Genomic DNA, 57,671 nt, shown 5'->3' on the forward strand with positions numbered 1-57,671 from the left:
GCATGGGTCGATTCGAACCGGAAGGTATTGCCGTCCTGTTCAGCTTTTCCTTGTGAAATCGCTGTCAGTCCGTCGGTTGTTGTTACCGACAGCTTATAATTACTGAATTGCCTTGCAAACCACTGGCTATTGTTCGGACTATACCCTGCTCCGGGAACCGGGTACCAACCGTTCTCACGCGTAAGCAGAACATAGTCTTCGGTTAGGAAAGCATAGCGCTTGTCGATCTGATACAGAAAGTTCCGAAACGCTTCGCCACGGGTTTCTTCATCAATATCCAGGTAAGTTGCAGCTTCATTGATGAATCCGGAATAGCGGAATTCCAGCGCAGCATTTTCACCCGGTTGAATTTGAAAATCCGTCAGTTTGATGAGCCCCTGAGTCTGCTCAAAACGCTGAGGCTGACCATTCGCGGTCAAATCGTCCAGTTTCAATCCAGGGTTCAAACTAAAGATTACTTCTTTTATTGGCTTAGCCTGTGTATTGCCGATTGTAAGCTTCGCTGCAACTTTAATTTGGTCGCCTTCATGTTGCAGTTGAATGTCGTAGTCGCTCACCTGAACCGCTTTTGTGTCGCGGTAGTTCTCATTAATTGCAATCATCTCGGCCCGCAGGTTTTGTTCCTGCAAAAACTGGTTAACATGTTTGTAGCCCAGAAATACACCAAAAACCAGACATATGGTTCCCAGGATGCTGGCAATATACCGAACGGCGTTGGAGTGCGGGAGCCTTTTCAGCATAATTATGGTGTACAGAATGAAGGACAATCCCAAAAAGAAATACATTCCGCGATGCACCAACAGGGTTTGAACATTGCCAAACCCTACAAAATCGGAATAGGCCATCGGGATATTGAAGGCCATATAATCGAATAGGTAGTAGAATTTGTCCTTGAGGTAAAAGAGCGCGATGGCAACATATCCCAACAAAACGACAAAAGTGACCGCCTGATTTTTTATCAGTGACATGAGTAGAAACGACAGCCCCATGATGTACATCAGCGTCGGAACACTAATGAGCAGGAAATAATATAGATAAACGAGGTAGTTTGGCTCGGTATCTTTGGCTATAAAATTAAATACCAGGGCAATACCCAGAATAATCAGATTGAGGACAATGAAAACACCCAGATTGCCGAGTGTTTTTCCAATCACATATTCGCCATTGGTCATGGGTCGGACATAAATTACTTCGGTGGTGTCCAGTTTTTTATCGCGTTTCAGAAAGTCGCTGGCTAAAAAGATGGCTATAATCGCCTGAACCACATTCAACAGAAGAAGGTTGACGTAAGGTATGTTTGCCGGAATTCCTTTCATCGCCCACATTCCGGTTCCACCTGCCTGCAAAAGGGTTCCAACATTGAAAAAAATGAGCACCACCATTGCCAGAATAGCAAATATGCGAAAGAACCAGGAACGCAGAAGCGTTTTGGTTTCATACAACGCAATAGACCGGATATTGTGAAGAGAAATCATAGGTAGTATTTTGTAGTTGTCGTTGTTAATTGGTAGTCGGTTGTTGTTAATTCCGCTTCTCTATACCGAACTCCATTGGTTCAGTTGTTTTTCCATGAAATAAACATAAGCATGCTCCAGATTGGGATCGATGTTTTGCCCGTAGTATCCGTTTATTTGGTCGGCCACAATCTGAATTTCCCAGCCTTCGGGCGTTGGAACCGTTGAAATCACCGGATACTTTTCGTTGATCTCCAAATATTCACTTTCTGTGGCTTTTATCAACCACACTTTACCATTCGCCTGGCTCACTATCTCGTCGGGCGATCCACTGTAGGCCAATTCGCCTTTATTAAGCAAAGCCATGTTTTTACAAGTACTCGAAATATCTCCAACGATATGGGTTGAAAGAATGATGGTCACCTCCTGCGTTGAAATGGATGATAACAGGTTGCGAAAGCGGATGCGTTCCTCCGGGTCGAGGCCGGTCGTGGGTTCATCAACAATTATTATCTTCGGACTGTTAATCAATGCTTGTGCGATCCCCAGGCGTCGTTTCATCCCTCCCGACAATCGATTGGCTTGTCGGTCGCGGGCTTCAAATAACCCAACCTCTTCCAACATGCGATCAACAGCCTGCCCACGCTCTTTGCTGTTTTTAATTCCGGCCAGCCGAGCTGCATAATCCAGAAACTCGTAGGTACTTAACTTGGAGAAAAAGCGAAAATCCTGAGGCAAATAGCCCAGCATCTGCCGAATTTCTTTTCGGTTTTTAATCAGGTCGTACCCATCGATCGTAACTTTCCCCTTGCTAGGCTGCATCAAAGTGACCAATATACGCATCAGACTCGACTTTCCCGCGCCGTTTGGCCCCAACAAACCAAACATGCCATCGCCAATCTCAAGATTGATATTATTGATTGCCCTGTTTCCGTTAGGGTATATTTTACTCAGTCCTTCAATGGTAATTTTCATGGGTCAAAATAATTAGTCGTAACAGGTTTAACTGGAGCGTAAGCACTATTTGGTAGTCAGACTTCCATTCCAACCAAACGTTTAATCCGGTTTTAGGAATTACTAAAAGTTTTTTATAATTGATTCGAATTCGGGAACTGCCTTTAAAATCGGGCAAAACTATAGCCAGTCGACAATTTACATCATTCCGGGGAGTTCAGTTGCACCGAGGAAATACTTCAAGGTCATTATTTAGTTAAAAAATCCAAAATCGCGAAAAATGAAATCGGAAGAACAGACCACGATGAATAAACAATAAAAGACTGCCTGTAAATGTTTTCGGCAGTCTTTCTTGTTTCATTGCTTATCTTTTATTGTGGAAAGGGAACAACTAGTTTGAGCTTTCATTCTCTATTGTCACCTCTGTTTCAAGCTCAATTTGTTTTTCCACCGGTTTTTGGCGAACGATTTCTATTTTCTCAATCCCGTTTTTCATTGTTTTCTTTTTGAACGAGATTACACCCGGGTCATTTAAATTAATCAGATCTGGGTTGGCCATCCTTTTCTTATGTATCCGATGCATCGCGCGAGGCGACTGCGGCATATCGGGGCGTCCGGGGCGCTTCAATTCTCCTTTTCCGTTCCCTCTATGTTGCATTGCCATGTGGCAGGTTGAATCTCCGTCAACACGTTTCATTTTCCTAAATTCTTTAAAGTCTTCTTTATCAAATTTCCCCATCGGTGGACGATGACCTTTGTGGTGCTTTGCAAATCGGAAATTTTTCATTTCTCGTTTCATCACCGAATCACCATCCCAAACCAGCTCTTCATCACCTGTAATCATCGTATCGAGTTCGGTTACTACTCCGTTTTCAACCTTAACCATTTTCAGATGCTTCTGAACTACGGGTTTCTCAACTTGACCATCGTTTGAACTTTGCGCCGAAACCGGAATATTCAGAAGAACGATACCGGCCAGCAATGTTGTTTTTAAAATTGTTTTCATTTCTATTTTCTTTTTGTTTGAATGTCTGAAGCAAAGATAGGACCGGCCCCACTGTGAATGAGTTAAGACCCACTTAAAATGAGTTAAAGAAAAGTTAAAGTTGAAATCGACTGTTGCTTAAAGCGTTATATTTGAGCCGAAAGTTAGATCCGGAAACGACAAAAAGAAATGAGCAAGCAAACGTTTAGCTATATTATTATATTGATGGGACTGTCGATAGTGGGTATTATCCTGGTGCAGATTGTCTGGATAAATAATGCCATCGAGGTTCGGAATGACTTATTCAATAGGAGTATAAATGAGGTGCTGAACCGTGCTGCAGAGCGATTGGAAGACGAACAGAACTTCCGGATCTTTACACGGGCGGACGGTGCTGATTCTCTCCAGCGGGTTAAACGGAATTCTCCTCCGCTGCCACGGCGCCAAATTCGAATGATCCGCGACAAACAACATAAATCGCCTGCCCGGGTCGAAATAGTTGACGATAGTAGCGGAATCCGAACACATAGCTTTACCTTTTCGGATGCGAATAACAAGCAAATACAAACCGAAACAATCGTAGTGGCAAGTCGGGATACGGTACTGAGCGACACCAAAACTTTTATTGACCAAAACCGTCAGCGACTCGACTCGATCGACCGCTTTTTAGACTCACTAAAGACGATTTCGCCAGGACTGCACCAACGGATTGAACTGAAAGCAAATAACCTGCATAAATTTTCGAACCGAGTGATCTCTGAACTATCTGAACTGGATCGGAGCATGCCCGCTCCGGAAGAAATCCGGGCTGCTTTGAGTCATGAGCTTACCCATCGTGATATTCCGATTGACTTCGAATTTGCGATTTCGGAACACGACACGATTCGGTATTTATCGGAGGATTCCGATAGTCTGGCTCTGCTTGAAAGCCCTTTTCAGGTTCCGGTTTTCCCCTATGCTATTTTTAGCCGCGAAACGAAGCTGCATGTTTATTTCCCAAATCAAGGAAGGCATTTGTACCGTTCCATTAGTTGGCTACTGGCAGCCTCTCTGATATTCTCCTTAATCATTTTGTTGACTTTTGGGTTGAGTATTCTTTTTATGTTGCGACAGAAAAAAATCTCGGAAATGAAAACCGACTTCATCAACAACATGACCCATGAATTTAAAACCCCCATCGCCACCATATCAGTAGCCGCTGATTCGATCCGCAACGAGAAAGTGATCCACCAACCGGAGCGAATCAACTTCTATGTCGATATGATTAAAAAGGAAAACAACCGCATGAACAGGCAGGTGGAAGATATTTTAACCATCGCCCGCCTGGATAAGAAGGAATTCGAATTTCGTTGGGAATCCGTAAACATTCATCAACTGATTGAAGATGTTAGCGAAAGCATCCGACTGCAAGTGGACAAACGAGGAGGACAGTTGCTAATGCAACTAGACGCAGCCAATCCGGTGGTAACTTCCGACCGATCGCACTGCGCCAACCTCATTTATAACCTATTGGACAATGCGAACAAATACTCCACCGATGTCCCTCAGATTACAATTACAACACAGAACACAACAAAGGGGCTGATTATTTCAGTCAGCGATAAGGGAATTGGAATGACCAAAACCGTTCAGTCGAGGATATTTGAACGTTTTTACCGGCAGACTAGCGGAAATATCCATAACGTTAAGGGATTCGGACTGGGATTGAGCTATGTTCGGGCTGTTGTTGAAGCAAATAAAGGAACGATACAGGTTCGCAGTGACATTGGAAAAGGAAGCTGCTTCGATATTTTCCTACCGTTTGTGCGCGAATAATGTTTTTTTCTTTCAAATTGAATGAATCATATGACTACTGAAAATACATCTGTTTTTTTACTGGAAGACGATCTGAGCTTTGGAGCCGTACTAAAATCATATCTGGAACTAAATGACTATGAAGTTACTTGGGTTGATGATGGGAAATATGCCATAGACCGCTTTCGTGAAGGTAAATTTCAGCTTTGTTTACTGGATGTGATGTTACCTCATATTGATGGCTTTACGGTTGGAAGCGAAATCCGGAAAATCGATAAACATGTTCCGTTTATTTTCCTGACAGCAAAGAATTTGAAAGCCGATGTATTGAAAGGCTACGATGTTGGGGCCGACGACTATGTCACCAAACCGTTTGACACCGAAGTTTTGTTGCGCAAGATTCGGGCAATCCTAAACCGGGGACGAAATATGGATCAGCGCGCCACGGATTCTCATCAAATTGGGAGTTATCAATTCATTCCATCGCGACGGGCTATTAACCACGACGGGATGGAGCAAAAGCTTTCACCAAAGGAAGCGGAGCTTCTGGAATTGTTGGTAGAATATAAAAATGAATTGCTGCCTCGCGAAATTGCGCTCAAGAAAATATGGGGCGACGACGGCTATTTTACCGCCCGAAGCATGGACGTGTACCTCACAAAATTGCGGAAGTATTTGGCCAACGATCCCTCAGTGGAGATCAAAAACATTCACGGCAGTGGGTTCATACTGACGATCAGAGGCTAACCAAGCCTGATTTTGGGTGAGCGATAAACTTGAAAATCGGCATCTCTGCAAAGTTGACTCTTAGCCACTCGTTCCGGCAACAACCGAACACAATTGCAGGAGCCCAACACAACTACGTATAGCAACACACTCGTAATAGGCCCATTAACATTTGCCTCCACAACACAACGAGCAATTTAACTATCAACGAATAGTCACCGGCCAAAACCATGAATGAAGGAAACGCATCGGATTAAGGGTCGAACAGTTTATTCGAATCAGGATCACTCCGTTTTAAATGGGATTAATCCGAGCAAGCTGCGAACTAATCCGGTTGATAGGCCGATTGATTCAGAATATTTTTACAATTTTTATCCGTCATCAGCTCCGGCAAACTAACTTCCGGGTTATTCTTCATGTATGCTTTTACAATTTGCCATCCAATCCAGGCACCGGTTCTCCCCGGCGATTGATCCGTAAAACTCGATGTGTAAGGCGCATCATCAACATACCGTTTAATGTCCATCCGTTCAGTCGAAAACAGCATCTTATATTCCACAAAGTAGGTCCACATCGCACTTTCTTTCTCAACACAAAACTCCATTTGCTTTTTTGTGTAACCAATTTTCAGGGTATCAGGCGTATCAGGCAGGGTGGCATCAAGCAAATATAGTAGTTTGCCCTCATAAATCATTCGGTCGATCAAATGCGGGCCGTATCCATCAAACGGAAATTCAGTCATCCCCCACGCGTACATCGCATCAGAAATAATTTTTTCGGGGTACATATTTAGTTGTTGATAGTTTGGAATTCCAAGACGCGGATAATACGAACAATCGCGCCCCAGATATTTATCCAATCCAACTCCCAACAAATTCTCGGTCATAACAATGGACTGGTTAAAACCGCTCACGCAAGTGAATACATCCGGAATAATACGGTCGGGAAAATAGTAATGAAAATAACGAAAACTCTCGGCCAACCCCTCACGAATCAAGTGTCGATCAATATTTTTATCAACTTCAGCTTTAACTTCATTGATCAACGAATCGTTTAAAAACGTCAGCAAAAGATCGTTAAACCCCTCCTCTCCCGGTATTCCAATGTTGATGATCTCTGCTGTGAAAAGCGGCAAGATTTCAGGGTAATCCTTTTCTAATTCACTCAGTTCCGATTCAAAACCATCTTTAATCTCAAAGAGATCGTTCCCAAAATCGTGAAACCGGAAATCGATTTTTGTATTCGAAAGATCTACTTTTAACGGGTTTCTCTGACAAGAAATCAAGAGCAACACAAACGCCAGTAATGTGACGATATTTTTCATGAATGATCTATTTTCAGCTTTCTGCAAAACTATTCAATATAAACGAACCCGAAAAGTTCCGGGCTATAAGATGTTGAACTAAAAAAGCGCCGAAATATTTTGGTGCTGTTCGTTAAAAACGGAAAACGAAACCACAAAAGCCAATCAGACAGGTTGAAATTTCACCTTCCCGCCTTCTGGTTGGTTTTGTCAAAACAGCTTTTCTGCACCCGGGCACTATTTGAACTTAAATTGGGTTGCCTTATGTTATCTGATCATGATCGGGCCGGAAGAATTTGACTTTCACGCATTGGATTCTGGAAATAATATTCGAGCTTTGTGAATACCAAAAGGCTTGCAACGCTCGTTCTTAATGTGATTTGAAACAAAAACGGCGAAAGAAATGCACCAAACATGAATTGCAAACGGAAAATTACCCTATGAAAAGAAGTCTGATTTTTATCGTAACGATGCTATTTTGCAGCGTCAGTTTTGCCCAATCGCTATTCGAATTGTCTTTTTCGGCCAGCCCGACTATCAACTGGATGTCGCCGGGAGTTAAAGAAATTCAAAAAAACAAGTCGACACTTGGCTACGAATTTGGAGTGAATGCAGATATCTTTTTTGATCAGGAAATGCGCTACGCCTTTACAACCGGAGTTTTGGTTAGCCAAACCGGAGGCGAACTAACTTATAACACCGCCGATAATTTTACGTTCGCGGGAAATGAATTTGACTCCGGAACCAGTATTCGCTACCGCCTGAGTTACGTTGAAGTACCATTGGCCCTGAAAATGCGCACCAACCAATTTCACCGTTGGACCTATTGGGGACTATTTGGCCTGTCATCCGGAATTAATGTGACGGCAAAAGGCGACTCGAGCGATGAGCAGTTCGATCAAAGTGACATCAACAAACAAGTCAAACTATTTAATATGGCTTTGAATCTTGGACTTGGAAGCGAATTTGACTTGGGAGGACGCAATGCATTAGTGTTGGGATTAGCCTACAAGAGCGGTTTTGTTGATGTGACCAAAGGCGGACTAGGCGAAAAAACCACACTAAATTCACTTACCTTTAAATTAGGTCTGGTTTTCTAACAATTCAGCCGATTATTTTCTGATTTCAATTATTTTTGCTGAGTGTAGCAATTAACCGGAGCCCGATCTCTTTTCAGGGCTAAACCGTCAATTGCCGGTTCTATGAATCAAATTACATCATAAACACATCCATTGAAACGGATAAACCGCCATTAGAAAAATTGAACCCATGAAAGTTGCGCTAGCCCAATTGAACTACCATATCGCCAATTTTGCAAGCAATTCGGAAAAAATAATTGAAGCCATTCAGAAAGCGAAAGCAGAAGGTGCTGAATTGGTCGTATTTTCGGAATTGGCTGTAAGTGGTTACTACCCGCATGATTTACTTGAGCGGAAAGAATTTATTGAATTAGCCATCCAAACCATTCACCATATTGCTGAATCATGTGTTGGGATCGCGGCTGTAGTCGGAGGGCCAAGCATCAATGAGAGCAGCCATGGTAAAAAGCTGCACAATTCAGCCTATTTCCTAAGTGAAGGAACGATTCAGGCTGTCCGTCATAAGTCGTCGTTACCGACCTACGATATTTTTGATGAATATCGCCATTTTGAGCCGAACCGCTTATTCGAGTTGGTCGAGTTCAACGGGAAAAAACTAGCTCTGACCATTTGCGAAGATTTGTGGTACGAACAACCCACACAAAATGAATTTGGGCGCGACAAAATTTACCAACGCAACCCAATGGCGGAACTGAGCAAACTGAATCCCGATCTGGTGATCAATTTATCTGCCTCGCCATTTTCATACAATCAGGAAAGCTGGCGAAAAGATATTTTGGTGAAAAACGCCCGTCAATACAGCCTCCCGATTGTCTATGTAAACCAAACCGGAGCCCACACCGAACTCATTTTTGACGGTGGTTCGTGTTTCGTTCGTGCCGATGGATCCATTCCGGTAGAAATGGCCTACTTCAAAGAAGATTTTTGTATCGTCGATACAGAAAATCCGATTGAGCAAAAACAGGCTGAAACAGACTACATTGGCAAAATACACCAAGCGCTGATCCTGGGAATCCGCGATTACTTCCGTAAAATGCACTTCACCGATGTGGTATTGGGGCTGTCCGGCGGAATTGATTCGGCTGTGGTGTGTGCCTTGGCCGCAGAAGCTCTGGGAGCAAAAAATGTACATGGAATTCTCATGCCGTCCCGCTATTCGTCGGATCATAGTGTCGCTGATGCCATTCAACTAGCCGATAATTTGGGCGTAAAATATGATATTGTCGGAATTCAGAACATGGTGGATGATTTCGAGAAAGAACTCAGCCCGATATTTGAAAATTTACCTCCAGGCGTGGCCGAAGAAAACATTCAGGCACGGACGCGTGGTATTTTAGTGATGGCCGTGTCAAATAAGTTTGGGAACATCCTGCTAAACACAACCAACAAAAGTGAATGTGCGGTTGGATATGGAACGCTCTACGGTGACATGAATGGCGGACTTTCGGTTTTAGGAGATGTGTATAAAACCGATGTCTTCAAATTAGCCCGCTACATCAATCGCAATCAAGAGGTGATTCCGGAAAACAGCATCACTAAACCGCCATCAGCCGAGCTCAGGCCAGACCAGAAAGACACCGACTCGTTACCTGATTATGATACCTTGGATGCCATTTTATTCAAGTATATTGAAATGAACCAATCACCGGAAGAAATCATAAAACAGGGATTTGATCGGGAAACAGTACTCAAAACAGTACGTATGGTGAATCAAAATGAGTATAAACGCTTTCAATCCCCCCCAATTTTAAGGGTCAGTTCAAAAGCATTTGGCTTCGGCCGAAAAATGCCTTTGGTTGCAAAATACAGTTAAATAAAAAGAGCGAAAATACAACCATTAGAAGGGCATCTATATTTCTTCGCTGCAAGGATTTAGAAGGGTAAAATAAGTGTTCAAAAAATTTCATATTTCACAAATTTAATTAACTTTGATGCTGTAAAACATGCAAACCCTAACCTATGCTGACTCAAGAACAAGGCATCAAAGAAATATTTGAAAATCCGAAATCAGCTTTCAGTGTGTTGAAGCCGGAAGAAAAGGAAGAGTTACTTGGCAATAGCTCTGTTGTGAACTTCAAAAAGAATGAGTTCATCTACAAAGAAGGAGATACTCCTCCTGCCTTTATGTTTCTTATTGATGGCAAGGTTAAAATTTTCAAAGAAGGCGTAGGCGGTCGGGAACAAATTATTCGAATGACAAAACCGTTGGGTTATGTTGGCTACCGAGCTTTAATTGCAGAAGAAATCCACAATGCATCGGCTGTCACACTCGAAGACTCAACAGTATTGGTCGTTAAAACAGAGCACTTCTTTGGTCGGTTACTCCACAATCCGGATTTTTCCCTTCGACTAATTCAAAAACTGGCGAGAGAGTTGGGATTCTCCAATTCACGAACGGTTACACTGACTCAAAAGCACATTCGCGGGCGTCTGGCTGAATCGCTGCTCCTGTTGAAAGAAAAGTACGGTTTCGAACACGATGGTATTTCGCTAAAGGCTTACCTTTCGCGCGAAGACATTGCCAACTTGTCGAACATGACAACTTCCAACGCCATTCGAACACTTTCAACTTTTTCAAGTGAGAAAGTGATTGCGATTGATGGACGGAAAATTAAAATTCTCGATTTAAATAAGCTGGAGCGAATCAGCAAAATGGGATAAGATATTGCAATCCTGCTTCGGCAGGATTTTTTTTTGTTCCAACGAAAGTAGCTCTCAATACTTCGATCAAATTTGCTCCCATCCTTTGCGATAGGTATGCCTAGTCCATTCATCGGCCATCGCCAAGGCTGGCATTTCCTGGTACTGTTCGTTAAATCCGGAATCTCCAGTAAAGGTCTCAAAACGGATTTTTCGAGGCATGTGTAGGTAGTCGCTTTTTGATAAATTTGAAAAACGCATATTTGCACCATCCCATTTCAGCTTCCGGTTCAGGCTCTGCATGCGAACGGCCATCGTGCCAAGCATAAGCATCTCATTTAACGGGCCCGCATAGGCGAAATTTGACGATGCTTCCACTCTGTTCTCCCGCGATTCCTTACAGGCTCTAATCCAATCCAGCTCGTGCCCTCCGTTAATCGCGTCCGGAATTCGTCTCAACGTACGCTGCGGTTTCTGGAAATGCTCCATCTCACTAACAGGCAGCAAGCTTGGGTTTGATGCATTCGAGCCACAGATGATTTTCCCTTTCGTACCGTAAAAAATACAACCACCTGCTGCATCGCCCATTCGCTCTCCGTCCTTCAATTCATCAGGCCGGTTGGGCATTAAGCCACCATCGAACCAATTCACGACAAGTGGCGGCATGGCAACTTTGGGCAAATTATCGCGTGCCGGAAATTCGAAGCATATGGTCTCAGCTTTTGGTGCCGAGTCAATCGTAAATTCGGTGGAACTGGCCTGCACCGATTCGGGAGATTCCAATTTGAGTGCTTTGAAAACCGGATCGAGAATCTGACTGCCCATGTCGCCCAGAGCGCCGGAACCAAAGTCCCACCATCCACGCCAGTTTCCGGGGTGATATAGCTCGTTGTAGGGTCGCATCTTTGCCGGCCCGATAAACAGATCCCAATCAAGCCCTCTTGGAACCCGCATTTCTTTCTCGGGGCGCTCCAAAGCCTGAGGCCAGGTGGGTCGTTTGGTCCATGCATCTACCCTGGTGACTTCACCAATTTTACCCGCCCAAATCCACTCACAAATATCGCGAATGCCATCGTCAGAGTTGCCCTGATTACCCATCTGGGTGGCCACTCCATAACGCTTTGCTGTTTCAGCAAGAATCCGCGACTCGAAAACAGAATGCGCCAAAGGCTGCTGCAAGTAAACGTGAATTCCCTGACGCATCGCCATCACGGCTGGGAGCGCATGTGTATGGTCGGGAGTTGCAATCACAACCGCATCAATATCCCGTTGTCGCTCAAACATCACCCTGAAATCTGAATATCTTGGTGCCAACGGCCATTCCCTAAATGAATTTCGGTTGGCATAGTTTGCATCGACATCACAAAGAGCGACAATATTCTGAAGCTCCATATTTTTCAGGTTCCGATAGCCCATTCCACCGACCCCAATCCCGGCAATGTTCAGCTTGTCGCTTGGTGCCGGATGTCCCAATCCGGCAATTACCTGACTGGGTAAAATCGTAATTCCGGCCAGAGCGCCAGATACCGAAGTAATAAATGATCTGCGGCTTACAGAAGATTTTGATGTTTTCATTTTTTTGTTTGAAGCATTGCGAGAGCAATTTAACAAGAAATGTCCGGTCGGAAGAATATTTCCCGAAAATGATCTATTGAAATGAAAAAAGGAAATCGACCTTGGATTTCCTCTTTTGGGATGACTAGATGTACAAGCAATGATAGGCAACCTGTTCAGCAGCCTTCACCTTGAAACGAACGTCTTTCTCAACTCGGAAAGTTGTGCCGCTTGCATAGGTTTTCCATTCCTTTTCACCCGGAAGAAGCACATCAAGTTTTCCGCTGGTTACCGTCATCAGCTCGATTGTGGCCGTACCAAATTCGTACTCGCCGGCTTCCATAACTCCAATTGTAGCTGTGCCTTGTTCATTATCTACGGCAATCGATTTTACTGTACCACCGAAATATTCATTCACTTTTAACATGGATCGTTCTTGTTTAGAGGTTTAACGTTGCTTGCAAAAATAGCAGAATTGTTTGTTTGAAAGACCTTTAAACGATGGCTATTTCAAAACTTTTGTTTATCGATCTTAAAAATGGAATTCGCACTGCCTATCGGACTTTCACCGGAGTCGGGCACATAGTGATTCTCTATTCTGAATCAAAAAAATCAATTTGATTAGCCCGGGAAGGCTCCTTATCTTTGATTCTGTAACCGCCTATAAAACGCGGTAAGCCGAAAAAACCAGAAGAATCAAATTACTTTTAAATTCAAGAACATGAAAACAATTGGAGATAAATTCCCGAAATTCAAAAAAACAGCCGTTGTGTCCCTCGAAGTTGGAAAAGAGTTCGAGACCTTAACAGATGAGTACCTCACTGGAAAATGGAGCGTAATATTTTGGTGGCCGAAGGACTTCACCTTCGTGTGTCCGACTGAAATTACTGGATTTAACGACCATATTGAAGACTTTGAAAAGCTGGATGCGAGATTGGTTGGTGCATCAACCGATTCTGAATTTGTACATCTGGCATGGCGCAATTCCCATCCGGGTTTGAAACAACTGAAATTTCCGATGTTGGCAGACACATCTAAATCGCTGGCTGAAGATTTGGGGATTCTTGAAGCAGAAGAGAAAATTGCTTATCGGGCAACATTCATCATCGATCCTCAGGGAATTATCCGTTGGGTTTCGGTAAATGATTTGGCCATTGGCCGCAATGTACCGGAAGTTGTCCGGGTACTGGAAGCGCTCAAATCGGGCAAATTAACACCTTGCGACTGGAATCCGGGACAAGCGACACTGAATTAATACATTTTTTACAAATAGCTTTCTTTCAACATTAAAAAAGGGATCCGAATACCGATCGGGTCCCTTTCTGGTTTTTATCGAATCGTAGAAACCAACGCCAGTAATTAGGCTACTGGACGGCATCCCTACAATTTTTAGTTCGACTTTTTCACGTATTGAGTCAGGATCACAATCCCCTGCCCATTCACTTTACCTTCAATGTGTTCTACATTGTCTTTTACAAGCGAAATATTGCGAACGGCAGTTCCCCGTTTCGCGGTAAATCCGGCTCCTTTCACGTTCAGGTCTTTGATCAGCATTACTGTATCGCCAGCCAGAAGAGGAACTCCATTGCTATCAACATGCTTTGCATCGCCCTCAACCAAACCCGATTTGGCCCAAGCCAGCGATTCTTCATCCAGGTAAAGCATATCCAGCAAATCTTGCGGCCAACCTTCGTTTTTCAACTGACTTAACACCCGATAAGCCAAAACCTGCACTGCCGGAACGGTACTCCACATGCTATCGTTCAAACAGCGCCAGTGGTTAGCATCCATCGTATCGGGATTTTCAACTTGTCCGTTACAGGTTGAACATAGCATAACACATTTGTCGCTGTTATTTTCCAGTACCGGTGGAAGGGCATAAACGGTTAGCCCCTCTGTATTTCCGCACAATTCGCAAACCGAACCACTGCGATCTTTCAATGCTTTTTCTATACTCATTTTATCGATTCTTTGTTTAACCGGAATGATATTTCCGGAGGTGTTTTTTCGAGCGCGCAAAGTTAACTCTTTATCTGTAAATTGAAAATCAGCAACTTTACTCAGAAGACGCTCATTTTCAACTCACCAATCATATGAAACCAAAGATTGACGAATTTGCGTTTCGTTCTTTGAATAAAACAACCTGAGCTTATTTCACATAACTGTTTGATTCAAACAGCACTTCCGATGGTTGTTGTTGCATGTAGTGGGCGCAAACTACAAAAGAAAACGATGAAGAATGTGCAGAAAATAATCCGAAGCCAACGATGTGGCGCGCATTTGAATAGCGAACAAACAAGTCTGTTACTTTTTCTGAACAAGATACACGATGCGGATTCCCAAAGTTATAAAATCCAGAAAAGAGGTGATGACGCAAAATCGTTAACTGAGCGACCAATCCGAATGCGTTTGTATAACGTTTAAACGATTGAGGGCTCCATGAAACGAATGAAGCCCTCAATCACAAAATTTTTCCGTATTTAAAGGGAAGTCAAACATCCAACCCTTAATCCGACCTAAACCTTTGGAACCATTTGTCTATCGAAATGCACATCCATTTGAGGGAATGGGATGGTAATACCACCTTTATCCAAGGCAATTTTCCCTTCTTCATAAACATGAAAATAGACCTCCCAATAATCTCCTGGTTTTGTGTAGGGTCGAACGGCGAGATTGACTGAACTGTCTGCCAATTCCTTCACCCCAATAAATGGTGCAGGATCAGTCAGCACCTTGGGGTGACTCTTCACGACACCCATCAAAATTTCTTTCGCTTTCTTGATATTGGATTCATAAGATATGCCAAAAACCATATCCACCCTGATTTTTCCTTCGGTTGTATAGTTTGTAATATCGCCATTCGAAATCGCCCCATTGGGGATAATTATCGTTTTGCTTTCGGGCGACAATAGTATTGTAACGAAAATATGAATCTCTTTCACCACGCCCAGATGCCCCTGAGCCTGGATTAAATCGCCCACTTTATAGGGCTTAAAAATCAAGATCATCACACCACCGGCAAAATTAGCCAGCGTTCCCTGAAGAGCCAATCCAATTGCCAAACCAGCGGCTCCCAATACAGCTATAAACGAAGTGGTCTGAATGCCAATCATCCCGGCAACACTGATCACCAACAAGACTTTCAATCCAATATTGATCAGACTGGAAACAAAGAGAATTAGCGAAACATTGACACTTTTTACTGTCATCACGTTCCGGGTCACTTTCGTAAATCGGTTTATAATCCACAAACCGACTATCAGAACGATAATTGCCAGCACAACTTTTGGGCCGTAGACAAGTAAAACCTCGTAGGCCTTCTCAACTAGATTTTGATAATTTTCCATCGGGTTTATCATTTTAAATTTGAAGAGTAATATCGAATGATTTTGTACAACACAGTTTAATTCACCAAGTAAAACAACCTGATTAACAAACGATTTGTTCAGAAAAGAACTAAAATAAACGACCATTTTTCACCGAGCTGATCTCACAAATACTGCCAGTTGGCATTCAATGCGTCAGCTCGTCGATCCTACAGAACTGAAAACAAAAAAAATCGCCACTGGTCCGAAAACACAGCAGCGATTTTTTTCTAATGTTAAATTCCAGGAAAGCGGCACTTTCGTACCACCCTCAAAGAAAACCCTTAAATAAACAAGTTCAGGTTGGATTTTTCAGCTTCTTCCAAATAAGCGGCAACACCGCCAATTTCAACACCGTCGATTAATTCGTCTTTCGCCACCCCCATCACATCCATCGACATTTGACAGGCAATCATCCGAACGCCGTTATCGAGCGCTGTTTTAATCATATCCTCAACCGAATCAACCCGTTTCGACAGCATTCGTTTTTTCATCATCAACGAGCCCATCCCCATCATGTTCATTTTCGACAATTTCAGTTTTCCGGCACTATCGGGCATCATTTTGCCAAACATGTTGCCCATGAAATCTTTTTCAACTTTTGGCTTGTCGGTTTTCTTAATCACATTCAAACCCCAAAAAGTGAAAAACAAAGTCACCTGTTTCCCCATCGACACAGCTCCGTTGGAGATAACCATCGTCGCCAATGCGCGGTCAAGATCGTCGCTGAAAACCACCATCGTTTTGTTTTGTGGCAAATTGGCCGCCAAAGCCCCGTCGGTTAAAGCGGGCTTCTTCGCGCTGCCTTTTTCAATAACTGCCGAAATAATCCCAGCTTCGTTCTCCAACGAAACCAGCTTATTACCAGTCATATTACACCACGACTGCACATCTTTCATGAAACCCGGATCGTTCGCTTTCTGCAACAACCGCTCGCCCTCCTGTAGCTTGCCAATCTCGGTTTTTAGCTTCAAAATTGGCCCCGGACATTGCAATCCGCAGGCATCAACCTCAATGGTTTTTATGTTGGCCATCGCCGAATGCACTTCAACTTTGTCTGCCGGTTTCCCCCTATAAATATGACTATCGTTCGCAATGTAACTTGTTTCGAAAATATCCTCGTTGCTTTGTTTACAGGTCGTGTGTTCATAGGTTTTGTAGCCACCACTCAAGTTGTAAACTTCAGTATAACCGTTCTGCATAAGAATTCGTGCGGCAAAATAGCCACGTATTCCAACGCCGCAATAAACGATAATTTTTTTGTCGCGTGGAATTTCGGACAAACGCTCACGAATCTTGTCAACTTCAACATTTAAAGAACCTTCAATATGCCCCAACTCGTGCTCTTCGGGCGTACGAACATCCAACAGACAAATATTGCTTGAATCAAGATTACTTACTTCTCTCCATGTCATAATTTTCAGCCGGCCCGCGATGATATTTTCCGCAACATAGCCAGCTTGGTTTACCGGATCTTTTGCCGAAGAATAAGGTGGCGCGTAGGCGTGTTCAATTTCCTGCAGATCGTAAATCGTACCGTTGTTCAGCAGCACGGTCGCAATCAAATCGATGCGTTTGTCAACCCCACTGTATCCAATCATTTGTGCACCAAGCAATTTTCCGGTTTTAGGTTGAAACAGAATCTTCAGCGTATAAGGCATTGCCCCCGGATAATAGCCCGCATGCGACGCCCCGTGAATAATACTGGAAATATATTCTATTCCTTCTTTCTTTAAAGTTTTGGCAGCCATCCCTGTTGATGCCACTGTAATATCGAACACCTTGGCGATTGCTGTCGCGATAGCACCGCGATAAACCCGTGTATTACCAAGAACGATATTATCGGCTACCAGGCGCCCTTGTTTGTTCGCCGGACCAGCTAAATAAGTGTTCACATATTTTTTAGTGATTGGGTGCGGAAAGGCAATCGCGTCACCCAGAGCATAAATGTTTTCATCGTTGGTTTGCAGGTATTCATTCACCTTAATACCTCCATTTTCAGCCAACTCCAGCCCTGCTTCACGAACAAGTTTGGTTTCCGGACGAACACCGATCGAAAGAATCACCAATTCCGTCTCAATTTCGCGACCCGATTGCAAGACAACCTTCAGATGATCGCCAACCGGCTGAAACGCATTCACCCCATCTTTCAAATAGAACTCGACCTTTTTGGTTTTCAGATGTTGGTGAACCTCTGCGGCCATTTCGTAATCGAGGGGTGCCATCACCTGATTTGCCATTTCAACAATCGTTACGTCCATCCCCAGAGCATGCAGGTTTTCGGCCATTTCCAACCCAATAAAACCAGCTCCAATCACCACCGCCCGGGCGGGCTTATTTTGGTCACAAAACGATTTAATTTTGTCGGTATCGTGTACATTCCGAAGTGTAAAAATGAAGGGGTGATTAATTCCTGAAATAGGTGGTTTCACCGGTTCGGCGCCAGGCGACACGACCAACTTATCGTAGCTTTCCGTGTAGTTTTCACCGGTTTGGTGGTTCAAAATATCAACCGTCTTTTCTTCGCGGTTAATTTTCATTACTTCCTGTAAAACTCGAACATCCACATTCAATCGCGCCTTAAAACTCTCGGGTGTTTGAACCAGCAGTTTTTCGCGTTCTTTAATGGTATTGCCAATATAGTAAGGCAATCCACAGTTCGCGTACGAGATGTGTTGTCCACGCTCGAACATCACAATCTCCGCTTGTTCATCTAACCTTCTTAATCGGGCGGCAGCAGTTGCTCCTCCGGCAACGCCACCAACTATAACATATTTAGCCATCTTTAATCGAACTATTGTTTATTATATATCATCTTTATAAATAGATATGCAAATATCTACATATTTTTCAATAAGCGAAAAGAAGTCAGGATTTCTTTCCATTCGTTTTACAAGATTTAACATCCAGTTTTCACGAAAAAAAGATGCAGAAATCCAGTTTAAACCAGATTCCTGCATCAGCTCAAGGTCGTTCTATTGTACCTTCAATAATTAATCAAATGATGCTGAATGGCAAGAAAAGAGAGGGAAGCAATGGATAACCAAAGCGCTGTGCCAAGCAAAAAACTTTTAGCCCCGGCTTGTTTTGAATCAGCAACAGAAATATTTGAACCGATAAGCAGCAAGGCAACCACCATTCCGCGTTTGCCCAACCAAGTTAAGTGGCCGAAAGTATCCTGCATTTGCGGGACGAAGTGAGCAAAAACCAGCGCCAGCACAAACAGACCGATAAACCATGGGATTTTAATTTTCCCCTTGCCATTTCGCCGGTCCACCCATGCAAATGCAACCGACACCGGAATGATCCACAAGGCACGGGTCAATTTTACAGTTGTTGCAACTTCCAGCGCTTTTTCGCCGAACGTTGCTCCGGCTCCAACAACCGAGCTGGTATCATGAATGGCGATGGCAGCCCAATAGCCAAAAGCTTCCTGACTCAGGTGAAAAAAGTGCCCGATCATGGGAAACAGGATTAGTGCCACCGCATTTAGAACGAACACGACGATAAGTGAAAATGAAATCTGAAAGTCCCGGGCTCTGATTACGGGCGCCAAGGCTGCTATTGCACTTCCTCCGCAAATGGCTGTTCCTGCGGCAATAAGCACACTCGTGGTATGGTCGACTTTAAGCAAACGGCCAAGTAAAAGTCCAAGAGCGATTGTAACGATCACCGAGATTGCCGTAATTTCGAACCCACTTCTTGAGGCCTGCACCACCTGACTAAGATTCATTCCCAAACCCATAAGGACAATAGAAGCCTGCAAAACAAGACCGGTATAACCCTCCATTTTATGGTGCTTTATTCCCAGCAACGACAGGCCGATTCCGATTAACAGAGCCATAGCCGGAGACACAAACGGCAAAAAGCAAGCGACAAGGGAAATAATATAAACAAGCTGAACTTTCGGTTGACTGATATGCATGACGTATTCTGTTTTTATCTGCCAACAAATCTACGTCAACATCATAACCATATCAAATCATATAATTTTATTACGAATAACTATTTGTTATATGCGAAGAGGAAATTTCGGAATAAATCGGGGATACTTTTCTCGGGACCTTGCCGCATGGCCAGACGAAATTTGCGATGGATAGAGAAATCTTTCACCTTCAATTTCACCAGTTGCTTTAGCTGAAGCTCTTTCTCAATAGACTTTTCCGAAAGCAAAGCGAGACCATCAAAATTCAACAGAAAGTTTTTAATCGCCTCAGTACTACCCAGGTGAATAAATATATTCAGTTGCTCCGGATCGATTTGCTGCCTGGAAAGGGCGTGTTGAATGACTTCCAATGTCCCCGATCCTTTTTCGCGTAATACCATCGGAATCTCCTGCAAATCGGCCACCGTGAGCGATTTTTGTTTGGCAATAAGCTGATTGGCTGCAGCCACAACCACAATTTCGTCGTCCATCACATCGAGGTAGCGAATATTGGCTTGCGAGCTGTCGTTCTCCACCAAAGCCAAATCAATTTCATTATTCAGCAGCTTCTGCTCCATTTCAAACGAATTCCCATTAAACAGATCGAGTTTAATTTGCGGATACCGTTGATAAAAAGCCGCCAGCACAGCCGGAATTACATATTGCGAAATGGTTGAACTGGCGCCAATTTGCAAGAGCCCGCGATGCGCATCATTTAATCGGCCTAGCTCAAAGTCCATTTCCCGGTATTGCTGCCGGATTTGTGTCAGATGCTGATAAGCCAGTTTTCCGGCCTGATTGAGATAGATTTTATTGCCTTTGCGATCAAACAATGCGGTATTCATTTTTCGCTCCAGCTCTTTAATATGCTTGGTTACAGCAGGCTGACTAATAAAAAGCTCCTCAGCCGCTTTCGAAAAACTCAACTTTTCGGCCACTGCCATAAAAACCTCGTCCCGGTAGTCCATTCGGCTTCTAATTTATTAAACTGTTGATGCTGTCAAATTTTGTTGCAAAAAGCGGTTTGATTGCGTCAGGTCTTTCGGCTTCGCCAATTCAAGCAGACATTAACGCTTGATTAATTTATCAACCTGTTCTTCTAATTTGGGTAAATCCTTAGAAATTATCCCCCAAATAATAATATCATCAACCCTGTCGTACCCATGAATTACCCAATTTCTTAAATCGACAATTCGTCGTGAATCTGAAATATCAATATGCTCATCAAGTTTCAGAATGCGATTAGTCGCTTCTCCAATTATCTCTAGTTCCCGTTCGATTCCTCTTCGTAAAAGCTTATTGGATAAATAAACATTAAAATCCCGCTTGTCACCTAAGTAATCATAAATTGAACTTATTGATTCCCGGATATCGTGCAAATATTTCAGAATCTCACGCTGCATAAAGTAATTGTTTTGTTTCCTCAATGCTCTCAATAAAATAAGGATTCGCAAGCGAGTTTTCGGTCAACAAGTCAACTTTTCGATCAAATAATGCTTCTAGTTTATAATGCAGATCAAAATAATTATCGGTGTATTTTTCAATTGAAATATCCTTGAATGAAATCAAAATATCAATATCACTTCGATCATTAAATTTTTCAGTGCAGGCAGATCCAAAAACATACAACGTTCTAACGTCATAGTATTCACAGAGTTTTTTTAAATCTTCCAGTTTATTTTGAATAAATTCCTGCATGGTAGAATATTTTACTCAAAGATAGGATTTTACCGAAGATCCATCAAGGTGACGTGCGGTTTTACATGCTTACTTGCAACATCAGTTTCATACAAGCTGGGGGCAGACAATTCATATCAATCACTCTGCCCAACAGGGTTCTGCAATTTCATATTTTTTTGTTCCTTTGTTGCCTCAAAAAAAAGGAATTTCATGAAAACCATATTAAGCTACTTATTGTCACCAATTTACTTACTCGTTTTTGGATTATTACTGGTCCTATTTCATCCTATTCAGATCATCTGCAGATATACAGGCGGTTACCAACTGCGCAAAAAATCGGTTGATGTGCTAAATTTCTTTCTGGTTTACTCTCAAATTATCATGGGGGCACGCATTCGCTTTTCAGGATTGGAAAAAATTCCGCAGGGTCGGCCGTTGATCATTGTTTCCAACCACCAAAGCACCTTTGATATTCCGCCAATTGTGTGGGCCTTCCGAAAAAACCACCCCAAGTTTGTGTCGAAACAAGAATTGGGGAAAGGAATTCCAAGTATTTCGTACAACCTGCGCCATGGTGGCTCTGCTCTGATTGACCGCTCAAACGGACGTCAATCGATTGTTGAAATCAGCAAACTGGGCAAACACATTCAGAAAGAGAATTACAGCGCCAGCATTTTTCCGGAAGGGACAAGAAGTAAAGACGGACAGATCAAAAAGTTCCAACATCCCGGAATTGCTTCGTTGCTGAAAAATGCACCTTCAGCATGCATCGTTCCTTTTGCGATTGACGGAAACAGCCGATTCATTCAGAAAGGGTATTTCCCGCTTCAATTTGGAGTGAAACTAAACTACACCGTGCTCGACCCAATTGAACCGGCCGGCCGCGATGTTAAGGAACTGACCGAAGAACTAGAATTGAAAATCAAGCAACAGCTCGGACAAGCCTAAGCCGGAAGTCAGTTTCATATTGGTAAAAGAGACCGTAAACCTCTACTCCTGCACATACACCCTTCGCACTCGCTGCGAAATACCGGTGAGTACTTCGTAAGGAATTGTTCGCATCCACTGCGCGAGGTCGTTGAGATGAATATGTTCGCCCATCAGTTCAACCGGATCTCCGGCCTGAACATTCGCTCCGCTTACATCAATCATGCTCATATCCATGCATATGTTCCCAATAATCGGGTATTGATTGCCGGCGATCCAAACCTGCCCGCCCCCATTACTTAGCCGGCGATCGTATCCATCGGCATAACCAACCGGAATAATCGCGATTTTTTTCGGCTCCGGCACTTTGCCCTTCCGACCATAGCCAACAGTTTCGCCCACATCAACTATTTTTACCTGCGAAATTACTGTCGTCCACCGGGCAACGGTTTCAACCTGCAATACATCCGACTGAGCAATGCCATACAAGCCAATTCCCAACCGAACCATTTCCATCTGGTAGGCCGAAAATCGTTCGATCCCCGCAGAATTCAGCAAATGTCGAATCACGCTGTTGGGCTGGTTTTTCACAAGCGGTTCACTCAACGCGATGAATCGCTGGTACTGTTTTTCGGTAAAATCATCGTGATCGGCACTATCGCTGGCCGCCAGGTGCGAAAATACCGATTGAATCCGCAACCGTCCTTCGCTGGGAACACGGGTTGCGATCTGTTCCAACTCATCGGCCGCTGATAATCCGAGTCGATGCATTCCCGTTTCGAGTTTCAAATGAATAGGGAAATTGCTTACGGCCATGCTTCTGGCCGCCTGATTAAATTTCTCAAACACCTCCATGGAATAAATATTCGGTTCGAGCCGATATTCGAGCATCATCTCAAAGCTATGCTCCTCAGGATTCATGACAATAATTGGAGTGCTGATTCCGGCCTGCCGCAATTCAAGCCCTTCGTCGGCCACGGCTACCGCTAAATAATCTACCTTCTGAAACTCCAGTGCGCGGGCAATTTCAACCGTCCCGCTGCCATACGAAAAGGCTTTCACCATAATCATGATTTTGGTACCCGGGTTCAACCGGGCGCGATAGCGATTCAGGTTTTCAACCAACGCATTCAGGTTGATTTCGAGCTGCGTTTGGTGATATTTTTTCTGAAGGACAGAGGCAATCCGTTCAAAACGAAAATCACGAGCCCCCTTCAACAGGATATGTTCATTTTTAAATGTTGACGGATTAAAAACCTCCAAAAACGCTTCAGTCGATTGAAAGCATTCAGCCGAGCGCCCAAACAACATGCGGTGTTGGTGCAGGTTAAAACCAATCCCAATAAACCGGTCGACACCATACTGCACCAACAATCGCTTTACTTCCTGAGCCAACTCCAGCCCTGAAAAACCCGACTGTTCGATATCGGACAAAATCAGGCATCGCGGAAGCTTATTGCTTAGCGACTGATTTTTAAGAAACTGGAGGGCGATTGTCAACGAGTTGATGTCGGAATTATAATAGTCGTTTATGAGCAGGCAATTATTAATGCCCTGTTTCAGTTCGAGTCGCATAGCAACAGCCTGCAGCTTTTCAAAGCCCAGCAGCACTGGGTTCGACAAATAACCGGCTGCAAGAACAAAGGCCAGGCAATGGCCTATATTTTCGAGCGAAGCGTCGTCGGAAAACGGAACAGACAACTGATAGGTGCTGCCATTCCAGCTAAATTGCAACCGGCTTGTGTTTGTTTCACGAACAAACTTAAGGTACAAATCAGCCTCTTTGTCCTCGGTCGACCAGGCAAACAGCTTTTTGCCACTCATTCCGTATTTTTGCTGTATTTGTTGGTGAACCGCTTGCTGATCTTTCCGGTAAATAATTGTTGCGCAAGACTCAAACAACTTCAATTTTTCGAGTAGCTTTTCAGTTTTCGAAGAGAAGTTTTCCTGATGTGCTTCACCCAAATTAGTGTACAAACCATGAGTCGGTTGAATCACGGATTCCAGCTTTTCCATCTCGCCCGGCTGTGAAATACCGGCTTCAAAAATAGCCAACTCATATTTGTCGGACATATTCCACACCGAGAGTGGCACACCCACCTGCGAGTTGTAGCTCTTCGGATTGCGAACAATTTTCACCGGTTCGTGCAACAAATCGTAGAGCCACTCTTTCACAATGGTTTTTCCGTTACTGCCTGTAATTGCAAGCACCGGATAGTTATAGCTTGAACGCACAGCTGCCGCCAGACGCTGCAAGCCTAGCAGCGTATCTTCAACCTGAATAAAAATCGCTTCGTGAAACCGGGTTGTATCAACCATTTCGGAAACCACAAAAGCCCGAACACCCCGCTTATATAGATCATCCAAATACTGGTGTCCGTTGTGGCGTATTCCTTTTAGGGCGAAAAACAAGCAGGAACCAACATCTGTAATTGTACGGCTGTCGATAGAAATCGACTGAATAAAAGCGTTATTAGTCGACGTGGTTTCGGTTAAAAGACGGCCGCCGATGCAACCGACAATTTCATTCAAGCTAAAACTAGCCATGCTTTATATGTTTTTCGGGCAACGCCCATAGGTTGTTTATTTCGTATTGTAGCAGCGCCGGCAAAGCGGTTCATAGTCGTTTTTCTCTCCCAACATCACCTGCTTTTCGTTGTCGGACAAGCGATGAGAAAACTGAGCGACACTACCGCATCGCATACAAATGGCGTGCACTTTAGTGACATAATCAGCCACGGCCATTAATTCAGGCATCGGTCCAAAAGGCTTTCCTTTAAAGTCCATGTCGAGTCCGGCAATAATCACCCGAACACCTTGATCGGCCAGGCGGACGCATACATCGACCAATCCTTTATCAAAGAACTGGGCTTCGTCGATCCCGACCACTTCACAGCCTCCCGAAAGCAATAAAACTGCGGCCGAGTTATCGACCGGAGTGCTAGGAATTGAGTTCTCGTCATGCGAAACGACTTCGGTCTCGGAATATCGGATATCAATTTTAGCTTTGAATATTTCTACTTTCTGACGAGCAAATTGTGCCCGGCGCATCCGCCGAATCAACTCTTCGGTTTTCCCCGAAAACATGGAACCGGCAATTACCTCGATGCTTCCTCCCGGTCTGCGATGACTTAAATCTCTTTCCAAAAACATTTAATTCGATTCAATGGAGTTTTTAGTACTTTTACGCAAATGTAATATTTTAGACTGTAGACTTCAGTCAATAGGCAATGGATAATAAATTTTAGAATTCTGCGTCTAATTTAGATAGTTGAAGTTCTACCATCGTATAAAAATTATGAACCGAGATAAATTACTTCAGATCATCCAGAAGAACCTCGCGGAGTTGAGCGACATCAACCACGAGCTAATTCAAAACAAGCAGCTTAGCAAGTTCGAAATTGACCTTGCTCTCAACAAAGCGAAGATGATTCATCAGGAATATGAATTTTTGTTGGAAATATACCAACAAGACGCAGAAGAGTCTGTTCGCGAACAAGCAACAACGACCCGAATCCCGGATCCGGAACCTGCTGTCGCTGAATCGAAAAACGAGGAGCCGGTTTTTGACAATTTGAAAGCTGAAGAAACGCTGCCTGCCGCAAGCCCAAAATCGACTGTTGAAGAAGTAGTAGAAGTTGAAGACAAGATCCGGAAAGTGATTTTGGAAGAGACGAAAGTTGAATGTGCACCCGAAAACGCTGAGACAACGGAGACTTCGTTAAACGAAGAAACCGACGAACAAATGGACATTGAAATCCCGGAGCCGGTTTTAGTACACACACAAAATCCTGTGCCCGGAAACAACGGTGCAAAAACTACGGCGACAGAGAAAAAAACATTGACAGACCAATTTCATTCGACATCGCTAAACGATTTGCTCTCCAGCGCCAACAAACTCGATCAGCGATTCGCAAACAGCCCAATCCTAAAGTTGGAAAGCGCCATCGGGCTGAACGACCGGTTTCAGTACACCCGGGAATTGTTTCGCAACGATGCTGAACTATTCCGAACAACAATCAGCCAAATAGACCGGATGCATACGATTGAAGAAGCGGTTACTTTTCTCGATGGCCAGTTTAACTGGGAGAAAGACGATACCAGCCTGAAATTTATTCACCTGGTAAAACGTCGTTTCACAAACTAAAAGCTGCAATTGAATTCATCACATACGTTACGACTAAAAAACTATGGCAAAACTTTATTTGGTTCCGACTCCAATCGGCAACCTCGACGATATGACCTTCCGCGCAATAAAAGTGTTAAAAGAAGTCGACCTGATTTTGGCTGAAGACACCCGCACATCGTCGAAACTGTTGCACCATTTCGAAATTCAGAATAAACTGAGCTCTCATCACAAGTTCAACGAACACCAAACAGCGTCGCACATCGCTCAGCGCATTGAGTCGGGCGAGAATATCGCGCTGATATCCGATGCGGGAACGCCCGGAATTAGCGACCCCGGCTTTTTATTGGTAAAGAACTGCCTCGAGCTCGGTGTTCAGGTTGAATGTTTACCCGGCGCTACAGCACTGATCCCGGCGTTGGTAAACTCGGGGTTACCCTGCGACCGCTTTTGTTTCGAAGGATTTTTGCCCCAAAAAAAGGGCCGCCAAAAGAAATTACTTTCGTTGCAAAACGAAGAACGCACTTTGATTTTTTACGAATCACCCTATCGACTGATTAAAACACTGGAACAGTTTTGCGAATTCATGGGAGAAGACCGACAGGTGTCGGTATCGCGCGAGCTTTCCAAACTATTCGAAGAAAATTACCGCGGAACAGTAAAAGAAGCGCTGGAGCATTTTAAAGCCAAAACAGTAAAAGGCGAAATTGTAATTGTACTGGAAGGTAAAACCGGAAAGACAGCCAAAGACGACGAATAACAACCGGAAGACAATCCCGCCTCGTTCGCGCTCCTTCACACAATTATACAATTTGTTGCCACAACCAAAGAACCATGGCTTTCAACCCGAAATACACCCATCTTTTTTTCGACCTCGATAACACCTTGTGGGATTTCGACTTTAATGCGAAGGTGGCGATGAAAGAAACTCTGGCAAATATAAAACTGGAGAACCAAATTGAAGACTTCGATCGCTTTTACGATGATTACGACCGCATTAACTCCCAACTGTGGGAAGCTTACCGAAACCGGCAAATCAAAAAAAGCGACCTCATTACCAAACGGTTTTCCGACACACTCAAAGCTTATCAGATCCGGGGAGTTGATCCGATCGCGATGAACGAGCTTTACCTCGACTTAATGGGGCAGCAAACAAAACTGGTTGATGGCGCAAGGCCAGTTCTGGAAGAACTACATAAACGAAACTTTCGGCTACAAATTATCACGAATGGCTTCAGAGATGTACAACACCGAAAACTCGTTAATTCCGGAATCGCCCATCTGTTTCAGCAGGTTTTCTGCTCGGAAGAAGTTCAATTTGCCAAACCAGACCCCCGCATTTTTAGCCATGCCATCAGAAGCAGCAACGCTAAAAAACAAAAAAGCATCATGATTGGCGACAACTGGGAGATCGATATTATTGGAGCACGCACCTTCGGAATCGACCAAGTATTCCTAAAAACAAACACAATTCCCGACACACCCCCCACAAAAAACACCCCCATGCCAGTCGATTTTGACAATTCTACCACAAACACCACCCTTCAACAGACATTCTGTGTCGAAAAGTTAACAAATATTTTACTTATTGTCTAAAGCACACTCTACCCACTCTACTTTCCCCGACATCCCTATCTTTCAAGACACCCGACTCTTTTATTCGACTATTGCAGATGACTGCACGCACTAACATATATGATTTTTTTCATATGTACAGACATGGTAATTTTCCCTCCTCAAAACAAAATTGGCATTTTTTTTTACTTTTGCCTTCGTCGATTGTTTTAACATTTGTTAGCGTTTATGCACATTCATTAGCACTAGCAACAAAAAACAATCTACACGATGACAAATTGTTTGGGGAAACGCTTTTCATCGTTCAAAAATCCAAAAGGGGAAATACATTTATTTTGTCTACTGATCTTATTACTGTTATAAGAATTGATGCTGTTTAATTTTTAAAATTATTTCTATGAAAAAAATCGCATTATTGCTTGCAATTTTTGCAATTGGTTTGCAGTCCGTTTTGGCCCAAACCAAGGAAATCACAGGTACTGTGACCTCTGCCGACGACGGAGCCACGATTCCTGGAGTTTCCGTTTCTTTAAAGGGGACAACCCTTGGTACTATTACTGATATTGACGGTAAGTACCTGTTAAAAATTCCTGAGAATGGAAAAACACTCGTGTTCTCATTTGTTGGAATGCAGACACTGGAAGTTGCCATTACCGGAACCACTGTCGATGCTGCAATCGAAGCGGACGTGGTGGGTATCAACGAAGTCGTTGTAACCGCCTTAGGTATTTCGAAAGAGAAAAAATCGCTTGGTTATTCAGTAACCGACCTTGGAGGCGACGCGGTATCTACCGTAAAACAACAAAACCTGGTCAGCTCGCTTTCAGGTAAAGTTGCCGGTGTTCAGATTCGCCAAACGAATAACTTCGGTGGATCGGCAAACATTACGATTCGCGGTAACTCTTCAATCTACGGAGGCAACCAACCCCTGTTCGTAGTTGACGGTGTTCCAATCTCCGGCGCTTCATACAACTCAAGCGATCAACGCAATGGACGTACGGCATACGACTACGGAAACGCGCTGTCAGACATTAACCCGGATGACATTGAGAATATGTCCATCCTAAAAGGTGCCGCAGCAACAGCCATCTATGGTTCTCGCGGTGCAAACGGTGTTGTGATGATTACAACCAAAAAAGGAAAAGTCCGCAAAGGGATAGGCGTCAGTGTGAACTCGAGTGTTACAGTGGGTAAAATCGACAAAAACACCTTTGCTGAATACCAGTCAGAATACGGTGCAGGTTACGGCGCCTACTATGGATCAACAGGCTATTTTGAAGATTACGATGTGGATGGCGATGGCATTGATGATTTAGTTGTGCCAACTTATGAAGATGCTTCCTACGGAGCCAAATTCAACGGACAAATGGTTTACCACTGGGATTCATTCGTACCTGAGTCTGACAACTATCTGAAGCAATACGAATACAAAGCTGCAGAACACACTCCAATTGATTTCTTTGAAACAGAAGTCGGCTTCAGCAACAACGTAGAATTAAAAGGTGGTGATGAAGACGGAACTTTCCGCATTAGCTACACCAACTTCAAAACAACCGGTATTCTGCCAAACTCAGAATTGATCCGCAATACATTCGCAGTCAACGGCGACCAAAAGATCAATGAAAAGTTGCGGGCAGGTGCTGCCGCAAACTTCTCGTTCCAACAAACTACTGGTCGTAACTCGACAGGATACTCTGACAACCTGATGTCGCAAATGCGTCAATGGTGGCAAGTAAACGTTGATGTGAAAGATCAGGAGAAAATATACAAACAGACCAAGAAAAACTACTCGTGGAACCATCAGGCTTCATACGGTGGCCCTGTAGAAACTCCGTTATATTGGGACAACCCTTATTGGACTCGCTACGAAAACTACCAAACGGATGAACGTAACCGTCTTTATGGTAACGCTTATTTTAATTTCGAAGCTACTGATTGGGTTTCAATCATGGGACGAGTATCTGCTGACACCTACAACGAACTACGCGAAGAACGCCGCGCTGTAGGTTCTGTTGCCGCCGAATTTGGTGTATTGAGAACTGAAGTTAGCTCGGGTTATCAACGCTACGAAATAGCTTTCCGTGAATTCAACTACGATTTGATGGCTAACTTCAACAAGGACTTAACAAACGACTTGAACCTATCCGGAACAATCGGGTTAAACGTAAGAAATGAAGTCACCAGCCGCTACCAAGCCTCTACATTAGGTGGATTAGCTGTACCAGACATCTACGCATTGAGCAACTCATACAGCACCCCTTCAGCCCCGGTTGAAGCCCTGCTTAAAAAACGGGTTTATGGCCTGTATGCACAAGCAACCCTGGCTTACAAAAACTTCTTGTACTTGAACTTAACTGATCGTGTTGACAAGTCTTCAACTCTGCCAACCGACAACAATACTTACAACTATTATTCAGCCGCAGCTAACTTCATCTTTTCAACCTTCACGAAAGATGAATTGCCTTGGCTGGATTTGGGTAAAGTTCGTGTAAGCTACGCCGAAGTTGGTAGCGACACTGATCCACTGAACGTTTTTGACACCTACGTCAAACTGGATAATTTTGGTGAATACACACTATTCTCTTATCCGAGTACAAAAAACAACGAGGAACTTCTTCCGGAACGTTCAAAAGAGTTGGAAATCGGATTGGAAAGTAAGATGTTCAAGAACCGTTTAGGATTTGATGTTTCATTTTACAACAAAACCACCGAGGACATGCTTATCCCTGTTGAACTTTCTAAAGCAACTGGATACTCTTATCGTTGGGTAAACGCTGCAACAGTTGAAAACAAAGGGGTTGAAGTTGGCTTGTATGTTACACCGGTAAAAACGAAAAAGTTCAGCTGGGATGTTAACCTGAACTGGGCCAGAAACCGCAACGAAGTTACTGAGCTATATCAAGGAACCGACAATATTGTGATCAACTCATACCAGGGTGGTATCACCATCAACGCGACAAAAGGACAACCTCTTGGAACTCTGCGCGGTACAGGCTACCAATTTGACGAAAACGGAAACAAGGTTGTAAACTCGTCGGGTTATTACGTTGCTGTTGCCGACCAGGTTATTGGTGACCAAAATCCGGAATGGACCGGAGGTATTACCAATACACTCAGATACAAAGACCTTAGCTTGAATTTCCTTATTGACATTCAAAAAGGTGGCGATGTTTATTCGTTGGATATGCACTACGGACAAGGAACCGGAGTACTGAAACATACAGCCGGACTGAACGAACTTGGAAATCCAATGCGTGACGCTGTAGCCGATGGTGGCGGTGTCTTAAATGAAGGTGTAACAACAACAGGCGAAGTAAATACGACCCGCGCCCGTGCTGACTATTACGGCGGTGCTTTCTACTGGGGCAACTCTTCTCGCAACCCAGCGCAAATGACCGTTTACGATGCTTCTTTCGTGAAGCTTAGAGAGATGGCATTGACTTATAACCTACCATCGAACCTGGTCAGTAGTTTTGCTCAAAACATCTCGTTCTCACTAGTTGGTAGAAACCTTTGGATAATCCACAAAAATGTACCTTATGCTGACCCTGAATCAGGACTTTCTTCAGGACTTTCTCAAGGTTACTTATCCGGATCTTATCCAACCGTTAGAAGCTTTGGGTTCAACTTAAAAATTGATTTTTAATTTTAAGCAGAAGTGAATATGAAAAATATCTTATATAAATTCAGTATCATCTTCCTAATTGGATTGATCGCGAGTTGCGACCTGAACGACAAGCTGGAAGAATTGAACATCGACGAAAAAAACCCGTCGGAGGTTCCGGGAGAACCATTATTTACCAATGGCGTCCGCAATATGTTCGACCTCATGCTTGGAACCAGCGTAAACAGCAATGTATTCAGACTGTATTCTCAGTATTGGGCTCAAACCACCTATCCCGATGAAAGTCAGTACAATCAGGTCACCCGGACAATTCCCGACAACATGTGGCTGATTCTTTATCGCGATGTACTTAAAGACCTCGACGGCGCAAAAACAATCATCTCTGCCGAGGTAACATTGACCGACGAAGCTCTCGCGCTTAAAAACAACAAGTTGGCCTGTATCAAAATTGCTGAGGCTTTCACTTATTCAACTTTGGTTGACATCTTTGGAGACGTGCCATTCACCGATGCTTTGGATGAAGAAAACTCTTCTCCGATGTACGACGATGCCGCTACAATCTACAGCTCAGTTCTGGATTCAATCGACAACGCCATCGCCTTGGTTGATGAAGACTATGAAGGGTTGACAGACTATGATCCGATTTACGAGGGAGACATGTCGTTGTGGTTAAAAGCAGCAAACTCTCTAAAATTAAGAATGGCCATGCGTTTGGCGGACACGAATGCTACAAAAGCCAAAACTACGGCCGAAGCAGCGGCAGCAAACCTAATCGAGTCAAACGACGACAATTTCACGATTACATACACTTCATCGTCTCCAAATACACATCCATTGTATGTTGACCTGGTTGAAAGCGGTCGTAACGACTTCATCCCAGCCAGCACAATTGTTGACGTAATGAACCGTATTGCCGACCCCCGAATGTTTAAATACTTCGAGCTGTATTCTTTTTCATACGACAAAGACGATGACGGAAAATGGCTGGAAACAACACTCGAAGGAACCGGCGGTTTTTACCAGGTATTCCAGGATATGGACGGAAACGACTCAATTGTTTACGCCACATACCCATACGTTGCCGCCGTTGCCGACTCAGTTGAATTTGATTACTTCTACGGTGGTGTTTATGGCTCGGCCAATGCGGCCTCTGGCTTCTCTCAAATTGGCGACATGTTTAAAAATCCGGCACTTCCCGGTACACTCATGTCGTACGCTGAGGTTGAATTTTTGCTGGCAGAAGCCGCAGAGCGTGGCTACAACGTAGGCGGCTCGGCCGAAGAACACTACAATGCAGGTATTGAAGCTTCAATGAACGAATACGGAATTTCAGACGATGAGGCAATTTCAGCTTATCTTGAAAGCGAAGGCGTAGCCTATACAACGGCAACCGGTAACTGGAAACAAAAAATCGGAACGCAGAAATGGCTGGCAATGTACAACATTCCGTTTGAAGGATGGACTGCCTATCGCCTACTCGACTTCACCGACATCTTGTATGCTCCTGAAGATATGACCCTGGAAGATATCCCGACTCGATTCATCTACCCAATTGAAGAAGCAACTCTTAACGGCGCCAGCTACCAAGCGGCGGCGCAAGCAATTGGCGGAGATAAAGCAACAACCAAACTCTTCTGGGATATTCAATAAGCGAATATTCGGTTTTCAATAAAATAGGTAGAGGCCGTCCCGATGGGATGGCCTCTCTTTTTTAGGACGACACACCTTTTTATCGAACCCATCAAATTCACATTTGCTGAACTGGAAAAACTTCGCCTTTTTAATTGAAGTCCGACACCTGCCCTTTGTGCCTGCCTTAGCTTTTAGGTTTAAACAAACCAACAACTCAATTTTGCCAATCCATTTTTAGCCGAAATCACTGCTGCTTTACACCGGGCATTAAGCGAAAAATGGGAAAACGATATGGTCGCCACCACAACTTCTAGAAATACCGCCACTTTGACGGCCGTCCAAAACAACCCCTTTAATCCCATGTTTTCAACTGAAAAACAAACAAAAGGCTGACCGCATAATTGCGACCAGCCCTCTCTAATACGAATTGAGTGTTCGGATTTCTATTTTATCGAATTATAGTAATCCCAAAATTTTATAAGATCGCTTTCTTTGCTGACTTTGATCTTTTCTTTCTTAAAATAGGTTTCAATTTCATCCTGCCTATCAGAAAAAATGCGCAGTAAATCTTCATTCGACTCGACCCGGAAAGCCTCGCCACTTAACTCCTTCTCAACAAAATAGTCTGGCTTCAATAGTTTAAATGATGGCTTTTTAGCAGCCTGATAGCCAGTTGCCTCTTTCCGATCGACAAATTTAACTTTTATCTTTTTGACCAGGAAAGCATCGCCAGTTTGCACAACCTGAAAATAACCAGCAGCATTCGACGCTTTCACAAAAACATCATCACCAACAACCGCATACAACAAAGGGAAATTTTCATTTAACTCTATGTCCAAATCATTTTTCCGGAACTCAAGCGCATCGTTATAAATATTATAGCGGAGCTCCAATCCGGCATACTGGACACTATCCTTAGTGATTACATTCCCTTTTTTAAACTCATTATCCAGATAGGGCGATCCATCTATCTCTGTCAAATCAAACGGCTCCATCATTTTATTCCGGGAAACCTCATTGTAAAAATTTAGCAAATCGCCACTGTACATTCCTAAATTTGACCGAAGATCAACAGCAGCCCTCGACTGAGCGACAGCAATTTGAATACCACCGACAAATAGCACACCTATAAAAACAAAGCACTTTAGTTTCATAACCAATATTTTAAAGTGAATACGTCAGCTTAAAAATACAAAATATGCACGATCACACCCCCTGAACACCGCCCAAACACCAACTATTTAATACCAATTTATCTGAAAACAACATCCGGCATGAAGCTTTTCACATCCCACCGCGAAATTCACTTCTTTATAAGCAATCCGATCAGGAGTAAACCGAGCCTACAAAAGCGAACCAGACAGTGATCAAGATGATAACAAACCGCTATTACTCACCAGGCATCGGTCGACTGAGGCCTCCCATCCATTTTTAGCACCAAGCACGATGCCAATTGCCGTATCATCAGCCTGCAAATCTGAATCAAAACATCAGAGCAACTTCCCGAAACAGGCTGCAAAAAACGAAGAAAACGCTGGTAAACCTACGACGATTTGAGTTTTTACTAGCTTCTATACGGCGAATTAGTCAGAAATACACCCAAAAAAAGACATTTTGCATCGAAAATTAACAAACATTTTACTTACTGTGTGAGTGACACAATAAAATCATAAACAACTGCTAACGACCGTATTCAACAGATAGCAAAAAAACTCTTATTCGCCCTAAAAACTGCAAAAACAGGGGTTTCATGACATCTATCATGTTTCAACATGCAAAAAATCAGGCAGTAATGTGACAAGGTATTCATAAATTTATATTTTTGTAATCGTTGTTCTTTTTTAACATTTGTTAAACATTGCAGTTTCAATATCAACGATTTCTGTAATTGAGCGACATACCCGGAGAAAAGTTGTTTGGGGGAACAACCGGATCCGATCTAAACTTTCTAAAGGGGAAATATTACACATATTTTACTAAACGTATTTCTGAAAAAAGAATCGATGCTGTTTAATTATTAAAATTATTTCTATGAAAAAAATCGCATTATTGCTTGCAATTTTTGCAATTGGTTTGCAGTCTGTTTTGGCCCAAACCAAAGAAATTACAGGTACTGTGACCTCCGCCGACGACGGAGCCACGATCCCTGGCGTTTCTGTATCTGTAAAGGGGACAACCCTTGGTACTATTACCGATATAAACGGTAAGTTTATCTTGAAAACTCCTCAGGATGCCAAAACATTGGTTTTCTCGTTTGTTGGTATGCAAACGTTGGAAGCCGCTATTACCGGCGCGAAGGTGGATGTGAAGATGGAATCGGATGTCGTCGGTATCAACGAGGTGGTTGTTACCGCAATGGGGATTAAACGTTCTGAGAAATCTCTCGGATACGCAGCGACCACCGTTGAAAGCTCTGAATTATTGAAAGCTCGTTCAACCGACGTTACAAACTCGCTTTCCGGAAAAGTTGCCGGTTTGCAAATCCAATCAACGTCATCTGACCCGGGTGCTGCTTCGTCAGTAACTATTCGCGGGTTTGGTTCTATTAATGGTAGCAACCAGCCACTTTACATTGTTGATGGTGTTCCATTACAAAACAACACCTTGAATACATCTGGTCACTCAATCAGTGCTGGCGGTATTTCAAACGTTGCCGCGAATGACATCGAATCGATGACTGTATTGAAAGGAGCCGCTGCGACAGCCTTATATGGTAGCCGTGCTTCGAACGGGGTGATCGTAATCACCACAAAGCAAGGAAGCAAAGGAACAGATCGTAATTTCACGATCCAGTACAATGGCGGTGTTCAATTACGTCAGGTTTCTGTTTTCCCTGAATTTCAAAATGATTTTGGACAAGGTTGGAACGGATCTCAAACATACATTGAGAACGGTTCTTGGGGACCTCGTTTAGATGGATCAACACAAGTTTATGGACCAATCTGGAACAATCAACAGCTTATCCACGAGTATTCTGCTCGCGAAGACAACGTAAAAGATTTCTTTGACATCGGTGTATCAACCAATCACAACATTGCCATGAGTGGTGTTTCTGAAGATACAAAGATGTCGTACTATTTGTCTTTCTCGCACTCTGACGATGATGGTATTATGCCAACTGATGCGGATTCGTACAAAAGAAACACGATCGCTTTCCGTTCATCCTATCAGGCTACTGAATGGCTGAAAGTCTCGTCTTCAATGAACTTCGCAAAATCTGAGACAGACATTGTTGGTTCATATCAGGGAACCTCAGTTGTTGACGGTTTGTACGAAATGCCTAGAGATGTTTCCATTGTTGATATGGAGGATACTTCAAACCCATTCAACACTCCTGAAGCATACTTTACTCCTTACGGTATTACAAACCCATACTGGTCGTTAGAAAACAACTACAACCATTTGGACTCGAAACAAATTTATGGCAAGTTGCAATTGGATATTAATCCAATCAAAGAACTGACTGTTAGTTATCGCTTTGGATTCGACTATACAGACTATGATTCAAAAATTGGTTATCCTCAAATTGAACTTGACGATGCTTTAATCAACGAAGATTATGGTTATGCTCCTAGTAATATGAACCAGGACGGATATGTTTATAGCCGTTACAGACGTTCATATGAGCTCAACCATGACTTCCTGGCCAACTATGACAACAAGTTCGGAGATTTCTCATTCATCGTAAACGCCGGGGTAAACATCAACGAAAGATACTCGACCCTAATGGAAGGCCAAACTGATGTATTGACATTCGAAACCGGATTCTGGGATTTAAGTAACGGAGCAACCAAGTCACTACTTTCAGAAGACCAAAGTAAACGTCGTTTGATTGGTTTGTTTGGTGATGCTACTGTTGGATATAAAGATTTTATCTTCCTGAACGTTACTGCACGTAACGACTGGTCTTCAACCCTACCTATTGGCGACAATAGCTATTTCTACCCAGGTACTACACTTAGCTGGATTTTTACTGAGCTATTACCTAAAAACAACGTATTATCATTCGGTAAACTACGTTTAGCCTATGGTAAAACCGGTAACGATGCAGATCCATACCTAACCAGCTCGAAGTACATTCAGGCATATGCCAACGGATACTATGGTTCGGACATCGCTTCATTCCCTATGAATGGAACCAACTCGTTTATGACTTCAGCAACTGCTGGCAGTATCGACCTGAAACCAGAGATGACATCGGAATCAGAAATTGGTTTGAACTTGCAATTCTATAAAGGACGCTTTGGTATCGATGCTGCCTATTACGATCGTAAAACAGAAGATCAAATCTTCACCCTTCCGGTTGACCCATCAACCGGCTATAGCTACACTGTAACAAACTTCGGTTCGGTACAGAACAAGGGTATTGAGCTTTTAGTAAATACAACTCCAATCAAAACCAAAGAATTCCGTTGGGATTTGGACGTGAACTTTGCGGTGAACCGCAACAAAGTTCTGTCAATGCCTGAAAGCCTTGAAGGTGGCAAAGTAACAATCGATAATTTTGCTGCCGGTAACGACGCTGTATACATGTATGCTGAAGAAGGCAAAGCAATGGGACGTTATTATACTTACCTTCCACAGTACGTAACTGATGAGTCGAGCGAATACTACGGTTACCAAATCGTTGATGAAGCCGGACAACCTGTATTGGGAACCGAAGTTGAAGACACCGGTCTTGACATGAATCACAAATGGACTGGTGGTCTGACAACAACATTCAGCGCATACGGATTCTCTCTTAGTGCATCACTGGATGTTCGTTATGGTGGTACCATGTTCTCACGTACGAAAAACCTGATGCAATTTACGGGTAACGGAATCGTGACCACCTACAACGACCGCAATCCGTTTGTGATCCCTAATTCAATCCAGGTTGTTGATGGTGCTTACGTTGAAAACTCAACGGCTATTAAAACATCAGATGGTAGCTACCAGGACTACTTCGACACTTACGGTTGGGGTAACGGAGGAGAAGCGTACTTGGTTGATCGTACCTTTACAAAACTGCGTAACATCACACTAGCATACTCGTTCCCGAAACAGTGGTTTAACAAACTGGCTTTGAGCGAAGTTTCACTTTCGGCATTCGTTAATAACGCATTTGTTTGGACAGCTAAAGACAACTACTACATCGATCCGGAATCAACAACGAACGGAACTGACCTTGAAGGTAACTTCGGTGAGTTGTATGTCAACCCTGCGAGCCGTATTTATGGGTTCAACCTAAGCATAACATATTAAAATTCAGATATCTATGAAAAATATAATATTTCTATTAGCAATCTTTATACTGGGTCTGACATCTTGCGATAACTACCTGGATATCAACGTAGATCCAAACTCGCCATCGTCAGAGAATGTCACTTCAGACATGATCTTTCCCGGTGTTGAAATGAACTTAGCCTCTAGTTATGGCGACTTTTTGCGAATCACCGGTGGGTATTACTCACAGCACTACGCTCACAGTTTTGGAACAAGTAACTACGTTGACTATTCACAGTTTAAAATGTCGGCTACTCGTTCCAGTGGTACTTATACCCAATTGACAACTCGGGTTTTAAACAATCTGGAGACCGTTCGCCAGCAATCAGAAGAATCGGAAGAATGGGGAACTTATCTGGCTGCCACAACTTTAAGAGTGTTTACTTACCAAACCTTAGTTGATGCATATGGTGAAGTACCATACACTGAAAGTCTTGATTTGGAGAACATTTCTCCTGCCTATGACGAAGGTGAAACAGTTTATAACGGCATCCTTGCCGAACTAGACTTCGCTTTGTCAAAAGCATCCACTTCAAGTGTTGTATGTACAAACTTTTTATTCGCAACTTCAACTGCTGATGAGTGGATTAAATTCGCCAATGCACTAAAGTTGAGAATTTTGATGAGAATAAGCAACGTATCAAACGTTCAATCAGAACTTGCTGCACTTGTTGCGGAAGACAACTTCCCTACCTCTGACGTATCATTCGACGACTGCTGGGCTGACGAAACCGGAAAAGCGAATCCTTTCTATCAAGAAGAGTATGCAACTTATTTTGGCTCTACACAGATCAACATCGTTGCAAATATTGCTTACATGCAAACAATGCTGGAAAGCAATGACCCACGTGTTGCTGCTTTCTTCGAAACCAATGGTAGTGGCGAGTATAAAGGTGGTGTTTCTGGCACTAACTTTAGTACATCATCAACTTATCAGTCATCTTACTTTTGCCGTCCGGTATTTGAATACGATATGCCGGTTTATTTGATTACAGTTTCTGAAGTAGAATTCTTCTTATCGGAGTATCATGCACGCTACGGAACTGCTACCGATGCTGAAGCGCATTACAAAGCAGCCATTGAAGCGTCATTCAGTTCAGCCGGACTTACCGGAGCTGAAGACATTTACACAAGCCAATACCCATGGAACACTGCCAACTACAAAAAAGTTATTGGACTTCAAAAATGGATTGCCTTGGGTGGAACAAACAATTTCGAGGCTTGGTGCGAAATGCGTCGTTTGAAATACCCTGAATTCAGTGACGTTACCGGAGATGACATCTACGACGAAGTAAGCGCAGTTTTCAGTCCTGAATTATATGAAATAGGAACATTGTATACTCCAATCAAGTACAACACGGAGTTAGGCACCGGAAAATTACTGCAACGATTTAAGTATGCAGAAAGTTCTACAAGCAGAAACAGCAATGCGCCAGCAAACAAAGGAGATGCAGTACCAGTATTCTGGGCAGAGTAACGTTATAATTATTAAAATCGAATAAGATGAGAAATAAAATATTATTTTTAATGGTATTCGTGCTTGCCGCCGCAGGGTTTTCAAGTTGTGACGACGAAAGCACTGCCGGATATACACGAATTACATACTACCCTACACTTGAGGTATTGGGAGAATCTGAGTTAATTGTTGCTAAAGGCGAAGCCTATGTTGATGCTGGCGCATATGCAGAACTAAACGGCGAAGATGTTACCAGCCAGGTCATTGTTGAGTCTAATGTAAACACCAGTGTTGGTGGCGTTTATTCTGTTAGCTACAAAATAACAAACGAAGATGGATTCTTCGTAACTGGTTCTCGAACAGTTTACGTAGTTGACCAGACACCTTCTATAATTACATCGGGTTCACACACGATCGCTTCCGGCACACACCGGATTAACTTAAATAGCGATGCAAGAACAGATTTTAGCGGCTATACAATCACGATTCTTCAAGTAGAACCGGGCGTATTCTACATCTCCGACTTCATGGGCGGATATTACGATCAACGCGCTGGCTACGGATCAAATTACGCAATGACTGGTTACTTTCAGTTGAATGCAGACAATACCATCACTCCAACAAGCAGCTATGTTGCCGGCTGGGGAGATTCAATGGATGTAATGACAACCAGCTCTGTTGACCCATCAACAGGTCAGATAAGTTATAGTCTGGAGTATGCCGGATTCTTGGAGTTTAACGTGATCATAAACTAATAAAAAGTTGATATGAATATGAAAAAGATATTTTTATACACCGCAGTGCTGTTTTCTGGTCTCTTCTTTATCACTTCGTGTGAAAAAGACGAAATAGGTGGCGCTGCTACAGAAGCAATGGCTGGTGAATGGTATGTCACCGCTGATGCGATAGATGCTGACGGGAATATTGTGTACGAGGACTTTTTTGGAATCGGACACTTTCACCTGGATACCTATAACACATCTGCAAATAGTACGACAGAAATGTGGATTAACGACAATGGTAATTTTTGGGAATTCAAAAATAAGATCGACATTGACCTTAGCTCAATGACTTTTGAAGCGGTCGATGTTCAAAATGAAGCCTACGATAGCCAATTAACTATTCTGGACGGTAAAATCCTGACTGGTGCTGCAACTACTCCAAGTGGAAGTGTTGCCGACAGTATTGTATTCACTGTATTGTTCAACGATGATACATATCCTACATCGTATGGATTTGACAGATATCGTGTTGCTGGCTTCCGTTATACCGGGCTGACAGCTGACGAATAATCAATTCGATTCATCTTTTGGCCAGCGAAAGACTCAATGGCCTTAAAAGATATCTTTTAGAAGGATGCACCCAACAGGGCTGCATCCTTCTCTTTTTACATCAAACCAACCGTGCGTTCTATAAATTAACGGAAAGCAAAGCCACCGCCAATATTCTTTTCTAAAAGTGAACAATGTGGGTAAAATTGGGGTGAAAGCAACCGCCGGGTTCACCGCTTCAGCAAACCAAATACCTCGAACTCTCAGTAAGTCAACCAAAGCAGACCGCATATTCTCACCCCCTGAGACAGAGAGAATAAACGCCTCGATAATTAAAAATACTCACAGACCGGAAAGCCACCTACATCATACAACATAACTTTTTTTACCGTTCCTGAATCTGCAAAAAATATTGTTGGCGAGAACAGAAAACGCCGCCATACCGCCCTCCAGTGCGCTATTCAATTCGTCTTTCTAGCTCTAAAATGACAGCAAATAATATATTTTACAGTTAAAATTCACTTTTATTATTCAACAATCTGTCTATTTTTGTGTTTTAACCGTTTCAAACATTTTCGTTAAATATTCTAAAGAAGGAGCAAAAAACAACACACCTACCGAAATTCTAGGCCCAGGGCTCTGAACGGCAATAAACACCTGGCTCTACTTTATAACAACCCTAATTCTTATAACTTTTTAATGCTGTTTAATTTAAATTATCTCCTATGAAGAAACTCGCATTGCTTTTTGCAGTTTTTGTCATTGGTTTGCTGGCAGCTACCGCCCAAACCAAGCAAATTACAGGTACCGTTACATCTGCGGATGATGGAAGCACGCTTCCTGGTGTCTCTGTTTCAGTAAAAGGGACCACCATTGGTACCATTACAGACTTTGAAGGTAAATATCTTCTCTCCGTACCACAGAATGCCGTCAATTTGGTTTTCTCGTTTGTGGGTATGCAATCTCTGGAAGCATCAATTACCGGGAATGTTGTAAATGCCCAATTAAGACAAGATGTGGTTGGGGTAGAAGAAGTAATTGTAGTAGCCTACGGTACTGCGAAACGGGAGGCAATTACAGGGTCGATCTCATCTATTGATGCGAAGGATATCGCGTCAAGAAACCTGTCAAGTGCAGCAAGTGTACTGGAAGGATCTGCACCTGGCGTCCAGGTAAACAACACCTACGGAGAGCCGGGAAGTGACCCTTCAATTCGTATCCGTGGTTTTACATCGGTAAACGGATCAAACAGTCCGCTTTATGTTGTTGATGGTGTAGCCTATACCGGAAACATCTCGGATTTGAACCCTCAGGATATTGAATCGATGACTGTATTAAAAGATGCTGCCTCTGCTGCACTATACGGTAACAGGGCTTCGAATGGGGTAATTATTATTACGACCAAAAAAGGGAAAGACGGTAACCTCAACGTGAATGCTTCGGTAAACATTGGAACATTTACCCGTGGGATCAAAGAATTTGAACGCATGGAGGTCGATGAATGGATGGAAACCATGTGGACCGGCTATAAAAACTACAAAGTAGCCAACGGGTCAACTGAAACAGAAGCAGCTGCCTTTTCAACAGCTAACCTAATTTCAGATGTTGTTAAAAGAAATATTTACAACCAGGCTGACGATGCGCTTTACGATGGCGATGGCAAACTGGTAGCTGACGCTCAGACCTTAAGCGGCTATACCGACTTGGACTGGTCGGATTACCTTGAAAGAACCGGTAAACGTGAGGAATATAATCTCAGCGCTGACGCTGCAACCGACAAATACGACTTCTACGCTTCATTAGGCTACCTAAGCGAGGAAGGATACACGATAACTTCGGATTTGGAACGTTTTACTGGCCGACTGAACGCCAATTTCACGCCAAAAACCTGGTTCAAAGCAGGCATTAACTTAAATGCCACAACATCGCAATCAAATTATGCCTCCTCCGCTGAAGGAACTTACTACGTTAACCCATTTAATGCAGCACGCCACATGGCGCCCGTGTATCCGGTTTTCCTTCACAACGACGATGGCAGCTATTTGCTCGACGAATCCGGAGAAAAACAATACGATTTATCCTCATCGTATTTGAGCAGCCGCCACATTGTGTATGAGTTGGAAAACAATCAGGACAAAAAATATCGTTCAAATATTAAAGGACAAGCCTACGCTACAATTTCATTTTTAAACGATTTTGAATTTACCCTGAGAGGAGACAAAAGTGTCTTGAACACGAAACAGAAAAACTATGACAATCCTGAAATAGGAGACGGAGCAGGCAGCGACGGCCGCTTGTATTCGTACTATTATCAATACGACGTTTACACCCTGCAACAACAATTATTCTGGAAAAGGTCTTTCAGAAACCATCATGTAGATGTACTTGCTGCGCATGAAAATTACGACTACAAAAACTCATACAACTATACCGCAATTACAGGGATAAAAGTAGGCGGGATCATCGAAAACAGCAACTTTTCGAGCATGACTAGTACGGAAGGTTATACCAACACCTACAAAACGGAAAGCTACCTGGCTCGTACCCGTTACAACTATGATGGTAAATATTACTTCGATGCGTCAATGCGTCGCGATGGCAGCTCGCGCTTTTCGTCCTTGAGCCGCTGGGGTAATTTCTACAGCGCAGGAGCCAGCTGGAGCATTTCAAAAGAAAACTTTATGAAAGAAGTTGACTTCGTTAACCATTTAAAGCTACGCACTTCGTATGGCGAAGTAGGTAACGATGCCGGAGTTGGCTCAAGCAACTACTACCCGTACATGGCTCTCTATACCATTGAGCAAAACGGCAATGCAGGTGCCTTTTACCGATCAAACCTGGAAAGCGAAGACTTGAAGTGGGAAACATCAACAACTTTAGACATCGCGTTGGAAGGTCGTTTGTTTGATCGCATGAACTTTTCAATTGACTATTTCGACAAACGCTCGAAAGATATGTTATTTGATGTTGTATTGCCTTTATCAAACGGCGCGACAGAAAATTTAGCCAACGGAGCAACTATCTCAAAAAACATCGGAACTTTATCCAACAAAGGATTGGAGCTTGCCTTCGATGTAGACGTGATGAAAACAAAGGACTTACGTTGGAATATTGGCATCGATGCCACCTTCCTGAAAAACGAGTTTATCAAACTCCCGAACCATGATGATATTCTGGATGGAAACTACAAATACTCGGAAGGCAAAAGCATCTACGAGTTCTGGCTATACCAATATGCCGGTACCGACCAAATGAACGGAGACGCCCTGTTTTATATTGATGACGAAAAATACTATGGCAATGATACCGAAGCCGACGAAAGTAAAACAGCAATCGATTCGAAATGGGTAAGAGAGGTAAACGGTGACTATTACACGATTAATACAACCTACGCCAAAAAGGATTGGAGCGGAAGTGCCCTACCTGATGTATACGGTAGTTTCAATACCTTATTGACCTACAAGAACTTCTCCTTCAACGCCCTGCTAACGTATTCTATCGGTGGAAAACTGTACGACAGCTCTTACCGTAGTTTGATGTCTGTTTCTACCAGTAGTGCAAGCGCCATTCATCAGGATTTAGACAAAGCGTGGAGTATCACTCCTGATGGCATCGAACTGTCATCAGACAACCGAATTGACCCGAACGGAACTCCTCGTGTTGACATGTATTATGACACTTATTTCAACGCTGTGAGTGACCGTTGGTTGCATGATGCTTCTTACCTGGTGGTAAAAAACGTCAGCTTAACCTACAATATGCCTAAAAAATACGTCGACAAAATGGATATCAGCGGCTTAAGTTTCCGTTTAGGGGTTGAAAACCTTGCCACCTTTACTGCAAAGCAAGGTTTAAACCCACAGTACAACTTTAGCGGGGGGTCCGACAGAACTTTTGTTACTGCACGAGTATTCTCGTTTGGTGTGGATATCAATTTGTAATTCAAAAAATGAAAGTAATGATGAAAAATTATTTTAAATACATACTTGGACTTCTAACAATTGTGGCTATCGTGCCATCTTGTTCAGAAGATTACCTGGACACTATTCCTTCAGAAAGCGCGAGTGTTGCGACCATATTCTCAACCGTAGAACTCGCTGAAGGTGCAGTTAACGGAATTAATGAACTCATGGTTAAACAATATGATGAAGATTACGGCCAAGGGTTCAACGGAGAAGGGACTATTAAACTGTACTACGGCGAATATCCGGGCAATAACTTTTCAAAACCGTACATGACTGGCTGGGCAACTATATTCAACCAGGAATACCACGAGAATACCTCCAGCAAATACGATAACTATCCTTGGCATTATTATTACCGAATAATCTCCAATGCCAATATCATTATCGAAAATATTGATGCTGCCACCGGATCAGATTCCCGCAAACAATTTGTAAAAGCGCAGGCGTTAACCTTCCGCGCTTATGCATATACTATGCTGATCCAATTGTACGCTGAACGTTGGATGGATAATCAGGGGGAAACTGCGGGGGTAGTTCTTCGCCTATCAAGCTCCAGCGACGATTTACCTTTGTCAACATCGAAAGAAGTATACGCTCAGATTTATCAGGATTTAAATGATGCGATTGAGTTGTACACAGAATCGGGCGAAAGCAGAACCAACGGATACGATCCGGACATTCATGTAGCTTATGCCACCTATGCCCGCGCTGCTTTAAGCCGTCAGGACTACAGCACAGCACTTACCAACGCAAAACTGGCTCGCGAAGATTTCGCTCTAATGAGCAATTCAGACTATGTAAGCAGTGCCTTTGCTGAGCCAACCAGCGAATGGATTTGGTACAGCTTTGGAGCGTCTGATGAAACATTGTACTATTACAGCTATCAGGCCTACTTGTCTTATTCTGCAAACTCGTCAGCAGGTCGCACATATCGCTCCTGCATTAGCAAGGAACTACTGGACAAAATTCCAGATACCGACATGCGTAAAAACTTGTTTATTAATCCGAATATGTGGGCCGATCAGGACACCAGTACTCCTGAGTATGACAATGATTACTTTACACAGGATTGGGATATCACTTCTTCATCAAACGTCAATCAGTCGTACTATATCGTTACAAACACCACATTTTCAAACGAAATTCGGAACTATTTCGCGGCAAAATTACCTTACGAACATTCAGCAAATGGCTATGTAAACCTTTACGAACATTTAAAAATAGGTAGTTTCGATGCGCCCGGAGTCGGCAACACAGTCCACATTCGGGCTTCTGAAATGGTTTTGATAGAAGCTGAATGTTACTACGAACTTGGACAAGAGGGAAATGCTCAGTCAGCTTTAGAAGAACTCAACACCACAAGTGGCCGTGACCCGCAATATTCATGTACAAAAACAGGTAACGAATTGATGGACGAAATCGTCACATACCGTGGGCTGGAACTGTGGGGAGAAGGTTTCGACTGGTTTGACTACAAACGGTGGGGAAAATCAATCGATCGGAAAAGCATCGCCAACGGTGGTAACTTCCACACCAACATGGCTAAAACCATCGCACCCGACGAAATGAACGAGTGGACCTGGATGATCCCATTGGCGGAAAGTGATTACAACTCGTTAGTCGACTAAAATTTAAAGGACAAATAAAAACAAGAGGTTTCCGTTTTTGGGAACCTCTTTTTCTTTCTTTAGGCTATGGATACTTAGCGCCCGCCCTTTCTTCTGAATTTAGACTCCGGTATTAAGACCCAAAAAGATTGTGTCCGCTTTTCTTTAGGCGAAATTCAGCTGTATCAACAAAGAAACCTCATCGCATTTCTTTAAACGTCGCTGCAAGTTTACTTAGGTTTTCTGCTTCTTCTTTTTCGCCGCGGGGAAGAGCACATTATTCAAAATAAGCCGGTAACCGGGAGAATTGGGATAAAGATTTAAATCAGTTGGCGGGTCGCCAACCAAGTGACGGTAGTCCTCGGGATCGTGCCCTCCGTAAAAGGTCCAAAAACCTTTCCCCGATTCACCATGAATGTAGCGAGCCTCGCCGGCTGATTTATTCTCACCCATGATTAACACGTTCGCTTTAATCAGTTTACTATTAAAGGCGGTGGTTTGTCCCATAAATCCACGAACAATCCGCTGATGATTCTGGGTAAGCATGGTCGGTACTGGATCCCACTTGGCGGAAAAATCAAATAAGGTGAAAAAATCCTGATTCTGCTGCACCTTTCGGGAGGTGGTCACGTCGATATCGGAAAAACGATAGACATAGGGGTTCATCTCCAGTGTAAAATCTTTAAAAGCCAACGTTTGTCCGTAATCCAACGCCTCATTTGCCTTCGGATCGGCCGGATCACCATCAAACATCACATCGCAAATATCAACATCGTGGGCGGCCATGGCAATATCATACGTATCGGTTGCCGCACACATAGCGAACAAAAACCCTCCCCGATCGACATAATTTCGGATTCGGTCGGCGACGACCCGTTTCATTTCCGACACCTTCAGAAAACCATTCCGCGTGGCCATTTCAGTGTTGCTGCGAACTTCTTCCTGATACCAGGGCATACTGCGATAATTGGCATAAAACTTCCCGAACTGACCGGTAAAATCCTCATGGTGTAGGTGAAGCCAGTCGTAATCAACCAACTTCCCGGCCAAAATCTCATCGTCGTATATCAAATCGTATTTTATCTCAGCATATGACAACACGAGGGTCACCGCATCATCCCAAGGCTGCTTGTTCTTGGGTGAATACACGGCAATCTTGGGAGCCTTCTGCATGCTGATGGCATCCTGATTGACTTCGGCCTGCGATATTTCAGATAAAATAAGGTTAACTTTCGCATCGGCCAGTTTCTCGATACTAACACCACGGATCACGCACTCCGACTCAATTTCGGGAGCATACTGAATCAGAAAACTCCCTCCCCTGTAGTTTAGGAGCCACTTCACTTCGACAGCCTTCTCAAGCGTCCAGTAAGCTACTCCATAAGCTTTCAGGTGGTTGCGCTGCTGCTCATCCATTGGAACAAGCAGGTAGAGCGCCTGACTTTGTTTAGCTAGCGTCAGGCTAAGCAGAAGAAAAATCAGAAGATATTTTAAGCTCTTAGAACGGAGCATCGTTTGGGTCGGGTTTGCCATAGCTCATACTTTTCTCAGTTTCAAAACCGGTATTGGCGGGCATCCCCATTCCACCGGGGTCATTATTCATTTTTGAACTGAAAGTTTGACCAAAGTTGCCGCCACCAATTTCTTCCGGAATAACACTTTCAAGATCACAGAAACGAACCTGCTGTTTCTTGAATGCCAGCTGAACGTCGCCAACGGAACCGTTACGGTGTTTGGCAATAATAATTTCAGCAACCCCCAACAACGAGTTTCCGTTTTCGTCCTCAGTAATTCCGTAGTACTCCGGACGGTGGATGAACAATACCAAGTCGGCATCCTGCTCAATCGCACCCGATTCACGCAGGTCGGAAAGCTGTGGGCGACGGCCTTCACGCGATTCAACGGCACGGCTCAACTGCGACAGAGCCAAAATCGGGATGTCCAACTCCTTGGCAATTGCTTTCAGCGAGCGCGAAATCATACTCACCTCCTGTTCGCGACTTCCTCGCCCTGCATCACCGGCAGTCATCAACTGCAAGTAGTCGACAATTACGACTCCGATATTATGCTGCATTTTTAGCCGGCGACATTTAGCCCTGAATTCGAAGATTGACAACGCGGGAGTATCATCGATAAACATCGGCGCATCTTCCAATACTTTGATTTTTCGGTTGAAATTCTCCCACTCCCATTGAGCCAGACGACCGGTTTTAATTTTTTCGGAGCCCAATTCAGTTTCCGCAGCAATTAAACGGTTGACCAGCTGTACCGATGACATCTCGAGCGAGAACACAGCCACTGGCTTTTTGTGATCCACAGCCATGTTCCGGGCCATTGACAATACGAAAGCGGTTTTACCCATCGCCGGACGTGCAGCAATAATCACCAGGTCGGTTTTCTGCCAGCCCGAAGTCATTCGGTCTAAAGCGGTGAAACCGGTCGGCGTACCGCTCAGCCCATCTTCACGCTTCGATGCCTGCTCCAACAACATGGCAGCCTCTTTCAAAATCGGCTTAATGGGTAAGGTTTCCTTTTTAATGTTCCCTTCAGCTACTTTAAAAAGGGCTGTCTCAGAAAAATCGATCAAGTCATCCACGTCCATATTAGCGTCGTACGCTTTGGTTTGGATTTCGGACGACACGCGAATCAACTCACGCTGAATATATTTTTGAGCAATAATACGGGCATGAAATTCGATATGAGCAGCCGACGCCACACGACTGGTCAACTGTGTAATATAAAGCGGACCGCCAACTTCATCGAGCTGTTCGCGGTTTTTCATCTCTTGAGTCACCATCAACAAGTCAACCGGTTTCTCGTGGGTCGACAGGTATTTGATCGCCTCAAAAATCCGTTTGTGCTCGTCTTTGTAAAAACTATCGGTATCAATAATATCAGCGACACTAACATAGGCATCTCGCTCCAACATCAACGCTCCCAAAACAGCTTCTTCCACGTCAACAGCCTGAGGCGGCAATTTTCCGTACTGCGCATTAATTTGCTCAATGGTGGTGTTTTGTTTGTTGTTTGTTCGGTTGTTTTTGCGCTCTACTGCCATGTTTGTTTTGTAAACTAATTGATTATCAACACTTATTCCGCACACAGAAATTTGGCGAAACGGATTTTAAAGGTATAAAAAAAGGAGCCGAATCAGCCCCTCAATTCTTATTTTCTAGGTTAAATCTTATCCAATCTGATCTAAAATAATGAGTGTCAGCATCTCCTTAAGATCTTTTCCCATCGCGGCGATCTGCTGCGGAATAAAACTAGTTGCTGTCATACCTGGTGTGGTATTCACTTCAAGAAAATAGAAAATCCCGTTTTTCAGAATGAAATCGACCCGAACAATTCCTTTGCAATTACAGAGGTCGTAGATTCGCGATGCCAGTTGCTGAATGTTGTTCGTCAGTTCGTCAGAGATTCGCGCTGGTGTAATTTCATCGGTCATCCCTTTGGTATATTTTGCCTCAAAATCGAAAAACTCATTTTTCGGCAGCACTTCTGTCACCGGAAACAGAATGGTTTCATTTTTTAATTTGACGAGCCCACAGGTAAATTCAACTCCTTCGATAAACTCTTCCACCAATGCTTCATCACTTTCAATCCAGGCTTTCTCGATTGCCGAAACCAAATCTTCGGCCACTTTCACTTTCGTCACCCCGAAACTTGAACCGCCTGCGTTTGGTTTCACAAAAACCGGTAAATTAAGCTGCTGAACTAATTCATCTGAATCGATGGTGGTACCTTTTAGCAAACGCACCGACTTGGCCATTGGAATACCAAAATTGCGCAAATAATTGACACAGAAATATTTATTAAACGTAAGCGCTGACGAATGCACCCCACAAGTCGAATATGGGACTTTCAGCAAATCGAAGTATCCTTGCAAAATGCCATCTTCACCGGGTGTTCCGTGTATAATGATATAGGCAAAATCAAACTTTACGGTTTCGCCGTCCTTACTAAAACTGAAGTTCGCTTTATCGACATCGGCTATTTTTGCGCCATCAAGCACAACCGACCATTTCGTATCTTTCATCTCGACCAGCCATGGATTAAACAGCTCGTGATCGATTGATTGATAGACATTTTTACCACTTTGAACGGAAACAACGTATTCGGATGAATCGCCGCCATAGACTACTGCAATATTCTTTTTCATCGGGATTGATTTAACAAAGGCCAAATATCTGCAATAATTGGCAAGAATGATCTTACTACTACGAAAAATTTAGGTGAAATCGTTCGTTGAAAAACCTACGAATTGAAGTTTGACATTGAAATTTACAAATCGAAAAAAACACGATGGGAAAATCGCTCAGCATAAAAACCAAACTATTCTCCGACCTCACGATTCGAGATGTAGTCGCGCCACTTAACGATGACGTCCTGCATATCCTGCGCCAACTCCGATTCGAAGAGCATTTCCTCTCCCGTTGTGGGATGAATAAATCCTAAGGTTTTTGCATGAAGCGCCTGACGGGGTATAATTTTAAAGCAATTGTTGACAAACTGTTTGTATTTCGAGAAGGTTGTCCCCCACAGCACTTTGTCCCCACCATATACTTCGTCGTTAAAAAGCGGATGCCCCAGATGTTTCATATGAACACGGATCTGGTGGGTACGGCCAGTCTCAAGTTGACACTGCACCAAACTCACATAACCCAATTCTTCAATCAGTTTGTAATGCGTTACCGCATGCTTTCCATGCTCGCCATCCGAAAATACCGTAAAAACCTGGCGATCTTTCACACTGCGTGCTATGTTGCCTTCGATCGTTCCTTCCGGTTCTTTTAAACGCCCCCATACCAAAGCAACATACTGACGCTTAGTTGTTTTCTCGAAAAACTGAAGTGATAATTTGGTCTTTGCCAATTCCGTTTTCGCTACGACCATCAATCCAGAGGTATTTTTATCAATCCGATGAACCAACCCGGGGCGAGTATCGCCGCTTCCGCTGAAAAGAGGCAAATCTTTATATCGCCAGGCCAGTGCATTCACCAATGTTCCGGTGTAATTGCCGTGCCCCGGATGTACAACCAAACCGGCAGGTTTATTCAGAACGATCAATTGGTCGTCCTCGTAAACAATGTCCAGCGGAATATCTTCAGGGATTATTTTGAGCTCGCGACGAGGAAAATCCATCACGATGCTGATTTCATCGCCCGGTTTTATTTTATAGTTCGACTTCACCGACTTTCCGTTCACCAAAATATTTCCGGCGTCAGCTGCTGCCTGAATCTTACTCCGGGAGGCACTGTCAATTCGGTTGACAATAAACTTGTCAACACGAACTTGCGACTGTCCCGGATCAACCACCATATTATAGTGCTCGTAAAGAGCAGACTCCTGTGCCTCTTCGTCTTGATCGTCAAAAATATCTTCGAATTCTTCCTGCATTAGTTTACCTCTACTATTGAATCATTTTCCAAACCCAGATCAGACTCATTGATTAATTTATTCTCGTCCAGCGTCAACCAAATATCAATTGACGCACCCAGCTCTATTTCATCATAGCTTTTGTAGGAAGGACGCTGTTGCCAGATTTTTGCCGACAACGAATCGTCTTTAGACGCTATGGTTTCGTCGAAAATAACGGCTCCGACGTTTAAGAACAAGCTGGCAATTTCCCCTCGGGCCTGACTCAGTGTTTCGCCAAACAAGTTCGGCACTACTGTTTTCTCACCGGTCTGCGTCTTCCCTATCATTAAATCAATACGAACTCCTCTGTTTACGAGTTCGCCACTTGCGATCTCCTTCCCATCAATCATCTGCCCCAATACCAGATTTGAGAATTCCGACGGCACATAGGTTATCAAACCAACATTTAAGCCCACAGACTGCATAATACTAACAGCCTGCCGGAATGATATATCCGTTAATTGTGGCATCGCGATTTGCTCGGGAGCTAAAGCGCAAATGCTCAAAAAAATCGTTCGTCCCTCCTTCACCATATGTCCGGCAACTGGTTCCTGACCAATTACGGAGCCCGGCTCTGCCCCATCCAAATAGATTGAATCGGCAATTTCGAAACCTAATTTTTTCGAGAGAAGTAGTTGTTCCGCGTCCTCTAAAGGCAAACCTGACAATTCGGGAACCGGAAGCGACTCGCCATGATTCGTATAAACCCGAATTCCATACATGTTTGCCAACAGGAGGATCACAATCAATGTGAAGGCAATCGCAATTTGTGTCCAGAAGGTTTTACTGATCAAAAATGATTTGAAGCTCATAATTAAATCGACTTGAATCGTTAAGAGAAACAAAAATAGCGTAAAAATCAGATTACAAAAGCAGAAACAACATTTCCGCATTTGGCGCATCCATTCCCTTCACCGACCGACCAAAAGTCATTACACACAAAAAGGTAAAGAATCGTAATTCTTTACCTTTCTATGCAGTAATACGTATTGGATTTCCTAGCGTTTGTGTCTTGGTTCGTCAGAAACAGTCAGTTTCTTTCTACCCTTAGCGCGACGACTTTTTAAAACCAAGCGGCCACCCGGTGTAGACATTCTTTCGCGAAAACCATGTTTGTTTCTACGCTTTCTGTTTGATGGTTGAAATGTCCTTTTCATTGGTAAATATTTTTATTTTGAATATACTCCCGTTCAATTCGGACTGCAAAAATATATCTTTTTTGATTCCTTCCAAAATATCGGGGCTTATTTTCCCGAAAATAATTCAAAATCACACGCGATTTCTCACTTGCCCTTTGAATACCAGCCCATTAATAATAAATGATTTTTAATTCCCGCCTCAGAATTATTCGGCTTTTGCCCGGCGGACTCGCTGCTGAAAGCTGCCCCAAGGTACAATCGATACTCCCAAAGAGCCTCTGCGACGATTCAATAGCTGCGAATACAAAATCAACTAATGATGACAAGAAACCTATTTCATGGCTAAATGAATGACTTTCTTCGTTTCAAAAAATTCCTCTTCAAAATAATCTTTTAAATGAAATAGGCTGATCTTGCTTTTAAATTGTTCGAGCTCATCATCGAAATCGCCACCTTTTAGATATAAAATTCCATTGGCGAACTCGTTTTTCTGGATTCCGCTAACTTTAGTTCGAACCAGCGAGACAAACTTCGGAAATGCTGTAACAGCTCGGCTAACAACAAAATCAAATTGTCCTTTCACTTTCTCAGCCCGATGCTGTTCGGCTTTCACATTGGTCAGCCCGAGTTCAGAAGCTACCGCGTTCACTACCGAGATTTTCTTCGCAATGGAATCAACGAGCATAAACTCGGTTTCCGGAAACATGATTGCCAGCGGAATCCCCGGGAAACCACCCCCTGTTCCGACATCCATCACCCGACTGCCTGGAACGAAACCAGTTACTTTGGCAATTCCGAGCGAATGCAGCACATGTCGCTCATAAAGCTGATCGATGTCTTTCCTGGAAACAACATTGATTTTCTCGTTCCATTCGGCATACAAATCACCTAACTGCGAAAACCGACGGATCTGGGTTTCATCCAAGTCGGTAAAATATTTTCTAATGATGTCCATAACAAAATCGATGGAGTGTTACCCAACCCTCCGGTATTGAAATTAAATGTTTGTAGTGAAACGACTAGCCTTTATGATCGTCCATCTCGGTAGACTCAATCATTTTAAACAACATTTCACGAGCACGAAACAACTGGGCTTTTACAGTGCCGAGCGGCAAATTTAACTCATTTGCTATTTCTTCGTACGAAAATTCGCGGAAATATCGCAATTCTACCAAAGTCCGGTAGCGAGGTTTCAATTTATGAACAATACGGCGTAATAGAATGGCCTTTTGAATACGGATGAGCTTTTGCTCCGGATCAGGATCAACCGACTTCAACCTTATAGGCTGATCATTATCGCTATTATCCTGTGTATTCTCAATAGAGATTGTCACCCCTCGCCGTTTTCTCAGAAAATCGATACAGTTATTTGATGCAATTTTAAATAACCAGGTACTGAAAGCGTAATTGGGTGAATACTGATGAAGGTTCTTAAATGCCTTACCAAATGCTTCGATGGTTAAATCCTCCGCGTCGCTTTTGTTGTTCACCATTTTGAGCAACATATAATAAATGGCATCTTTATATTTTCCAAGCAACCGCGCAAATGCTTTTTCCTCACCGCGCAATGCAGCTTCGACTAAAGCATAGTCCTGTTGCGCTTTATCAGAAAGATTTGGGTTTAGTTCCATTTATTCCGTTGTAGTTGTAAATAGATTGAAGTCGTTTGGAAAAGATATAAAAAAGGTTTAACAAAAACGTACATTAACGAAGATAAAAAGATTTTCTTTTCTGCCAAGCGATTTAACAAACTTTTCACCAGGAAAAGATGGACAAACAAAATAATAAGGGGAAGCGGCACAAAAACGTACCAATACGATAAATCAGTTTTTAAAAGCCCGATTAATCCAACCAGCACCATAACTTTCGCAATCAGTTCCAAAACAGCAAGTTTCTTCTTCGAAAAATTGAGACCGGAAAACAATCGAACATGCTTTCGGAGCAAATCTTCAAACTCGCTTTTATCAGTCGTATAGTTTTGGCGCAGGTTGGTCTCCGGAGAGACATAGTACTTCACTTTTAAGCCATCCAGCTGATTCAATATTAGTTCAAGCCCGGCATAATGGGCATTCATTTTTCCTTTAAAACCACCCGAGCTAAAGTACAATTGCTTATTGAAGAGCACATTCACTTGCTGAAAAAACAAAGGAGCAGACGCCGAATGGCTTGCCGAAGCCTGCCAAAAAGCAGAAAGCCGTTCCAGCCGACACAGGCGATTGTAGCGTCCCACACCGGCTTCGTAATTCACATAACTCACCAATACCTGCTCATCAGGCCCTAACGCATCGTTCATGCGCGACAGATAATTCGGGTCATCCAGCCGTGTTTCCGGAGTAAGAAGTAGAACCCAGTCATTTTTCGCCGCCTTCATCGCCAGGTTCATCGCCATTTTTTCCGAATATCGGGTCTCCTGATTCAAGGAGCTAAATTTTATTTTCGGATATTTTTGCGCCATCACCCCTAAGATACTCAGGGTACTGTCTCCCGAAAAATCATCGACAACGACGATCTCAAAATTCGAATAATTCTGATTGAGCAAGCTCAGCAAAAATTGCTCAATGCGCTCCGACTCGTTCCGCACATTCAACAGAACACTAATCGACCGCTCTTCCTTTGCGGAATCAGAAACGCCATTCGCCGGCAAAATACGCCGATAGAAAACCAGCTGAATAACCAGAGAAAGAATAAAACCCAAAAAAAGGACCAAATACCCGCTCCATTCGTAGAAGGGGCGACTGAAAAACTCTTGCGTCATGGTGGAATTTTGATCGCAAAATTAATAATCGCCCGGACTCTGACTCTTCTATTTCTTAAAATTAATTAACAACAAAGCGAGCAGCCCATCATCTTCCGCTTTAACATTAAATATGCTATCTTTGCTCGCTGAAAAAAAAGAACATGGATTTTACGCTGAAACATACGGCCAGTCATTCTGAGGCCCGGGCCGGAATACTCGAAACGGACCACGGAAAAATAGAAACACCAATCTTTATGCCAGTTGGCACGGCCGGATCCGTTAAAGGAATCCATGTTAAGGATTTAAAAGAAGACATTGGTGCCCAGATTATTCTGGGAAACACCTACCATCTATACCTGCGTCCGGGCACCGATATTATTGAACAAGCCGGTGGACTGCATAAATTTAACGGCTGGAATGGCCCTATTTTGACCGACAGCGGCGGCTATCAGGTTTTTTCTCTGGGCGACATTCGCAAACTTAGCGAGGAAGGTGCCAAATTTCAATCACACATCGATGGATCGTCTCATCTATTTACGCCCGAAAGTGTAATTGATGTACAACGCAAAATCGGAGCCGACATCATTATGGCTTTCGATGAATGTACCCCTGGCGACGCGGATTTCGATTATGCAAAAAAATCGTTGGCTTTAACCCAACGCTGGCTCGATCGCTGTGTCAATCAAATGGTAAAAACAATACCGCTTTACGGTCATAATCAATCACTTTTCCCAATTGTACAAGGCGGCGTTTATCCGGCTTTGCGCGAACAGGCCGCCCGGCACGTGACAACAATCCCAAGCGATGGCTATGCCATTGGCGGCTTATCGGTTGGAGAGCCGGAAGCAGATATGTATGCCATGATTGAGGTTGTAAATCCGATTCTTCCGAAAGACAAACCAAGATACCTGATGGGTGTTGGTACGCCTGTAAATATCCTGGAGGGGATCGACCGTGGAATCGACATGTTCGACTGTGTAATGCCAACCCGAAACGGTAGAAACGGCATGTTGTTTACTAAAAACGGAATTATCAACATCCGAAACAAAAAGTGGGCCGACGATTTCACACCGGTTGATCCGGACGGAACGTCTTATGTAGATCGCCACTACACAAAAGCATTCTTACGCCATCTGGTTATTTCAGGCGAAATGCTTGGAGCACAAATTGCCAGTCAACACAATTTAGCATTCTACCTTTGGTTAGTAAAAGAAGCACGCCATCAAATTCTGGCCGACACGTTTAAGGAATGGAAGCAGGAAATGGTGATTAAACTAGCTCAACGCCTATAAAAATGAAGATTCCAGGCATCGAAACAATCGACAAATATATTATCGGGAAATTTCTCGGTACATTTTTCGTGTCAATTACCTTGATCATCAGTATCGCGATGGTTTTTGACGTTTCCGAAAATCTGGATGAATTCCTTTCCAAAGACATACCGG

45 protein-coding genes (2 of these 45 cut by a window edge) are annotated in these 57,671 nt (G+C 43.4%); 20 read left to right on the plus strand and 25 right to left on the minus strand.

Translation table 11 applies throughout. The features are described 5' to 3' along the window. The 3 genes from ABZD21_RS04425 to ABZD21_RS04435 all read right to left on the minus strand — a co-directional run. On the minus strand, window positions 1-1,475 hold the beginning of the coding sequence (locus ABZD21_RS04425; protein ID WP_372773180.1) for a hypothetical protein. The gene continues 1,846 nt to the left of window position 1, outside the view; the window shows 1,475 of its 3,321 coding nt (coding positions 1-1,475); it begins with the start codon at window positions 1,473-1,475; its stop codon lies beyond the left edge, outside the window. Window positions 1,476-1,535: 60 nt separating this feature from the next. Continuing rightward, window positions 1,536-2,429 carry an ABC transporter ATP-binding protein gene (locus tag ABZD21_RS04430; RefSeq protein ID WP_372773181.1) on the minus strand — a complete coding sequence of 298 codons (894 nt, stop codon included), beginning with the start codon at window positions 2,427-2,429 and terminating at the stop codon, window positions 1,536-1,538. Window positions 2,430-2,799: 370 nt separating this feature from the next. Beyond that, window positions 2,800-3,414, minus strand: a complete 615-nt coding sequence (locus ABZD21_RS04435) for a hypothetical protein (protein WP_372773183.1) — start codon at window positions 3,412-3,414, stop codon at window positions 2,800-2,802. 168 nt (window positions 3,415-3,582) lie between these two features. Between ABZD21_RS04435 and ABZD21_RS04440 the strand changes: the two genes are divergently transcribed. Next, a complete protein-coding gene (locus tag ABZD21_RS04440; protein WP_372773185.1) occupies window positions 3,583-5,208 on the plus strand; it encodes a sensor histidine kinase in 1,626 nt (541 codons plus the stop codon). Between the two features lie 30 nt (window positions 5,209-5,238). After that, the gene (locus ABZD21_RS04445) at window positions 5,239-5,934 is read left to right on the plus strand and encodes a response regulator transcription factor (RefSeq protein WP_372773186.1); all 696 of its coding nucleotides are present in this window, start codon (window positions 5,239-5,241) and stop codon (window positions 5,932-5,934) included. A 304-nt stretch (window positions 5,935-6,238) separates the two neighbouring features. On the opposite strand, the gene ABZD21_RS04450 is transcribed toward ABZD21_RS04445, so the two are convergent. After that, the gene (locus tag ABZD21_RS04450) at window positions 6,239-7,237 is read right to left on the minus strand and encodes a hypothetical protein (protein WP_372773188.1); all 999 of its coding nucleotides are present in this window, start codon (window positions 7,235-7,237) and stop codon (window positions 6,239-6,241) included. 419 nt (window positions 7,238-7,656) lie between these two features. Here ABZD21_RS04450 and ABZD21_RS04455 point away from each other — a divergent pair, with 419 nt between their 5' ends. The 3 genes from ABZD21_RS04455 (at window position 7,657) to ABZD21_RS04465 (ending at window position 10,977) form a co-directional block, all read left to right on the plus strand. Continuing rightward, a complete protein-coding gene (locus ABZD21_RS04455; RefSeq protein WP_372773190.1) occupies window positions 7,657-8,316 on the plus strand; it encodes a porin family protein in 660 nt (219 codons plus the stop codon). 169 nt (window positions 8,317-8,485) lie between these two features. Beyond that, window positions 8,486-10,129 (plus strand): NAD+ synthase, encoded by a 1,644-nt coding sequence (locus tag ABZD21_RS04460; protein WP_372773192.1) that lies wholly within the window; start codon window positions 8,486-8,488, stop codon window positions 10,127-10,129. Between the two features lie 146 nt (window positions 10,130-10,275). Further along, window positions 10,276-10,977: a Crp/Fnr family transcriptional regulator gene (locus ABZD21_RS04465; RefSeq protein ID WP_372773194.1), complete on the plus strand. Its 702-nt coding sequence runs from the start codon at window positions 10,276-10,278 to the stop codon at window positions 10,975-10,977. Window positions 10,978-11,043: 66 nt separating this feature from the next. On the opposite strand, the gene ABZD21_RS04470 is transcribed toward ABZD21_RS04465, so the two are convergent. Further along, window positions 11,044-12,531 (minus strand): Gfo/Idh/MocA family protein, encoded by a 1,488-nt coding sequence (locus ABZD21_RS04470; protein ID WP_372773195.1) that lies wholly within the window; start codon window positions 12,529-12,531, stop codon window positions 11,044-11,046. Window positions 12,532-12,655: 124 nt separating this feature from the next. Continuing rightward, window positions 12,656-12,937, minus strand: coding sequence for a pyrimidine/purine nucleoside phosphorylase (locus ABZD21_RS04475; RefSeq protein WP_372773196.1), 282 nt, complete (start codon window positions 12,935-12,937; stop codon window positions 12,656-12,658). Window positions 12,938-13,231: 294 nt separating this feature from the next. Here ABZD21_RS04475 and ABZD21_RS04480 point away from each other — a divergent pair, with 294 nt between their 5' ends. Continuing rightward, window positions 13,232-13,765, plus strand: a complete 534-nt coding sequence (locus ABZD21_RS04480) for a peroxiredoxin (protein WP_372773198.1) — start codon at window positions 13,232-13,234, stop codon at window positions 13,763-13,765. 134 nt (window positions 13,766-13,899) lie between these two features. On the opposite strand, the gene ABZD21_RS04485 is transcribed toward ABZD21_RS04480, so the two are convergent. The 7 genes from ABZD21_RS04485 to ABZD21_RS04515 form a co-directional block, all read right to left on the minus strand. Next, window positions 13,900-14,469 (minus strand): PhnA domain-containing protein, encoded by a 570-nt coding sequence (locus tag ABZD21_RS04485; protein ID WP_372773200.1) that lies wholly within the window; start codon window positions 14,467-14,469, stop codon window positions 13,900-13,902. Window positions 14,470-15,026: 557 nt separating this feature from the next. After that, entirely contained in the window at window positions 15,027-15,857 is an 831-nt protein-coding gene (locus ABZD21_RS04490) for a mechanosensitive ion channel family protein (RefSeq protein ID WP_372773202.1), read from the minus strand. 302 nt (window positions 15,858-16,159) lie between these two features. After that, complete coding sequence (locus tag ABZD21_RS04495; protein WP_372773204.1) at window positions 16,160-18,658, minus strand: CoA-disulfide reductase; 2,499 nt, start codon at window positions 18,656-18,658, stop codon at window positions 16,160-16,162. A gap of 203 nt (window positions 18,659-18,861) precedes the next feature. Next, the gene (locus ABZD21_RS04500; RefSeq protein WP_372773206.1) at window positions 18,862-19,800 is read right to left on the minus strand and encodes a YeiH family protein; all 939 of its coding nucleotides are present in this window, start codon (window positions 19,798-19,800) and stop codon (window positions 18,862-18,864) included. 80 nt (window positions 19,801-19,880) lie between these two features. Further along, on the minus strand, window positions 19,881-20,768 hold the full coding sequence (locus ABZD21_RS04505; RefSeq protein ID WP_372773207.1) for a LysR family transcriptional regulator: 888 nt from the start codon (window positions 20,766-20,768) through the stop codon (window positions 19,881-19,883). Window positions 20,769-20,867: 99 nt separating this feature from the next. Continuing rightward, the gene (locus ABZD21_RS04510) at window positions 20,868-21,203 is read right to left on the minus strand and encodes a DUF86 domain-containing protein (RefSeq protein WP_372773209.1); all 336 of its coding nucleotides are present in this window, start codon (window positions 21,201-21,203) and stop codon (window positions 20,868-20,870) included. Continuing rightward, complete coding sequence (locus tag ABZD21_RS04515) at window positions 21,193-21,498, minus strand: nucleotidyltransferase family protein (RefSeq protein ID WP_372773210.1); 306 nt, start codon at window positions 21,496-21,498, stop codon at window positions 21,193-21,195. The genes ABZD21_RS04510 and ABZD21_RS04515 overlap by 11 nt, the downstream gene beginning before the upstream one ends. A gap of 192 nt (window positions 21,499-21,690) precedes the next feature. Between ABZD21_RS04515 and ABZD21_RS04520 the strand changes: the two genes are divergently transcribed. After that, the gene (locus ABZD21_RS04520; protein ID WP_372773212.1) at window positions 21,691-22,428 is read left to right on the plus strand and encodes a lysophospholipid acyltransferase family protein; all 738 of its coding nucleotides are present in this window, start codon (window positions 21,691-21,693) and stop codon (window positions 22,426-22,428) included. 42 nt (window positions 22,429-22,470) lie between these two features. Here ABZD21_RS04520 and ABZD21_RS04525 read toward each other — a convergent pair whose 3' ends face one another. Continuing rightward, window positions 22,471-24,954: a bifunctional UDP-N-acetylmuramoyl-tripeptide:D-alanyl-D-alanine ligase/alanine racemase gene (locus ABZD21_RS04525; protein ID WP_372773214.1), complete on the minus strand. Its 2,484-nt coding sequence runs from the start codon at window positions 24,952-24,954 to the stop codon at window positions 22,471-22,473. A 36-nt stretch (window positions 24,955-24,990) separates the two neighbouring features. Further along, the gene (locus ABZD21_RS04530; protein WP_372773215.1) at window positions 24,991-25,560 is read right to left on the minus strand and encodes a thymidine kinase; all 570 of its coding nucleotides are present in this window, start codon (window positions 25,558-25,560) and stop codon (window positions 24,991-24,993) included. Window positions 25,561-25,705: 145 nt separating this feature from the next. Between ABZD21_RS04530 and ABZD21_RS04535 the strand changes: the two genes are divergently transcribed. The 5 genes from ABZD21_RS04535 to ABZD21_RS04555 all read left to right on the plus strand — a co-directional run bounded on the left by ABZD21_RS04535 (window position 25,706) and on the right by ABZD21_RS04555 (window position 33,383). After that, the gene (locus ABZD21_RS04535) at window positions 25,706-26,554 is read left to right on the plus strand and encodes a hypothetical protein (RefSeq protein WP_372773217.1); all 849 of its coding nucleotides are present in this window, start codon (window positions 25,706-25,708) and stop codon (window positions 26,552-26,554) included. 43 nt (window positions 26,555-26,597) lie between these two features. Then, window positions 26,598-27,293 (plus strand): 16S rRNA (cytidine(1402)-2'-O)-methyltransferase, encoded by a 696-nt coding sequence (rsmI, locus tag ABZD21_RS04540; protein WP_372773219.1) that lies wholly within the window; start codon window positions 26,598-26,600, stop codon window positions 27,291-27,293. A gap of 74 nt (window positions 27,294-27,367) precedes the next feature. Further along, window positions 27,368-28,129 (plus strand): YjjG family noncanonical pyrimidine nucleotidase, encoded by a 762-nt coding sequence (locus tag ABZD21_RS04545; protein WP_372773221.1) that lies wholly within the window; start codon window positions 27,368-27,370, stop codon window positions 28,127-28,129. Between the two features lie 376 nt (window positions 28,130-28,505). Then, on the plus strand, window positions 28,506-31,754 hold the full coding sequence (locus ABZD21_RS04550; protein ID WP_372773222.1) for a SusC/RagA family TonB-linked outer membrane protein: 3,249 nt from the start codon (window positions 28,506-28,508) through the stop codon (window positions 31,752-31,754). A gap of 18 nt (window positions 31,755-31,772) precedes the next feature. Continuing rightward, entirely contained in the window at window positions 31,773-33,383 is a 1,611-nt protein-coding gene (locus ABZD21_RS04555) for a SusD/RagB family nutrient-binding outer membrane lipoprotein (RefSeq protein ID WP_372773223.1), read from the plus strand. 425 nt (window positions 33,384-33,808) lie between these two features. Here the strand turns inward: ABZD21_RS04555 and ABZD21_RS04560 are convergent, their stop codons facing one another. Further along, window positions 33,809-34,519, minus strand: a complete 711-nt coding sequence (locus ABZD21_RS04560; protein WP_372773224.1) for a hypothetical protein — start codon at window positions 34,517-34,519, stop codon at window positions 33,809-33,811. Window positions 34,520-35,396: 877 nt separating this feature from the next. Between ABZD21_RS04560 and ABZD21_RS04565 the strand changes: the two genes are divergently transcribed. From ABZD21_RS04565 to ABZD21_RS04590, 6 genes are all read left to right on the plus strand, one after another. Then, complete coding sequence (locus ABZD21_RS04565) at window positions 35,397-38,609, plus strand: SusC/RagA family TonB-linked outer membrane protein (RefSeq protein WP_372773225.1); 3,213 nt, start codon at window positions 35,397-35,399, stop codon at window positions 38,607-38,609. Between the two features lie 13 nt (window positions 38,610-38,622). Further along, window positions 38,623-40,107, plus strand: coding sequence for a SusD/RagB family nutrient-binding outer membrane lipoprotein (locus tag ABZD21_RS04570; RefSeq protein ID WP_372773226.1), 1,485 nt, complete (start codon window positions 38,623-38,625; stop codon window positions 40,105-40,107). 26 nt (window positions 40,108-40,133) lie between these two features. Then, the gene (locus ABZD21_RS04575; protein WP_372773228.1) at window positions 40,134-40,841 is read left to right on the plus strand and encodes a BT_2262 family domain-containing protein; all 708 of its coding nucleotides are present in this window, start codon (window positions 40,134-40,136) and stop codon (window positions 40,839-40,841) included. Between the two features lie 18 nt (window positions 40,842-40,859). Continuing rightward, complete coding sequence (locus ABZD21_RS04580) at window positions 40,860-41,378, plus strand: lipid-binding protein (RefSeq protein ID WP_372773229.1); 519 nt, start codon at window positions 40,860-40,862, stop codon at window positions 41,376-41,378. Window positions 41,379-42,082: 704 nt separating this feature from the next. Continuing rightward, window positions 42,083-45,298, plus strand: coding sequence for a SusC/RagA family TonB-linked outer membrane protein (locus tag ABZD21_RS04585; protein WP_372773231.1), 3,216 nt, complete (start codon window positions 42,083-42,085; stop codon window positions 45,296-45,298). Between the two features lie 17 nt (window positions 45,299-45,315). Further along, entirely contained in the window at window positions 45,316-46,950 is a 1,635-nt protein-coding gene (locus tag ABZD21_RS04590) for a RagB/SusD family nutrient uptake outer membrane protein (protein WP_372773232.1), read from the plus strand. Between the two features lie 213 nt (window positions 46,951-47,163). Here the strand turns inward: ABZD21_RS04590 and ABZD21_RS04595 are convergent, their stop codons facing one another. From ABZD21_RS04595 to ABZD21_RS04635, 9 genes are all read right to left on the minus strand, one after another. Then, the gene (locus ABZD21_RS04595; protein ID WP_372773234.1) at window positions 47,164-48,462 is read right to left on the minus strand and encodes a hypothetical protein; all 1,299 of its coding nucleotides are present in this window, start codon (window positions 48,460-48,462) and stop codon (window positions 47,164-47,166) included. Further along, complete coding sequence (gene dnaB / locus ABZD21_RS04600; RefSeq protein WP_372773235.1) at window positions 48,428-49,987, minus strand: replicative DNA helicase; 1,560 nt, start codon at window positions 49,985-49,987, stop codon at window positions 48,428-48,430. The genes ABZD21_RS04595 and dnaB overlap by 35 nt, the downstream gene beginning before the upstream one ends. A gap of 126 nt (window positions 49,988-50,113) precedes the next feature. Then, window positions 50,114-51,091: a D-alanine--D-alanine ligase gene (locus ABZD21_RS04605; RefSeq protein WP_372773237.1), complete on the minus strand. Its 978-nt coding sequence runs from the start codon at window positions 51,089-51,091 to the stop codon at window positions 50,114-50,116. Between the two features lie 173 nt (window positions 51,092-51,264). Next, entirely contained in the window at window positions 51,265-52,329 is a 1,065-nt protein-coding gene (locus ABZD21_RS04610) for an RluA family pseudouridine synthase (protein ID WP_372773238.1), read from the minus strand. Next, window positions 52,329-53,162, minus strand: coding sequence for a PASTA domain-containing protein (locus ABZD21_RS04615; RefSeq protein WP_372773240.1), 834 nt, complete (start codon window positions 53,160-53,162; stop codon window positions 52,329-52,331). The genes ABZD21_RS04610 and ABZD21_RS04615 overlap by 1 nt, the downstream gene beginning before the upstream one ends. Window positions 53,163-53,348: 186 nt before the next feature. Further along, complete coding sequence (gene rpmH / locus ABZD21_RS04620) at window positions 53,349-53,507, minus strand: 50S ribosomal protein L34 (protein WP_120273958.1); 159 nt, start codon at window positions 53,505-53,507, stop codon at window positions 53,349-53,351. Window positions 53,508-53,820: 313 nt separating this feature from the next. Further along, entirely contained in the window at window positions 53,821-54,444 is a 624-nt protein-coding gene (gene rsmG, locus ABZD21_RS04625) for a 16S rRNA (guanine(527)-N(7))-methyltransferase RsmG (protein ID WP_372773242.1), read from the minus strand. Window positions 54,445-54,508: 64 nt separating this feature from the next. Continuing rightward, a complete protein-coding gene (locus ABZD21_RS04630) occupies window positions 54,509-55,120 on the minus strand; it encodes an RNA polymerase sigma factor (RefSeq protein ID WP_372773244.1) in 612 nt (203 codons plus the stop codon). Further along, a complete protein-coding gene (locus ABZD21_RS04635; protein ID WP_372773245.1) occupies window positions 55,111-56,244 on the minus strand; it encodes a glycosyltransferase family 2 protein in 1,134 nt (377 codons plus the stop codon). Before ABZD21_RS04635 ends, ABZD21_RS04630 begins: the two co-directional genes overlap by 10 nt. Window positions 56,245-56,387: 143 nt before the next feature. Here ABZD21_RS04635 and tgt point away from each other — a divergent pair, with 143 nt between their 5' ends. Continuing rightward, window positions 56,388-57,518, plus strand: a complete 1,131-nt coding sequence (tgt, locus tag ABZD21_RS04640) for a tRNA guanosine(34) transglycosylase Tgt (RefSeq protein WP_372773247.1) — start codon at window positions 56,388-56,390, stop codon at window positions 57,516-57,518. Window positions 57,519-57,520: 2 nt separating this feature from the next. Continuing rightward, a protein-coding gene (locus ABZD21_RS04645; protein ID WP_372773249.1) for an LptF/LptG family permease crosses the window boundary here: on the plus strand, window positions 57,521-57,671 show its beginning. The gene runs 938 nt beyond the window's last position; the window shows 151 of its 1,089 coding nt (coding positions 1-151); it begins with the start codon at window positions 57,521-57,523; the stop codon falls past the right edge of the window.

It is taken from the genome of Mangrovibacterium sp. (assembly GCF_041596335.1).
Taxonomy (GTDB): Bacteria; Bacteroidota; Bacteroidia; order Bacteroidales; family Prolixibacteraceae; genus Mangrovibacterium.

What these genes read in the sequence shown, in the direction of transcription:
- ABZD21_RS04430 (WP_372773181.1), bottom strand. Translation starts at nt 2,429, where the DNA reads ATGAAAATTACCATTGAAGGACTGAGTAAAATATACCCTAACGGAAAC.
- ABZD21_RS04435 (WP_372773183.1), bottom strand. Translation starts at nt 3,414, where the DNA reads ATGAAAACAATTTTAAAAACAACATTGCTGGCCGGTATCGTTCTTCTG.
- ABZD21_RS04440 (WP_372773185.1), top strand. Translation starts at nt 3,583, where the DNA reads ATGAGCAAGCAAACGTTTAGCTATATTATTATATTGATGGGACTGTCG.
- ABZD21_RS04445 (WP_372773186.1), top strand. Translation starts at nt 5,239, where the DNA reads ATGACTACTGAAAATACATCTGTTTTTTTACTGGAAGACGATCTGAGC.
- ABZD21_RS04450 (WP_372773188.1), bottom strand. Translation starts at nt 7,237, where the DNA reads ATGAAAAATATCGTCACATTACTGGCGTTTGTGTTGCTCTTGATTTCT.
- ABZD21_RS04455 (WP_372773190.1), top strand. Translation starts at nt 7,657, where the DNA reads ATGAAAAGAAGTCTGATTTTTATCGTAACGATGCTATTTTGCAGCGTC.
- ABZD21_RS04460 (WP_372773192.1), top strand. Translation starts at nt 8,486, where the DNA reads ATGAAAGTTGCGCTAGCCCAATTGAACTACCATATCGCCAATTTTGCA.
- ABZD21_RS04465 (WP_372773194.1), top strand. Translation starts at nt 10,276, where the DNA reads ATGCTGACTCAAGAACAAGGCATCAAAGAAATATTTGAAAATCCGAAA.
- ABZD21_RS04470 (WP_372773195.1), bottom strand. Translation starts at nt 12,531, where the DNA reads ATGAAAACATCAAAATCTTCTGTAAGCCGCAGATCATTTATTACTTCG.
- ABZD21_RS04475 (WP_372773196.1), bottom strand. Translation starts at nt 12,937, where the DNA reads ATGTTAAAAGTGAATGAATATTTCGGTGGTACAGTAAAATCGATTGCC.
- ABZD21_RS04480 (WP_372773198.1), top strand. Translation starts at nt 13,232, where the DNA reads ATGAAAACAATTGGAGATAAATTCCCGAAATTCAAAAAAACAGCCGTT.
- ABZD21_RS04485 (WP_372773200.1), bottom strand. Translation starts at nt 14,469, where the DNA reads ATGAGTATAGAAAAAGCATTGAAAGATCGCAGTGGTTCGGTTTGCGAA.
- ABZD21_RS04490 (WP_372773202.1), bottom strand. Translation starts at nt 15,857, where the DNA reads ATGGAAAATTATCAAAATCTAGTTGAGAAGGCCTACGAGGTTTTACTT.
- ABZD21_RS04495 (WP_372773204.1), bottom strand. Translation starts at nt 18,658, where the DNA reads ATGGCTAAATATGTTATAGTTGGTGGCGTTGCCGGAGGAGCAACTGCT.
- ABZD21_RS04500 (WP_372773206.1), bottom strand. Translation starts at nt 19,800, where the DNA reads ATGCATATCAGTCAACCGAAAGTTCAGCTTGTTTATATTATTTCCCTT.
- ABZD21_RS04505 (WP_372773207.1), bottom strand. Translation starts at nt 20,768, where the DNA reads ATGGACTACCGGGACGAGGTTTTTATGGCAGTGGCCGAAAAGTTGAGT.
- ABZD21_RS04510 (WP_372773209.1), bottom strand. Translation starts at nt 21,203, where the DNA reads ATGCAGCGTGAGATTCTGAAATATTTGCACGATATCCGGGAATCAATA.
- ABZD21_RS04515 (WP_372773210.1), bottom strand. Translation starts at nt 21,498, where the DNA reads ATGCAGGAATTTATTCAAAATAAACTGGAAGATTTAAAAAAACTCTGT.
- ABZD21_RS04520 (WP_372773212.1), top strand. Translation starts at nt 21,691, where the DNA reads ATGAAAACCATATTAAGCTACTTATTGTCACCAATTTACTTACTCGTT.
- ABZD21_RS04525 (WP_372773214.1), bottom strand. Translation starts at nt 24,954, where the DNA reads ATGGCTAGTTTTAGCTTGAATGAAATTGTCGGTTGCATCGGCGGCCGT.
- ABZD21_RS04530 (WP_372773215.1), bottom strand. Translation starts at nt 25,560, where the DNA reads ATGTTTTTGGAAAGAGATTTAAGTCATCGCAGACCGGGAGGAAGCATC.
- ABZD21_RS04535 (WP_372773217.1), top strand. Translation starts at nt 25,706, where the DNA reads ATGAACCGAGATAAATTACTTCAGATCATCCAGAAGAACCTCGCGGAG.
- rsmI (WP_372773219.1), top strand. Translation starts at nt 26,598, where the DNA reads ATGGCAAAACTTTATTTGGTTCCGACTCCAATCGGCAACCTCGACGAT.
- ABZD21_RS04545 (WP_372773221.1), top strand. Translation starts at nt 27,368, where the DNA reads ATGGCTTTCAACCCGAAATACACCCATCTTTTTTTCGACCTCGATAAC.
- ABZD21_RS04550 (WP_372773222.1), top strand. Translation starts at nt 28,506, where the DNA reads ATGAAAAAAATCGCATTATTGCTTGCAATTTTTGCAATTGGTTTGCAG.
- ABZD21_RS04555 (WP_372773223.1), top strand. Translation starts at nt 31,773, where the DNA reads ATGAAAAATATCTTATATAAATTCAGTATCATCTTCCTAATTGGATTG.
- ABZD21_RS04560 (WP_372773224.1), bottom strand. Translation starts at nt 34,519, where the DNA reads ATGAAACTAAAGTGCTTTGTTTTTATAGGTGTGCTATTTGTCGGTGGT.
- ABZD21_RS04565 (WP_372773225.1), top strand. Translation starts at nt 35,397, where the DNA reads ATGAAAAAAATCGCATTATTGCTTGCAATTTTTGCAATTGGTTTGCAG.
- ABZD21_RS04570 (WP_372773226.1), top strand. Translation starts at nt 38,623, where the DNA reads ATGAAAAATATAATATTTCTATTAGCAATCTTTATACTGGGTCTGACA.
- ABZD21_RS04575 (WP_372773228.1), top strand. Translation starts at nt 40,134, where the DNA reads ATGAGAAATAAAATATTATTTTTAATGGTATTCGTGCTTGCCGCCGCA.
- ABZD21_RS04580 (WP_372773229.1), top strand. Translation starts at nt 40,860, where the DNA reads ATGAAAAAGATATTTTTATACACCGCAGTGCTGTTTTCTGGTCTCTTC.
- ABZD21_RS04585 (WP_372773231.1), top strand. Translation starts at nt 42,083, where the DNA reads ATGAAGAAACTCGCATTGCTTTTTGCAGTTTTTGTCATTGGTTTGCTG.
- ABZD21_RS04590 (WP_372773232.1), top strand. Translation starts at nt 45,316, where the DNA reads ATGATGAAAAATTATTTTAAATACATACTTGGACTTCTAACAATTGTG.
- ABZD21_RS04595 (WP_372773234.1), bottom strand. Translation starts at nt 48,462, where the DNA reads ATGGCAAACCCGACCCAAACGATGCTCCGTTCTAAGAGCTTAAAATAT.
- dnaB (WP_372773235.1), bottom strand. Translation starts at nt 49,987, where the DNA reads ATGGCAGTAGAGCGCAAAAACAACCGAACAAACAACAAACAAAACACC.
- ABZD21_RS04605 (WP_372773237.1), bottom strand. Translation starts at nt 51,091, where the DNA reads ATGAAAAAGAATATTGCAGTAGTCTATGGCGGCGATTCATCCGAATAC.
- ABZD21_RS04610 (WP_372773238.1), bottom strand. Translation starts at nt 52,329, where the DNA reads ATGCAGGAAGAATTCGAAGATATTTTTGACGATCAAGACGAAGAGGCA.
- ABZD21_RS04615 (WP_372773240.1), bottom strand. Translation starts at nt 53,162, where the DNA reads ATGAGCTTCAAATCATTTTTGATCAGTAAAACCTTCTGGACACAAATT.
- rpmH (WP_120273958.1), bottom strand. Translation starts at nt 53,507, where the DNA reads ATGAAAAGGACATTTCAACCATCAAACAGAAAGCGTAGAAACAAACAT.
- rsmG (WP_372773242.1), bottom strand. Translation starts at nt 54,444, where the DNA reads ATGGACATCATTAGAAAATATTTTACCGACTTGGATGAAACCCAGATC.
- ABZD21_RS04630 (WP_372773244.1), bottom strand. Translation starts at nt 55,120, where the DNA reads ATGGAACTAAACCCAAATCTTTCTGATAAAGCGCAACAGGACTATGCT.
- ABZD21_RS04635 (WP_372773245.1), bottom strand. Translation starts at nt 56,244, where the DNA reads ATGACGCAAGAGTTTTTCAGTCGCCCCTTCTACGAATGGAGCGGGTAT.
- tgt (WP_372773247.1), top strand. Translation starts at nt 56,388, where the DNA reads ATGGATTTTACGCTGAAACATACGGCCAGTCATTCTGAGGCCCGGGCC.